At 45.7% G+C, this 57671-nt stretch carries 53 protein-coding genes and 1 other annotated feature (1 of these 54 cut by a window edge); of the genes, 11 read left to right on the top strand and 42 right to left on the bottom strand.

Annotated elements, in window-relative coordinates; translation table 11 throughout:
• Nucleotides 1–96: 96 nt before the first annotated feature.
• Nucleotides 97–441, bottom strand: a binding site (T-box leader).
• From PTQ21_RS31555 to PTQ21_RS11685, 7 genes are all read right to left on the bottom strand, one after another.
• Entirely contained in the window at nt 416–607 is a 192-nt protein-coding gene (locus tag PTQ21_RS31555; RefSeq protein WP_063564483.1) for a hypothetical protein, read from the bottom strand. Its footprint overlaps the feature before it by 26 nt.
• A gap of 345 nt (nt 608–952) precedes the next feature.
• Complete coding sequence (gene tsaD, locus PTQ21_RS11710) at nt 953–2008, bottom strand: tRNA (adenosine(37)-N6)-threonylcarbamoyltransferase complex transferase subunit TsaD (RefSeq protein WP_063564484.1); 1056 nt, start codon at nt 2006–2008, stop codon at nt 953–955.
• Nucleotides 2005–2526: a ribosomal protein S18-alanine N-acetyltransferase gene (rimI, locus tag PTQ21_RS11705; RefSeq protein WP_063564485.1), complete on the bottom strand. Its 522-nt coding sequence runs from the start codon at nt 2524–2526 to the stop codon at nt 2005–2007. The genes tsaD and rimI overlap by 4 nt, the downstream gene beginning before the upstream one ends.
• Nucleotides 2527–2543: 17 nt before the next feature.
• A complete protein-coding gene (tsaB, locus tag PTQ21_RS11700) occupies nt 2544–3392 on the bottom strand; it encodes a tRNA (adenosine(37)-N6)-threonylcarbamoyltransferase complex dimerization subunit type 1 TsaB (protein WP_274570482.1) in 849 nt (282 codons plus the stop codon).
• Between the two features lie 2 nt (nt 3393–3394).
• The gene (tsaE, locus tag PTQ21_RS11695; protein WP_076291523.1) at nt 3395–3877 is read right to left on the bottom strand and encodes a tRNA (adenosine(37)-N6)-threonylcarbamoyltransferase complex ATPase subunit type 1 TsaE; all 483 of its coding nucleotides are present in this window, start codon (nt 3875–3877) and stop codon (nt 3395–3397) included.
• Nucleotides 3878–4070: 193 nt separating this feature from the next.
• Entirely contained in the window at nt 4071–4247 is a 177-nt protein-coding gene (locus PTQ21_RS11690) for an H-type small acid-soluble spore protein (protein WP_053783520.1), read from the bottom strand.
• A gap of 2 nt (nt 4248–4249) precedes the next feature.
• The gene (locus tag PTQ21_RS11685; RefSeq protein ID WP_063564487.1) at nt 4250–4546 is read right to left on the bottom strand and encodes a hypothetical protein; all 297 of its coding nucleotides are present in this window, start codon (nt 4544–4546) and stop codon (nt 4250–4252) included.
• 197 nt (nt 4547–4743) lie between these two features.
• On the opposite strand from PTQ21_RS11685, the gene ku reads away from it, so the two are divergent.
• The 5 genes from ku to ligD all read left to right on the top strand — a co-directional run bounded on the left by ku (nt 4744) and on the right by ligD (nt 10150).
• On the top strand, nt 4744–5655 hold the full coding sequence (gene ku, locus PTQ21_RS11680) for a non-homologous end joining protein Ku (protein ID WP_274569972.1): 912 nt from the start codon (nt 4744–4746) through the stop codon (nt 5653–5655).
• A gap of 306 nt (nt 5656–5961) precedes the next feature.
• Nucleotides 5962–6831: a VOC family protein gene (locus PTQ21_RS11675; RefSeq protein ID WP_274569971.1), complete on the top strand. Its 870-nt coding sequence runs from the start codon at nt 5962–5964 to the stop codon at nt 6829–6831.
• Between the two features lie 217 nt (nt 6832–7048).
• Complete coding sequence (locus PTQ21_RS11670) at nt 7049–8146, top strand: GerAB/ArcD/ProY family transporter (protein ID WP_063564490.1); 1098 nt, start codon at nt 7049–7051, stop codon at nt 8144–8146.
• Nucleotides 8147–8214: 68 nt separating this feature from the next.
• Nucleotides 8215–9180: an ATP-dependent DNA ligase gene (locus PTQ21_RS11665; RefSeq protein WP_274569969.1), complete on the top strand. Its 966-nt coding sequence runs from the start codon at nt 8215–8217 to the stop codon at nt 9178–9180.
• 79 nt (nt 9181–9259) lie between these two features.
• Nucleotides 9260–10150 carry a non-homologous end-joining DNA ligase gene (ligD, locus tag PTQ21_RS11660; protein WP_063564492.1) on the top strand — a complete coding sequence of 297 codons (891 nt, stop codon included), beginning with the start codon at nt 9260–9262 and terminating at the stop codon, nt 10148–10150.
• Between the two features lie 59 nt (nt 10151–10209).
• On the opposite strand, the gene PTQ21_RS11655 is transcribed toward ligD, so the two are convergent.
• Together PTQ21_RS11655 and cls are read right to left on the bottom strand one after the other, a co-directional pair.
• Nucleotides 10210–11118 carry a YitT family protein gene (locus tag PTQ21_RS11655; RefSeq protein ID WP_072734452.1) on the bottom strand — a complete coding sequence of 303 codons (909 nt, stop codon included), beginning with the start codon at nt 11116–11118 and terminating at the stop codon, nt 10210–10212.
• Nucleotides 11119–11465: 347 nt separating this feature from the next.
• On the bottom strand, nt 11466–12905 hold the full coding sequence (gene cls / locus PTQ21_RS11650; protein WP_064640097.1) for a cardiolipin synthase: 1440 nt from the start codon (nt 12903–12905) through the stop codon (nt 11466–11468).
• A 376-nt stretch (nt 12906–13281) separates the two neighbouring features.
• Between cls and PTQ21_RS11645 the strand changes: the two genes are divergently transcribed.
• Complete coding sequence (locus PTQ21_RS11645) at nt 13282–14625, top strand: hemolysin family protein (RefSeq protein ID WP_063564494.1); 1344 nt, start codon at nt 13282–13284, stop codon at nt 14623–14625.
• A gap of 349 nt (nt 14626–14974) precedes the next feature.
• Here the strand turns inward: PTQ21_RS11645 and PTQ21_RS11640 are convergent, their stop codons facing one another.
• The 23 genes from PTQ21_RS11640 to PTQ21_RS11530 all read right to left on the bottom strand — a co-directional run bounded on the left by PTQ21_RS11640 (nt 14975) and on the right by PTQ21_RS11530 (nt 37698).
• Nucleotides 14975–16072 carry an AI-2E family transporter gene (locus PTQ21_RS11640; RefSeq protein WP_063564495.1) on the bottom strand — a complete coding sequence of 366 codons (1098 nt, stop codon included), beginning with the start codon at nt 16070–16072 and terminating at the stop codon, nt 14975–14977.
• 203 nt (nt 16073–16275) lie between these two features.
• On the bottom strand, nt 16276–17070 hold the full coding sequence (locus PTQ21_RS11635) for an ABC transporter permease (protein ID WP_063564496.1): 795 nt from the start codon (nt 17068–17070) through the stop codon (nt 16276–16278).
• Complete coding sequence (locus PTQ21_RS11630) at nt 17063–17971, bottom strand: ABC transporter ATP-binding protein (protein ID WP_064640101.1); 909 nt, start codon at nt 17969–17971, stop codon at nt 17063–17065. Before PTQ21_RS11630 ends, PTQ21_RS11635 begins: the two co-directional genes overlap by 8 nt.
• Before the next feature lie 32 nt (nt 17972–18003).
• Nucleotides 18004–18255, bottom strand: coding sequence for a hypothetical protein (locus PTQ21_RS11625; protein ID WP_064640103.1), 252 nt, complete (start codon nt 18253–18255; stop codon nt 18004–18006).
• Nucleotides 18256–18498: 243 nt separating this feature from the next.
• Complete coding sequence (locus PTQ21_RS11620; RefSeq protein ID WP_274569968.1) at nt 18499–19017, bottom strand: hypothetical protein; 519 nt, start codon at nt 19015–19017, stop codon at nt 18499–18501.
• 87 nt (nt 19018–19104) lie between these two features.
• Complete coding sequence (locus tag PTQ21_RS11615; RefSeq protein ID WP_274569967.1) at nt 19105–19671, bottom strand: VanZ family protein; 567 nt, start codon at nt 19669–19671, stop codon at nt 19105–19107.
• Between the two features lie 44 nt (nt 19672–19715).
• Nucleotides 19716–20633 (bottom strand): LCP family glycopolymer transferase, encoded by a 918-nt coding sequence (locus tag PTQ21_RS11610; protein WP_269053630.1) that lies wholly within the window; start codon nt 20631–20633, stop codon nt 19716–19718.
• A gap of 39 nt (nt 20634–20672) precedes the next feature.
• Nucleotides 20673–22004 (bottom strand): UDP-glucose dehydrogenase family protein, encoded by a 1332-nt coding sequence (locus PTQ21_RS11605; protein ID WP_274569965.1) that lies wholly within the window; start codon nt 22002–22004, stop codon nt 20673–20675.
• The gene (locus PTQ21_RS11600) at nt 22001–23389 is read right to left on the bottom strand and encodes a sugar phosphate nucleotidyltransferase (RefSeq protein ID WP_063564502.1); all 1389 of its coding nucleotides are present in this window, start codon (nt 23387–23389) and stop codon (nt 22001–22003) included. Before PTQ21_RS11600 ends, PTQ21_RS11605 begins: the two co-directional genes overlap by 4 nt.
• Nucleotides 23390–23440: 51 nt before the next feature.
• On the bottom strand, nt 23441–24733 hold the full coding sequence (locus tag PTQ21_RS11595; protein ID WP_274569963.1) for a lipopolysaccharide biosynthesis protein: 1293 nt from the start codon (nt 24731–24733) through the stop codon (nt 23441–23443).
• A gap of 93 nt (nt 24734–24826) precedes the next feature.
• Entirely contained in the window at nt 24827–26023 is a 1197-nt protein-coding gene (locus PTQ21_RS11590) for a glycosyltransferase family 4 protein (protein WP_274569962.1), read from the bottom strand.
• Between the two features lie 42 nt (nt 26024–26065).
• On the bottom strand, nt 26066–27211 hold the full coding sequence (locus PTQ21_RS11585; protein WP_274569960.1) for a glycosyltransferase family 4 protein: 1146 nt from the start codon (nt 27209–27211) through the stop codon (nt 26066–26068).
• A 37-nt stretch (nt 27212–27248) separates the two neighbouring features.
• On the bottom strand, nt 27249–28331 hold the full coding sequence (locus tag PTQ21_RS11580; RefSeq protein ID WP_274569959.1) for a glycosyltransferase family 4 protein: 1083 nt from the start codon (nt 28329–28331) through the stop codon (nt 27249–27251).
• Between the two features lies 1 nt (nt 28332).
• A complete protein-coding gene (locus PTQ21_RS11575) occupies nt 28333–29496 on the bottom strand; it encodes a glycosyltransferase (protein WP_274569958.1) in 1164 nt (387 codons plus the stop codon).
• Nucleotides 29493–30812 carry a hypothetical protein gene (locus tag PTQ21_RS11570; protein ID WP_274569957.1) on the bottom strand — a complete coding sequence of 440 codons (1320 nt, stop codon included), beginning with the start codon at nt 30810–30812 and terminating at the stop codon, nt 29493–29495. The genes PTQ21_RS11575 and PTQ21_RS11570 overlap by 4 nt, the downstream gene beginning before the upstream one ends.
• 1 nt (nt 30813) lies before the next feature.
• Nucleotides 30814–32007, bottom strand: coding sequence for a glycosyltransferase family 4 protein (locus tag PTQ21_RS11565; protein ID WP_274569956.1), 1194 nt, complete (start codon nt 32005–32007; stop codon nt 30814–30816).
• Nucleotides 32008–32032: 25 nt separating this feature from the next.
• Nucleotides 32033–32995 carry an SDR family NAD(P)-dependent oxidoreductase gene (locus PTQ21_RS11560; RefSeq protein ID WP_274569955.1) on the bottom strand — a complete coding sequence of 321 codons (963 nt, stop codon included), beginning with the start codon at nt 32993–32995 and terminating at the stop codon, nt 32033–32035.
• 33 nt (nt 32996–33028) lie between these two features.
• A complete protein-coding gene (locus PTQ21_RS11555) occupies nt 33029–33697 on the bottom strand; it encodes a sugar transferase (protein WP_274569954.1) in 669 nt (222 codons plus the stop codon).
• Complete coding sequence (galU, locus tag PTQ21_RS11550) at nt 33694–34602, bottom strand: UTP--glucose-1-phosphate uridylyltransferase GalU (protein WP_053783444.1); 909 nt, start codon at nt 34600–34602, stop codon at nt 33694–33696. The genes PTQ21_RS11555 and galU overlap by 4 nt, the downstream gene beginning before the upstream one ends.
• A gap of 266 nt (nt 34603–34868) precedes the next feature.
• Complete coding sequence (locus PTQ21_RS11545) at nt 34869–35552, bottom strand: CpsD/CapB family tyrosine-protein kinase (RefSeq protein ID WP_274569952.1); 684 nt, start codon at nt 35550–35552, stop codon at nt 34869–34871.
• A complete protein-coding gene (locus tag PTQ21_RS11540) occupies nt 35533–36285 on the bottom strand; it encodes a YveK family protein (RefSeq protein ID WP_274569951.1) in 753 nt (250 codons plus the stop codon). Before PTQ21_RS11540 ends, PTQ21_RS11545 begins: the two co-directional genes overlap by 20 nt.
• Nucleotides 36286–36353: 68 nt before the next feature.
• Nucleotides 36354–37112, bottom strand: a complete 759-nt coding sequence (locus PTQ21_RS11535; RefSeq protein WP_274569950.1) for a tyrosine-protein phosphatase — start codon at nt 37110–37112, stop codon at nt 36354–36356.
• 151 nt (nt 37113–37263) lie between these two features.
• Complete coding sequence (locus PTQ21_RS11530; RefSeq protein ID WP_063564513.1) at nt 37264–37698, bottom strand: hypothetical protein; 435 nt, start codon at nt 37696–37698, stop codon at nt 37264–37266.
• A gap of 332 nt (nt 37699–38030) precedes the next feature.
• On the opposite strand from PTQ21_RS11530, the gene PTQ21_RS11525 reads away from it, so the two are divergent.
• Together PTQ21_RS11525 and PTQ21_RS11520 are read left to right on the top strand one after the other, a co-directional pair.
• Nucleotides 38031–38399: a helix-turn-helix domain-containing protein gene (locus PTQ21_RS11525; RefSeq protein WP_063564514.1), complete on the top strand. Its 369-nt coding sequence runs from the start codon at nt 38031–38033 to the stop codon at nt 38397–38399.
• Nucleotides 38400–38530: 131 nt separating this feature from the next.
• A protein-coding gene (locus tag PTQ21_RS11520; protein WP_274568604.1) for an IS3 family transposase occupies nt 38531–39675 on the top strand; the annotation gives its coding sequence in 2 pieces (ribosomal slippage) (nt 38531–38804 and nt 38804–39675; 1146 coding nt in all).
• A 115-nt stretch (nt 39676–39790) separates the two neighbouring features.
• On the opposite strand, the gene PTQ21_RS11515 is transcribed toward PTQ21_RS11520, so the two are convergent.
• Nucleotides 39791–39946, bottom strand: coding sequence for a hypothetical protein (locus PTQ21_RS11515; protein ID WP_157258495.1), 156 nt, complete (start codon nt 39944–39946; stop codon nt 39791–39793).
• Between the two features lie 221 nt (nt 39947–40167).
• Entirely contained in the window at nt 40168–44766 is a 4599-nt protein-coding gene (gene gltB / locus PTQ21_RS11510) for a glutamate synthase large subunit (protein WP_274569949.1), read from the bottom strand.
• Nucleotides 44767–44876: 110 nt separating this feature from the next.
• Here gltB and PTQ21_RS11505 point away from each other — a divergent pair, with 110 nt between their 5' ends.
• Nucleotides 44877–45017 carry a hypothetical protein gene (locus PTQ21_RS11505; protein WP_176854580.1) on the top strand — a complete coding sequence of 47 codons (141 nt, stop codon included), beginning with the start codon at nt 44877–44879 and terminating at the stop codon, nt 45015–45017.
• Nucleotides 45018–45439: 422 nt separating this feature from the next.
• On the opposite strand, the gene PTQ21_RS11500 is transcribed toward PTQ21_RS11505, so the two are convergent.
• Nucleotides 45440–47722 carry a YhgE/Pip family protein gene (locus PTQ21_RS11500; RefSeq protein ID WP_274569948.1) on the bottom strand — a complete coding sequence of 761 codons (2283 nt, stop codon included), beginning with the start codon at nt 47720–47722 and terminating at the stop codon, nt 45440–45442.
• A 207-nt stretch (nt 47723–47929) separates the two neighbouring features.
• Complete coding sequence (locus tag PTQ21_RS11495) at nt 47930–48514, bottom strand: TetR/AcrR family transcriptional regulator (RefSeq protein ID WP_072734357.1); 585 nt, start codon at nt 48512–48514, stop codon at nt 47930–47932.
• 357 nt (nt 48515–48871) lie between these two features.
• Here PTQ21_RS11495 and PTQ21_RS11490 point away from each other — a divergent pair, with 357 nt between their 5' ends.
• Entirely contained in the window at nt 48872–50092 is a 1221-nt protein-coding gene (locus PTQ21_RS11490; protein ID WP_090953114.1) for an MGDG synthase family glycosyltransferase, read from the top strand.
• 277 nt (nt 50093–50369) lie between these two features.
• Here PTQ21_RS11490 and PTQ21_RS11485 read toward each other — a convergent pair whose 3' ends face one another.
• Both PTQ21_RS11485 and thpR read right to left on the bottom strand, forming a co-directional pair.
• On the bottom strand, nt 50370–51227 hold the full coding sequence (locus tag PTQ21_RS11485) for a cell wall hydrolase (protein ID WP_274569946.1): 858 nt from the start codon (nt 51225–51227) through the stop codon (nt 50370–50372).
• 130 nt (nt 51228–51357) lie between these two features.
• Nucleotides 51358–51966, bottom strand: coding sequence for an RNA 2',3'-cyclic phosphodiesterase (thpR, locus tag PTQ21_RS11480; protein WP_274569945.1), 609 nt, complete (start codon nt 51964–51966; stop codon nt 51358–51360).
• 189 nt (nt 51967–52155) lie between these two features.
• On the opposite strand from thpR, the gene PTQ21_RS11475 reads away from it, so the two are divergent.
• Entirely contained in the window at nt 52156–53112 is a 957-nt protein-coding gene (locus tag PTQ21_RS11475; RefSeq protein ID WP_274569943.1) for a D-2-hydroxyacid dehydrogenase, read from the top strand.
• A 137-nt stretch (nt 53113–53249) separates the two neighbouring features.
• Here the strand turns inward: PTQ21_RS11475 and PTQ21_RS11470 are convergent, their stop codons facing one another.
• The 4 genes from PTQ21_RS11470 to PTQ21_RS11455 all read right to left on the bottom strand — a co-directional run.
• Nucleotides 53250–54224: a TRM11 family SAM-dependent methyltransferase gene (locus tag PTQ21_RS11470; RefSeq protein ID WP_274569942.1), complete on the bottom strand. Its 975-nt coding sequence runs from the start codon at nt 54222–54224 to the stop codon at nt 53250–53252.
• 44 nt (nt 54225–54268) lie between these two features.
• Entirely contained in the window at nt 54269–55981 is a 1713-nt protein-coding gene (locus PTQ21_RS11465; RefSeq protein WP_176854578.1) for a methyl-accepting chemotaxis protein, read from the bottom strand.
• 362 nt (nt 55982–56343) lie between these two features.
• The gene (locus PTQ21_RS11460; RefSeq protein ID WP_274569940.1) at nt 56344–57345 is read right to left on the bottom strand and encodes an LLM class flavin-dependent oxidoreductase; all 1002 of its coding nucleotides are present in this window, start codon (nt 57343–57345) and stop codon (nt 56344–56346) included.
• A gap of 30 nt (nt 57346–57375) precedes the next feature.
• Nucleotides 57376–57671 carry the final stretch of a deoxyguanosinetriphosphate triphosphohydrolase family protein gene (locus PTQ21_RS11455; RefSeq protein WP_274569939.1) on the bottom strand. The gene runs 1120 nt beyond the window's last position, so 296 of the gene's 1416 nt are visible here — the last part of the coding sequence; its start codon lies beyond the right edge, outside the window — the gene reads right to left on this strand; its stop codon occupies nt 57376–57378.

Here is a 57671-nt window from a genome sequence, read left to right as displayed (position 1 = left end):
CTTGCACGCCAGTCCTATTTCTTTCTAAACCATGATTATGGATTCCCATCGCCCACCCTGCTGCCGGCAGCAAACACAAATAACCCGCCATCTCATCTAAGAGACGGCGGGTTATTATCCCTCCGCGGTACCACTCTTGCTTGATGGGTCAGGCTTGCGCCAGGCACCATCCACCTCGTCGTCTCCGGCCCAGATCCATTGCAGTTGCGTACACGCAACAATAACAACCGATCCAGCCGGAGAAACACCCTATAACGGAGGTTAGCCGTTGCTGTGTACCACGATGTCCTTTGGTTACAAGGACAAGGGATGAGACATCGTCTCACTGCTTCCACAGCTCCGTTCCCGGGCGAGATTCAAACGATTCCAGCCACTGCGTTGCACCAACCCGCAGCTCTCTGTGCGCTTTATCGTTTTACTGCTCCCGTTCATTACATTTATGATATGTGACCATGAATTCATCACCATTTTGAAAATCAAAAAAGCCTGCCATCTCCTGCAATAATGCAAGAGACGACAGGCTGTTCACCTTCGCGGTACCACTCTTGTTGACTTTCATTTCCTTCGAGCTGATCCTGTATGCGTCCATACCGTTATCATTGCCCAAAGTGACAAAAGCCCCCTCAGTTATTGTTGATCTTCTACAGATATGTCATCCGGATTCCATCAACAACGGCCCATTCACGGAGGCAACCCGTAACCATGTACTTTGGGCCATCATCGGCCTTCGGCTTCTCCCGGGGAGTAACCGTGTTCCATCGTTCCGCTTCCAGGTGAGTTTCAGGTTTCCTTCGACTGCGTTGCACCACACCGCAGCTCTCTAAGACCGGGAAATACCCTACTGTTCCTGTTCATTGCGTTTTTAGTTCAGGAATCATAATTCCTGTTTTAATTTGTAATTAATATACATTCTTCACTTGAGGCTGTCAAGTCTTCATATGCATGAATCATTTTATAGCGATTGTACAGACCATGCCTCAAGTGAAAGTCCAGGATCAGCTTTGGCATCAAATTCCGAGATTTCTCCCCGCTGCCATTTCAAATACGCTGCAGCTCCAATCATCGCTGCATTGTCGGTGCAATATTCCATCGGCGGGATCAGCAATTCGAGCCCTTCCTTCGCACAACGCTCCTGCAAAGCTGAACGCAATCCCCGGTTTGCCGCAACGCCACCGCATAACAGCAATTGACGTGATCCATACTCACGGACAGCCCTTACTGCTTTTTCTACCAGCACTTCGACGACAGCTTCCTGGAAGCCCCGTGCCACAGCCGATGGTTCAAGCGTTTCTCCGCGCATTTTGGCTTGATTCAGCACATTCAACACAGCAGACTTCAGACCACTCAGGCTGAAATCATACGAATCTGCTTCCAGCCAGACACGTGGCAAAGGTACCGCCTGCTCTGCTTCAGCAGCCATCCGGTCCACATGTGGTCCTCCCGGATAGGGACAACCCAGTGCACGCGCTACTTTGTCATAAGCCTCGCCTACAGCATCGTCACGCGTACGGCCGATCAGTTTGAACTTGCCTTCGGATTCCATATGCACAAGCTCGGTATGACCACCGGAAACCACCAGTGCCATCGCTGGATATTGCAGCTCATGGGTAAGTCTGTTGGCATAGATATGTCCCGCAATATGATGTGTGCCAATGAGTGGTTTGCCAAGTGCCATGGCCATGGTTTTCGCCGCGACGATACCGACCAGCAATGCACCAACCAGTCCAGGCCCTTGCGTCACGGCGATTGCACTCAGATCACGCGGACGGATGCCAGATTGTTCAATAGCCTGTTCCAACATCAGTGTAATGACTTCAACGTGTTTACGCGAAGCCACTTCAGGTACAACTCCGCCAAATGCCTTATGTGTCTCGATCTGACTGGAGATCAGATTGGACAGCACTTCCCGTCCATCCTTGACTACCGCTACGGATGTTTCATCACAGCTTGTCTCCACGGCCAATATATAAGATGGTGCTGAACTTACCTTTTCATTGAAATCCTTCATGAATCCGTTACGCTTCCTTCCTCTTCGCCGCTCCGGCTCGCAGGCGGCAAATTCGCCCACATAATCATCGCATCTTCCCCATTGTCGGAGTAATACCCTTTGCGAAGACCAGCCGATTCAAACCCTTTTTTCTGATACAAGCTCTGGGCAATCCGATTCGAAACCCTGACTTCCAGCGTCATTCGTTCCATCCCGAGATAAGCCGCCGTTTTCATCAATTCGTCCAGAAGCTTCTCACCGAGCTTGCGCCCACGATAAGCTTCCCGGACTGCAATATTGGTAATGTGGGCTTCATCCATGATTGTCCACATGCCGGCATAGCCGATCGCTGTACCTTCCAATTCCATGACCATATATTTAGCAAAATGATTGTGTGTCAATTCATTTTGAAATGCTTCTTCCGTCCAGGGCAGGGTAAAGGCTTCATGTTCAATAATCATGACATCGGGAATATCATCCAGAGTCATGAACCTGAACTGAAGCGTTGCTTCCTGCTCATCATTCTCCACGTTGTCCATCTGCTTCCCCTCCCCCTTTAGCCTTTGCGTAGCAGGTTGGCTTCCGCTTCAGCCAGCTGAGTGTAATTAGGCACGAGCGCATGCACGTCATCTCGCTGACCTGCAAGCAGCGCCTCGGCGCCTAAGCGCCCAACCCAGCGGCCCTCCAGCTCATAGGGTACAAGCTGGAGCGCCGTTCCTGCGGGGCAGCGAAGCTCAGCCGCTGCTACCGCATGCGGGCCCGTCTCGCCGACAATCCAGACGGCAGCGGGCCGCTCTTCCGGCGCCGCTTCCGCCATGCGGGCGGCGAGGGCTTCCAGCCATCCGTCCACCATACGGATGGCATCTGGCGCCAGCCGCCGGGGCGCAGCGCTCCCCGCGGAGGCAAACAGCGCGGTATAGGCTTGACCGCGCCTTGCATCCACAAGCGGAACGATCCAGTGGACAGGGGCGGCACCAGTGCCGCCCTGGTCCGCGGATGGCGTTCCGCCAGCCCCTGCTGCGGCATCCTCTGCCGCAGCTTCGGCCTTGGCGGCGAGGCCACTGTGCCAGCCGCCCCAGGCCATAGCCTGAAGGCTGGACACCCCGACAACCGGGATGTCCCACGCCCAGGCTAACGTTTTCGCCGCGGTCACCGCAATGCGGATGCCCGTGTACGAGCCCGGGCCAATGCCCACGGCAATGCCGTCCAGCTGTCCCGGCTGCGTGCTGCTAGCTTCCAGCAGCTGCTCCATTACAGGCACGACGTGTACCGAATGGTTGCGTTCTGCCCGTTCATTCCGTTCTTCCAGAAGGACGTGGCCTTCCATAACTGAGGCTGCCATCACCGCAGTCGATGTATCCAACGCCAAAAACCGCTGGCGCGGCTGTTTTTGTAAATCTTCCATCATCATTTGACTCCATTCTGTCTGAACTGTCGGCACATGGCAGCATAAGTCTCGCCATACCCATCCAGCGTAATCGTTCGATCCTCTGGACCCGTCGTTTCAATCTGCACATGCAAGTGTTCCTGCGGCAGTAATTCGGGAATGATACTGGACCATTCAACCAGACTGACTCCGGTTCCATAGAAATACTCATCCAGTCCAAGCTCGTCCGCTTCTTCCAGCGATATGCGATACACGTCCATGTGATATAAGGGCAGACGCCCTTCGTATTCCTTGATCAGTGTAAACGTGGGGCTGTTGACCACATCACGTACACCCAAATGCCAGGCAAACTTTTGTGAAAATGCCGTTTTGCCCGCGCCCAGATCACCGTCCAATGCAATCACCATGCCGGCGGTTGCCTGTTCAGCGAGTGCGGACGCGAGTACTTCTGTATCTGCAATGCCATGGGAGTGATACACCCACTGCTCATGCGTCTGATTCAATATACGCCCCACCTTTGGCGGTCAAGCCGCCTGAGTTCACTTTGAACTTTATTATATCGGTCCCATTCTCCCCCCGCAACATCGAAGGATCAGAAGCAGTACGGAAGACAGGCCACCATTCACACGAACGACAAATAAACCGGTACCTGACGGCACCGGCCTTCCTAGACATCCTTCACCAGCACTTTGCCTTTTACTCTTCCAAACGGTCTACACGTACCGTCTGGGTATTCCCCGGTCTACTGCCCACCTGCACCGTTGCCATGCCATTAGCTTCATCCACATTTTCGATCCAGACCGGATCTCCTTCCAATGTAACTGCAATCGTATCTTTGGAATCATAAATGGCTTTCGCGCGTTTCACATCCAACATTATTCATACTCCCCTTCCGGATCATCATGCGATTCCCGCACCATGCTATCTGTCGTACTTTCACCGATATAACCGTTATCTTCCGTAACTTGTCCACCGCCCAGACCCTCATTCACCATCCGGTCAATGTCCAGCATGAACGACTCCCTGTCAAGCGGCAGCTCTTCTGATGTGATAGCCTCCCAGTTAACCGCTGTTGCAGGTGTATGAAAACCTTCAGACCCTTCCGACTCGGCACGAGGATACGGAGAGAACGTATGGGCGTGAGCTTCAGCTTCGTCTCGTTTGTTCTTCATAGGGGTGCCTCCTGACGTGATAGTTAATAACTAACATCATCCTCTTCCAAAACCAGCGCCATACAGCACAGATCTTAAGGATGTTTCTGTTATCATCCCCCACTCTTTCTGAAGCATACCGCTTCCGGGGAAATACGGTTATCCCTCCTGTGAAATGCCCATACTATACATAAAATGTTCTCGGAAAGGAGCCGTTCATGCATACGGTCTGGAAAGGTGCAATTAGCTTTGGTCTGGTTCATGTTCCTGTCAAAATGTTTTCGGCTACCGAAGACAAAGACATCTCCATGCGTTACATTCACAAAGTCTGCGGCAGCCCACTCGCTTATGTACGTAAATGTCCTTCCTGCGAAGTTGAGGTTCAATGGGAAGAGATCACCAAAGGATATGAATATGAGAAAGGCAAATTCGTCTTATTCGAAAAGGACGAGCTTGAAGCGTTAAATGATTCCAGCAGCAAAACCATTACCATTCTGGATTTCGTAGATTTAACGGAGATCGATCCGATTTATTTTCAAAAAACGTATTACCTCTCCCCCGATCAAGCGGGAGGAAACGCCTACCAGCTATTAATGACTGCCATGAGGGATACAGGAAAGATTGGCATCGCCAAGATATCCATTCGCTCCAAAAGCAGTTTGGCCGCGATCCGTGTACTGGACGATTGCCTCTCTATGGAAACCATTTTCTATCCGGACGAGATCCGTCCCGTCTCTCAGGTTCCCAACTTGCCCGAGGTCCTGAACGTAAACGAAAAGGAGTTGACGATGGCGAAACTGCTGATCGATCAGTTATCCACTCCTTTTGAACCTGGTAAATATACAGACGACTACCGCGCCAAATTGCTGGATCTGATCAATCACAAAGTAGCCGGTGAAGAAATCAAAATTGCCCCTGCCAAGCCTGAAGCGAATGTCATGGATCTCATGGCAGCGCTGCAAGCAAGTATTGAAGCTGTGAAGCCCATTCCAACCGATCCCGGAACCACCACAGCCAAACCCAAAAAACGTGCTCCTAAGAAAACTTCGGTCCAAGCAGTGGCTGGAGGAGAGGCAGAGGCTCCTGCTCCTTCGAAAAGAAAGAAGGCTACGCCTAAGCCTAAGGCTTAAGCGGCAAACAACAAAGAGATTCGTTTGTCACAACATCAACATTGGAGATCCGGCCATGAAGCCGGATTTTTGTTTTGTATTCCATAATAGAAGTAATATTCAACCAAAAATGACTACACCAAAATCGAAAATACAATTGACGAAAGTTGATTTATATTTTATATTAACTTATGAAAAGTAACTTATTTATAAATGTACAGTTGAGTCTCATATCTACATGAGCTATGACATTACAATAGCCCTATACCATTGCCAATGAGCGAACCGCAACAAACCAACTAAACTTGTTTACAGGAGGAAATCCTTATGACTTCTACTTATCAAATTCCTGCTACAACCCATCTGGGTGAAGTAAGTCTGCGTATCAGCAATTTGGAGCGATCCATTCAATTTTATACCGAGGTGGTCGGACTGAAACTGCTTGAACGCAGTGAAAAAGTCGCTACCATGACTGCCGATGGAAAGCCTTCGCTTCTACGCCTTGAGCAGTTGACCAATGCCGTGACGATGCCTGTTCGCTCCACTTCAGGCCTATATCACTTCGCCATCCTGCTGCCTGACCGTAAATCGCTGGGCCTTGCCCTCCGTAATCTGGCTGAATCCGGCATTGAAATTGGTCAGGGTGATCATCTGGTCAGTGAAGCATTCTACATTTCAGATCCGGATCAGAACGGTATCGAAATCTATGCAGACCGCGCCCGCGACACCTGGAAGCGAGATGCAGATAATAACTACATTATGTCAAGTGATCCTGTTGATGTAGACAGCCTGTTCGCTCTGGCCGCAAACGAGCCTTGGCAGGGATTGCCCGCCGGAACCGTCATTGGTCATGTTCATTTCCACGTACGTGGTTTGGAAGAATCGCGCCGTTTTTATACAGGAGTCCTTGGTTTCGACATCGTTGGTAACTTCGCCAATATGTCCGCCCTGTTTGTGTCCGCAGGCGGTTATCACCATCACATCGGGCTGAACATTTGGGCTGGTACAGGCGCCCCTGTAAATCCTGACAATGCGACAGGCATTGACTACTTCACCATCGTTTATGACGAGAAAGAACAATTGGAACAAGCTGTAGAGCAACTGCGTCAGTCGAACGCATCTATCGAACAGCAAGGTAAGGACTGGTTTACTGTAGACCCACAGAATATTCGCATTCGTTTGACCACAACGAGCTAACACGGGAAATCCGTGACGTGAATATTGTGTATTAAATTGAGTACTCTGATTAGCCCGGACACAAATTCCCTCGCTCCATATAGGGAATTCAGTTGTCCGGGCTTTTTTGCCTACCTTTTTTTATGTTGATATATGCCTTTATCCATTTCCTAATAAAATTGGTGCAATTGGCGTATCCTAACCAAATATCTAGATCGACATGCGAAGGAGAACCCACATGATTGAAAAGGGGCGTTTAACTGTAAGACAACTGGGCTCGCTGATGTTCTTATGCACGATTGGTGAACAGATTATCGTCTTCCCCTCGATGATCACTTCATATGCGCATCAGGATGCATGGTTGTCCGCATTATTGGGCGTTGCTGGAGGAGCAGGCATACTGTCCATTATGCTCGTTGTGTACAAACTGCAGCCCCGGATGAATCTGATTCAACATGCATTGCATACTCTTGGGCCCTGGATCGGGGCCTTCATCAGCTGTTTTTATCTATTCTATTTTCTAATGGGTACCTCCGCGTTTATACGAGAAATTGGGGATTTCATGACGACCCAGATCTTGCCTGAATCCCCGCTCTTCATTGTGAATTTGCTCTTTGTTTTCACTCTTGTCTGGGGGCTCTTATCTGGTCTGGAACCCATAGGCAGGAGCGCCGAGGTATTTCTTCCCCTGATTGTGCTATTTCTGCTCATTCTGACCGTCTGTCTGTTCCCGCAATCACATCTGGACAACATCAAGCCTGTTCTTGGAGAAGGATTTCTGAATCCCTTTAAAGGCTTTGTCGCTGTGCTTACCTATCCTTATTGTGAATTGTGTATCTTTCTTATGCTCTTTCCTTATGCCAAAAAGGAAGCACATTGGGAAAAGGATATCCTTCTGGCAGCCATTATAGGCGGATTGATGCTTACCCTAACGCTAACCATCTGTCTGCTGGTCATGGGGCCATTTATGACGCAGCACCATTGGTTCGCAGCATTTAATCTGTCGCTGAAGATTAACATAGGCAACTCTTTGCAACGGATCGAAGCCTTTATGGCTTCCGTCTGGATTATCGCCGTCTTTTTCAAAAGCATTCTGTTTTTCTATAGCTTTGTACTCGGAATCACTCATCTCTTCAAATTGTCCAGCTATCGTCCACTCATTTTGCCTGGTGCCCTGTTGGTTCTGGCCATGTCCATTGTTCTAGCTCCAAACGAAAATTTCTATCTCAAGGTTGTTATTCCATATTGGATTGATTGGGACCTGACCTGTGGCATTGCAATTCCTTTGCTGCTCATTATGGTACATAAACTAAGGGTACGGCTGCGGAAGAGTTAAACTTGCGACAGTCAACTTAGGGCATCAACCTCCAGGCAGATTTGAAAGAGGAAAGGAGTTTTAGGCACATGTTCAATCCTCTGGTTCCTTTTGAACCTATATCCCGAGATGTGATCCCTAGCGGGCAAAACTGGATTGCCCAAATCAAATGGGATGGGGTCCGCATGCTTGCTTACGAGGACGGACAGGGAATTCAATTAATTAATCGCAGATTGCACAACCGAACTGCGCAATATCCTGAGCTGGTTCAGCCACGCAATCTGTGCTCCGTCCCTTCTTATATTTTGGATGGAGAGATTATTGCCCTTGACCCGGATACGGGAAAACCGTCCTTCTATCACGTGTTGCGGCGAGATCGCATGAGCAGACCGGACGGCATTGCCCAAGCTGTAAACCAGATTCCGGTGACTTATATGGTATTTGATATTCTTTTCTGCGATGGGGTATGGGTCACAGATCAACCACTTGCAAAACGTCAGCGTCTGCTGCATCAAGTTCTGAATCCTGCTCCCCATGTTCAGGAGGTGACCAACACGTCAGATCCGGACGCCCTGCTCACTGTGATGAGACAGCACCAGATGGAGGGAATTGTATGTAAAGACCTTTCCAGTACCTATGGAATCAACGGTAAGGATCAACGCTGGCAGAAGGTCAAGATTTTCCACGATCTATATGCGATGATTGGCGGGGTCACCTACCGCAGTGGTATCGTCAATGCAATCGCAGTTGGTGTATATGATGGGCCAAACTTTGTCTATATTGGTCATGTCGGCACGGGTAAACTGAACTCGGACTCCTGGCGTAAACTAACCGAAGAAGTACAGCCTCTCATCCGAAAGGATAGACCATTCCATAACATACCTGAGAGAAGCGCGGAGACGACATGGGTTGAACCACAGATCGGAGTCAAAGTGCAATTCATGGAACTCACCCACCATCTTACCCTACGTCACCCAAGCATCCAGGCTTTTGCTTCGGTAAAGCGAGATGAGTGTGAGATCAGCCAGATCAGTCATCTTATCCCTGAACGATAAACTAATTTTTACATCCACCTGAAAAAGTAAAAAGGCTTTCCTTTTAAATTATACTTGTTCCCCAGAGGAGGTGTTATTCATGGCCCATACAATAAAGGGCACCATAACGATTAATGGAATGGAACTTACTGTGACTAATCCAGACAAGTTGTTATGGCCCGAAGCAGGTGTAACCAAGGCTATCTATTTGCAAAAGTTGGCGGCACTGGCTCCCTACCTACTTACTTACACCCGTAATCGGCTGCTCACCACGATACGTTATCCGCATGGTGCAGGCGGCGAGTTTTTCTATCAGAAAAATGCCCCAGAGCCAGTTCCGGAGTTTGTGCGAACCGAGATGCATGACGGGATACGATATGTGGTGATGAACGACCTCCCTGATCTGTTATGGCTTGGCAATCTGGCCGCTCTGGAGTTTCATCCTTCCTTGCATGCCGTAGGCAACCATCTGCCTTGCGAGTGGATGATTGATCTCGATCCTTCGCAGGAAGAAGAACCTCGCATTATGCAGGCGGCCTTAATCGTGGGGGAAACGCTAACTTCGCTTGGTTTGAGATCGGTACCGAAAACATCCGGTGCCACAGGTGTACAGATTATTGTTCCGATCCGCCAAGGTGTAACCTTCGATGAATTAAGAGACATCGGTTATTTTGTAGGCAAATACGTCACTCAAAAACATCCGGATCTATTTACACTGGAACGACTAAAAAAAGATCGGGGGGATCGCATTTATTTTGATTACCTCCAGCATTACGGTGGCAAAACACTCGCAGCTCCTTACACTCCCCGCGCCAAGCCAGGCGGCACTGTGTCTACTCCACTCACATGGGATGAAGTGCGGAACAACGTTTCGATCAAGGATTACCACTTGATGAACATCGTGGAGCGCCTGACGAAGACCGGGGATCTGATCGCAGCTGTCGAACCTCAGCCTGTTGAACTGATCATCCAGCATTTAAAACAAAAATAGCCGGTCACCCTCAAACCAAGGGTACCGGCTATCTTTTCGTTTACGCGCGATGAGATTCGCTAATGTATACCTTTTTTCTTGAAACGTCCGCCCTTCACATCGTGAATGTTGCCAATCGCCACAAAGGCATGTGGGTCCCAATCTTCAACAATGGACTTCAGTTTAGCTTCTTCCAAACGAGTAATAACCACAAAGATAATTTTCTTCTCGTCTCCGCTGAAGCCACCCTCTCCATCCAGGAAAGTGACACCACGACCCAGACGGTCGGTTAAGGCTGAACCAATATCACGGTACTTCTCGCTGATAATCCATACCGATTTGGATTGATCCAATCCTTCATTCACAATATCAATCATCTTCATTGCAATATAATAAGCAATCATGGAATACAGGGCGTTTGGCCAGCCAAACACAAAACCTGCACCTGCAAAAATAAATACGTTAATGAACAATACGATCTGACCTACAGACAATGGTGATTTCTCACTCAACAGTATGGCTACAATCTCCGTACCATCCAGTGAACCGCCAGAACGAATGACGAGACCAACACCAACCCCCAAGATCAACCCACCAAATACAGCTCCAAGCAGTGGTTCACCTGGCGTCAGTGCAGGAACGCGGTGTAACAATGACGTTCCAATGGACATTACAACGATCCCGAGCAGTGTAGATAGCGCAAACGTTTTACCAATTTGTTTATACCCCAGAATCAGGAAAGGCAAGTTCAGCAAGGTCAGGAAAATTCCGAGTGGCAGATGTGTAAGCTCTGACACCATAATCGAGATCCCTGTTATTCCCCCATCAATAACGCCATTCGGCACGAGAAATACTTCGAGTGACACAGCCATCAGTGCAGCACCGACCAGAATCATCACGATGCGCTGCAGAAGCTTCAGTGAAAACACCGAACTCTTCACATTGCGGTCCGGCTTGGATGTTAGTTCTTTAACCGATACATTGGACATGGTATCCCCCCCGTTTTGATCAAGATGTGAATCCATTTCATAAATCATTTAAGTACCCCAGAGGAACCCTACATACAGAGGAACAACACCGTCCCAACGCTATATGCACCCCGTTATAAAAGCACCTAAAGGCTATATGAAATGTATTCAAGTATGTCTTAATTCCGGTTGACACTTCCAAAAGAGAGCAAAAGGGAGCCTGTTTTCCCGCAGACTCCCCTCCTTCGCCAAGACATAATTTATATAAACATTATATCATAAAAGATCAAATTTGAGCAAAATAGTTAGCAAAAAGAAGATAAATTCACAAAAAGTGAACTTATCTTGAGAAATCCGCCCTATAACGGCTAAAGCAGCGGAGAAAGCATGCGAGAAAGCATTTCTGCCCCTTTTTGCCACCGTGAACGCTGCTGAAACACCTTCACGTCAATCTGGCTGCATTCATCCAAATCACGTTCAAAATCCTCGGTCAGCCGTTCCATGGATGATTTTTCGAATAACACAGCGGTCAACTCGAAATTGCAGAAAAAGCTCCGCATATCCATATTGGCTGTGCCTACCGTCGCAAGCAAATCATCCACAATCAGGACCTTGGCATGCACAAAACCTTTGCGATATTGATAGAATTTCACTCCCGCACGCAACAGTTCTTCGACATAGGACAGTGAGGCCAAGTGCACAAGCCGGGAATCCGATTGATAAGGAATGATGATTTTCACATCTACCCCGCTCACGGCAGCTGTCTTAATCGCTTCATACAATGCGGGGTCCGGAATGAAATAGGGTGTTGTGATGTATATGCGTTCGCATGCCACGGAAATCGCCCCAAAGCACATTTCTTGAATGGCATCCCAGTCCTGATCCGGCCCGCTGGCCAGAATCTGAATCCGCTCTTCCCCGCTGCAAATATGTGGAGGGAACAGCTCTGTCAGTTGAGGCTCTGTAATCTGCTCGCCGGAAGCAAGTTTCCAGTCGTTCAGGAACGTATTTTGCAGGAAATATACGGCATCTCCTTCAATCTGTACATGGGTATCGCGCCAGAATCCAACCTCCGGATATTGTCCGAGATAATCATCACCTATATTAATTCCACCCACAAATCCAATCCTTCCATCCACCACAACAATTTTACGGTGATTCCGGTAATTCACCCTTCGGTCAATCGTTGCAATGAGCGGCGGCAGAAAATAATGAAACTCCACGCCTGCGTCCTGAAACTTGCGGATAAAGCTCCAGCTCATCTTGTGACTGCCGAGTCCATCGCAGATCAAACGCACTTTGACGCCTTCTTTCGCCTTGCGAATCATCACGTCCTGAAACTTTGTACTGATGACATCATCCCGAAAAATATAAAATTCAACATGCAGATGGTGCTCTGCCTGTTCCATGGCCCTCAACATGGCTTCAAATGTCTCCTCACCATTCGTCAGTACTTGACTCCGATTGCAACCTGTAATTGGGCTCTCAGACAGGTGTGACAGCAGGTTGAACAAACGATGCTGATGATTGTATCGGCTACCAGACATCTGATCGGCATGCTCGACAATATGAGCCTGCTCCCAGATCGTTTCCCGTATTTCCCGAAAGATTCGCGAACCGCCCTTACGGACCTTCTTTCGTTTGCTGTAGTCCTGGGCGACAAAATAATACACAACAAAGCCGATCAAGGGTACACAGAATAAAATAAAAAGCCATGCCACAGCTTTCGCCGGATTACGGAATTCCAGCAACAGAATGGTGGCTGCCTGAAAAGTAAATACGAGCAATATAATGACCAGCCAAAACATTCGGCTTCCTCCTCATGGCAAGGGATAACCTTGCCGTTCTCTCTCACTGTACAAGCTTTGACGATAAAGCCTTTAGCTAATCATTAGATACCCAATGTATGCACTGTTCGTAACGTTTGCTTAGATAAAATTTTACATACACAGCGCATCTGTAACAGTGCTCAGCCAGTTCTTGCCATGCTTTGGCGTTGTATATTCTGACTGTGTTCCCCTCTACATATGATTCATTCCAGTCTGCGGATCAGCACTCCATCGCCATTTCGCATACTCTGCCTTCCAGACTCTTCCTCTTTTCTTGATTGGAAGGTGGTCTTCTTACGTAAAATTAGATATAATATTCGTTAAAAACTTATTACTTAAAGGAGAAGACTAGTTAATGGAAAGTGAGAGGTATGCGTTAAATTTAGTATTGGTTGCATTTTTGATAGGACTTTCGGCGTTTTTTGTTGCAGTGGAGTTCGCTCTGGTACGGATTCGTCCGAGCCGGATTGACCAAATGATTGCAGAAGGAAACAAGCGTGCCTTGGCTGTTAAACAAGCCGTTGCCAACCTGGATGGATATTTGTCCGCCTGTCAGTTGGGTATCACGATTACATCTCTGGGACTGGGCTGGCTGGGAGAACCCACGGTAGAGAAAATTCTCCACCCTGTGTTCGAAAGCATGAACATGCCTGAGGCAGTTTCTTCATTCTTATCGTTTGTTATTGCGTTTGTTGCCATCACGTATTTGCATGTGGTAGTTGGCGAACTTGCACCTAAAACGATTGCAATCCGTAAAGCCGAAGCCGTTGCTCTGCTGACGTCTACACCTATCATCTGGTTTAACCGAATTATGTATCCTTTTATCTGGCTGTTAAACAGCTCAGCGAATCAACTGGTCAAGTTGTTCGGAATCAAACCTGCATCGGAGCATGAAGATGCGCACTCCGAAGAAGAATTACAGTTTATCATTAATGAAAGCTTTGAGAGCGGCAAAATCAACCAAGCCGAGTTCGGATATGTAAGCCGAATTTTTGCTTTTGATGAGATGCTTGCCAAAGAAATCATGGTACCCCGGACTGATATGGTCTGCCTTTATGTCAATAGATCGAACGAGGAAAACCTGGATATTATCCGTCAAGAACAATACACCCGTTTTCCAGTAGTAAATGAGAGCAAAGACGATATTATCGGTATCATTAATACCAAACAATTTTTCCTGGAGTTGTACGGGAACGAAGAACCTGTCGATCTGTCTTCCCTCATTCAGCCGGTATCGGCTGTTCACGAAACGACTCCGGTCAAGGACCTGCTCAAGAAAATGCAGAAGGATGGCGTGCATATTGCCGTGCTGGTCGATGAGTATGGAGGTACGTCCGGGATTGTAACGATTGAGGATGTGCTTGAACAGATTGTCGGAGAAATTCGGGATGAGTTCGACGCAGACGAAGTGGAGGATATTCAGGTTATCAATGAAAACTATGTCATTATGGATGGCAAGGTGTCCTTGTCCAAAGTAAACGATATGTTCACGTCAAACCTAGATGCTGACGAATGGGATACCATTGGCGGATGGCTTTATAGCCATCGTCCAGAGATGAATGAACAGGAAGAATATGAGTTCGAGAATCTCACCTTCGTGTTGCTGGAAAAAGACAAAAATCGCTTTTACAAAGTCGCCGTTGTTCCTAAGGAACCGCTGACCATGTCCGACTACACTGATGAAGACGAGACGAATTAATAAACTCGCTTCTTCAATATAGATACACTAAAAGGTGGTGTCCATCGTCGTGAAGATGATGGATACCACCTTTTTCATATGGCAGGCGTATTGGGATGAGTCGCGGTTAGCGATACTTGCTGTTTAGCATAGTTCGCTCTCGCGGCGAATATCTAACGAATCGAGCACGTTCTATTGGCCCTATTTTCACTGTTACAACAGTTTAACGAATCGCAGACACTCTAATGCCTTGATCTGCTGGTCCTTTCGCATTTTTCCGGCGTAAAAGAGACCCTGAAGTTCGTTAGCCTTGGCCACTCATGCTAATTCACACGATAAGGTGCCTAGAGTTGTTAGCACCTTAGTTGAATTAATTGGCTGGATCTGCCTTGTCTTCGACGATTCGATTTTGAATCTTCCGGAAAATAATTTTGATGATCATATATAACGGAATAACGATAATCATCCCAAGAATGTTCCCCAGGTCTGCACCTACAAGCAGTAAGATGACGGTAGTCAACGGATGAATGTCCAACTGTTTGCCATAGACATAAGGAGAGATCAGATTATCCTGAATTTGCTGAGCGATAACAATGATGACAAGCGACCAGATCGCCATTGAAGGTGATTCAATGAACCCCACAATGACGACAGGAATGGCTGCCAGCAAAGCCCCTACATAAGGAATGAAGTTCAGAATAATGGATACGGCCGTCAGGAGTAATGCATATGGCAAACCGAGAAAGAGAAAACCAATATACATCAGGATGCCCAAGGCTACATTGACAATGACACGACCTACAATGTAGCTGCTCAAAGCTTCATCGATTTCATGTACCGTCTCTTCTCCATCTTTACGGTAACGTCTCGGGAGCAACAGTGTAAGATTAGTTCCAAATTTGCTGCCTTCCTTGAGCATGTAATACAGCATGATCGGGAACGTCGCCAGAATGATGACCAGATTAGATACGACAGAAAACAATCCGGATACATAATCCGTTACCTGGGCAATTCCTTGACTTAGAAAATCGGAGAAGCGTGAGAACAGATCGGAATCCTCAGGTATATATTTTGAAAGGAAACCACTCTTTTCGAATTCAGCCAACTGATCACTGAGCGAAGTAACCAGTACCGGGGCATTCTCCACAAAATTCAACAGTTGTTCACGCAGTGAAGGCCATACAAGCACACTGAATCCTGCCATAATCAGCGCAATCACCACGTAAATAATAAGGACTGACAATGCACGTTTCATTTTGTGCCGTTCCATATAGTCGACGAGCGGACGCAGCAGATAATAGAAGAAACCAGCAATCAGCAGCGGAATAATGATGATGTGAATCAGCGAGGTCAGGGGGCTGAAAATAAAGTTGACTTTATCCCCCAAATACACGATGAGCAGCAGCAAAATAATTGCTGTGCATATACGGTAAAACTTGTTGTTTATCAAGAAACGTGATCCCTCCATACGCTGCTCTGCCAAATACGACTGCGGCGATAATATGTATGTCATGCAACTTAATACAGCTTGGACAGCGTGTTCCATTCCAAGCCGTATTCTTATGTATGATTATATGTACCCTTAAATGCTAGTCATGCCACAGCGAATGCTGAATATACTCTCTTTTCCATCCTGAAGGAGAAATTGGGTAAAAAAAGAGAAGCAGGCGATTAGCCTGCCACATCTCTTTTGTTGAATACAACCCATGAGATCAACATGAAAACAACATAATATACAGCTAGCACAGCAACAGAAAAGCCAAGTGTCATGCCTGTATTCCCACCATCAAACATACTAAAGTCCGTCACTGGATCCATATACCGACTGAGATCCATGTTATTGAACAGAACATACTTGGCCCATTCATAACGAACGGGATTGAAGATCAATGAGAACAAATTCTGTGTAAACATGATAAATAGAGACAAACCGATGGCCAGAGCTCCCGAACGAAACACGGAGGAGACCATAAAGGCAATAGCGAGCGTAATAAACAAGTCCACGTACAGATATCCCCATAGTGCAAATGCGTGTGATGCAGAAGCACCGCTTCCATCCGGAGTTACGGAATGGGAGAACAGCATATACGACATTACGGTTGCCATAATAACAACAAGTAACGTACTCAGAATACTGAATCCAATCACGGACAAATATTTGGATGCCAGTATTTTGCTGCGTGACCACGGACGAATCAACAGTAGTTTAATGGTTCCCCAAGTGAACTCTCCGGCCACCGCTTCGGCTGCAATGACGACACAGAAGATAGTATTCAGGAAAAAGACGACCTGAACGGTAGTAATAGCTGCTTGCCAGTATGGAACTTCACTGGACCCCATGCCTTCATTGAGCAGAACCGGCATCAACAGCGAAATTAATGCCAGAATAGATAACATAATCCAAGTACGCGGACGACGGAAAATTTTCATGTTTTCATTCATAATGAGATTGCCGAAATTACCCAATGCTTCCGCCCCCAGTCACCTGCAAAAATTGATCTTCCAGCGTATGGGTTACGCTACGGATACCGTATACCTGGAACCCTTCACTGACCAGCCTCGCATTCAAGTCCGGAATCTGCTCACGGGATAAACGAATCACAATGGCATTGCCCTGAACTGTAGCTTCGCTAATTAGTTCGGCTGCACGTGGAGCATCATTTACCTCAAAAGCAACTTCAGTAAGTACGTCTGCTCCCGCCTCAGCTCTGAGATTTCTCACATCAATCAATTTGCCATTTTGGATAATCGCAACGGTATCACACATCAATTCCATCTCCGACAACAAGTGGCTGGATACAAAGACGGTGATCCCTTCCTCCTGACAGAGCTGACGCAAATAATCCCTAAGTTCCCGTATTCCCTGTGGATCGAGCCCATTGGTGGGTTCATCCAATACCAACAACTTTGGTTTATGTAATATGGCTTGGGCCACGCCCAAACGCTGGCGCATACCCAGAGAATAGGTCTTTACCTTGTCATGAATGCGTGCTGTAAGCCCAACACGTTCAATCGTCTCGGCAATGCGTTCTTTCGTAATACCAGGTGACATCCGGGCAAAGTGAACGAGATTTTGATATCCGGTCAGAAACTTGTACATTTCTGGATTCTCGACAATAGCCCCAACCTGAGCGATGGCCTGTTCAAATTCATTCTTTACACTGTGTCCCGAGATGATGATATCTCCTTGACTGATGGACATCAGCCCTACCATCATTCGAATCGTTGTTGTTTTCCCCGCCCCATTGGGTCCTAAAAAACCAAAAACCTGCCCCGGAGAAATATCCAGAGTCAGGTCACTGACCAATGATCGGGAGGAGATGATTTTACTGACGCCCTGAAGACGGACGACCGGCTCCTGCTGCATTCCATTTCCTCCTTCATCAACGGGCATTCACATCATGCCCGCTTCTCATATGAAGATAGTGTATCATAATCTTTAGTATATTGTCCCGCAAACTGGGATTTCCCCTGACGTTTCGTTTGAACTACACACGCTTCACAGCATCCAAGCGGCATCTCACTCCGATAAAATCCGGTGCGAAATACGTGATTGCCTCCACAGTCCTCTTCCTTTAGTTCGACAGAGCCCCTAGCGACCGACACAATCATCCCACAACTGACACAGTAAAAGCGGTCCGTTTCAATCAATGATATTCCTTCCCCTCACAAGGAGCATTGAAGTCCCTGTTATTTGTCGTTAGACGCTGAATTTTGATACATTTTGTATCTAACTCGTAATTTACTTGACACCGGGACTAATGTCAACCCCTTAAAGGTTTAAAAAGAAATGAAATGCAAAAAAAGCTCTATAAATGCGACTAAAGTCTCGCATTCATAGAGCCTTTTCAAGTACAAATGATACAATTCGGCACATAGTATGGGTTAATAATATCATTCAGTTTTGTCATGCTCAGTCTCGGCATCTCCATTCTTCGGATAATACCAAAGCAATGTCCAATCGTCCCCATCCTTTACGATATAACAATTCTGCACGATTTTAAATTGACCAAAGGTTCCCGTAAACTTCTGGGTAACACCAATGCGATATGCCTCTGCAAATGGCTTAACGCCATCAATTACCGTAACGTCAAACTCTCGCTCTGGTTTTTCCATCTCCAGATCAAAGGTTTCCACCCCAAAATGCTGCATGAAGATATGCGCTCTCGACTGTAAATAGGCACTTTTGGGAAAACGTTCTTTCATCAATGGATGAAACAATTCCCATGAACTGCCGAAATCACCCGTCTGCTCATATTTGTAAAACTCCTGGGCAATGGCAGCAGCTTCATCTGGTGCATCTGCACGAAACAGATATGGGATGGTTCTGCCTATGAGCCACAACAGCAGCAGCACAAGTACTATGAATCCGATCTTTTTAAGTAACGCATTCCGGTTCCTTCTTCGCAGCATACCCCGTCCCCCTTGTCCTACTTCCATACTTATGATGGATGGCAAGCAAGTAGAAGCGGGAACTGGCGAGCAGCATTTCCTGGGAAATCACTTTCTTTTGACTGACGATCGCCTTGGAGACCTGAATCTTCTGAAAACGACATTAACCCCCACATATAAGGCAATTCCGCCACATCCGCCAAGCAGATCCACGCCGACATCACGGATTGAACTCGTCCGGTTAGGGCTGAACTGCTGAATATATTCATCAATGGAGGCGATAACCGCTACTACGGCCAGGGCAGCAGCGATACAAGTGAACATCCGCATTTTCCTGTATCTCAGCCCACCATAGATAAGCACCGCCAGCACAGCATATACAAATAAATGTGCACTTTTCCGAAATATGAACTCAACAAAATCATACGGTCGTTGTCTTAAGGAATAATCAAGCTCACCGTATGTGAATTTCACATCTGGTAGTGCAAATCCGATCTTTACCTTTTCAGACCATTTATGCAGCCAAGGCTGGATAGTCTGCTGCTGATAAGATTGGGTCGAAAAGTGCCAGATCACCAAAACCCAAGCCGCAATCAGCAGCAGTGACAAGATATAAACGTAAGGTCGTTGTTTACGTCTATGTTTATGCGTTCGTTTCCCGTAGTCCTCCTCCATAAGCAAGGTTCTCACCACTTTCATAAGCCTTTCATTATTTCTGTTTATTTCTCCAAATGTTCTTCAATTATTCCGTGAATGCGATCTTTTTCTTGCTGATCCACGATGTAATAATAAATCCCATTGATTTTCTCGCCTTTACCCTTGATTTCCACCGTATCTACATTCTCCAGATCATTACGATAATCAAGGAGAAGTTCCTTCATCTCATCAAAAGTAACATCCGTTCTGACATGAGTACCTAGTTCATCAAGCATATTCTGGATATGAAGTACACTGGAGAATTGCATCGTATTCTTAAGCATCTGCTTCAGAACCTCACGCTGTCGATCATTACGACCCAAATCCCCTTTCGGGTCATCATAGCGCATTCTTGAAAAACCGAGCGCAGCAACACCGTCCAGATGAATATTCCCTTGATCATAACTCTGGCCCTCATAATCAAATGCAAAAGGATTATTTACATCCACGCCTCCGACCAGGTCAATGATTTTGGCAAAGCCCTCCATATCCACTTTCATATAATAATGAATGGGGACTCCCAAAAATTGCTCGACGGTATTTACCGACATGTCCACGCCTCCGAAGGCATAAGCATGATTGATCTTATCTACTGTATTGTGTCCCACAATGTCTGTCCTTGTATCCCTTGGAATATTAAACATGAGCACTTGTTTTTTCCCTGGGTTCACACTCAGTACAATCATCGTATCCGAGCGCCCTCGATCATTAGGACGCTCATCCACGCCAAGAATAAGTGCATTAAAAGGCTCTTTACTGTTGATATCCACTGGTAGCCCACCTCTGCTATCTGTGACCGAGACGGGCCTTACAGGATTCCGGGGCTCATAGATTTGGTCAGCGGTTGATTTAACGGATTGATAGAGATATATGGCATAACCAAACACAACAACTACAAACAAGGAAACAATCCAGATGGTAACTTTCATCCACTTTTTCATGTGTTCTTCCTCACTCACATTCAAGATGATGAATAGCGGTTAAATGATTGCTGCCGCTTTCCCTTCCAGCTTCGTCAAACCTGGACGACCAACAGAATAATATTGAAGATTAGATGCCTGCACCTGTTCAGCACTATACAAATTACGACCATCAATCATAATTGGGTCCTTCATGATTTTGGCCAGTTCATTCAAATCGATATGAGCGAATTCCTTCCATTCAGTCAACACACACAAGGCATCTGCTCCTTCAGCAGCATGAAGTGGATGCTCTTCCCACGTGATGGAGGCGACATCTACCTCTTTACGGAAATTCGCAGTTGCGATGGGATCGTAGGCCTTAATGACTGCTCCAGCATCACTTAAATGCTGAATGATATCGATCGCTGGAGCATCCCGCACGTCATCTGTCTCCGGTTTAAAAGCTAACCCCCAGACAGCAATTGTTTTTCCTTTTAAAGATCCCAGCGCCTCTTCCAGTTTGTGAATGACATGTAAACGCTGATCTTGGTTTACTTGGACAACGGATTTTAACAGTCTGAAATCATAATCGACCATACCCGCGATTTGAATTAAAGCCTGTGTATCTTTTGGAAAGCATGAACCTCCATAACCAATGCCTGCCTTCAAAAAGGAAGCTCCTATACGCTTATCATAGCCCATGCCTTCGGCTACTCTTGTAACGTCGGCTCCTACTTTTTCACATATATTCGAGATTTCATTAATGAATGAGATTTTGGTTGCGAGAAATGCATTGGAAGCATATTTAATCATTTCGGCTGATCGAATATCCGTAATGATCAGGTTCTCGGTCAATGGCCGATGAAGTTTCTTCAGTGTTTTAATTGCCCGATCACTGTCTGTTCCAATGACAATCCGGTCAGGATTCAGCGTATCCTTGACCGCAGATCCTTCCCGGAGGAATTCGGGAACAGAAGCCACATCGAAAGGCTGAGATGAAATACTGCTAATCAGCTCACGGACACGATCATTGGTGCCTACAGGAACGGTGCTTTTGGTCACGATAATTTTGTAGCTTTCAATGTGACTTCCAATCTCTATAGCTACTTGCTCCACATAGCTCAGGTTGGCTTCGCCGCTCGGAAGAGAAGGCGTGCCTACAGCGATAAAGATAATATCCGACTGGCTAATCGCTTCAGCAATATTGGAGGTGAATGATAGTTTGCCTGCTTGCATGTTGGAAGCCATCAACTCTTTGAGGCCAGGCTCATAGATGGGCACGTTGCCCTCGTTGAGCATCTCTACTTTGGCCTCATTGTTGTCCACACAGATGACTTGGTTGCCGATCTCCGAAAAGCATACTCCCGATACAAGACCTACATACCCTGTTCCAATCACCGCAATACTCATCTTGTTTTCCCCCAATTCACGCAATTTTGGATAATATCTGTCCATTCCATCTCGATTCGCACAATATCCTCTTCCACCAGCTCACTGCCCATCTGAACTTCAATGATTTCAAGTTCGGTTACGGCTTTCACACTGTGTTTACTACCTGCCAGGATGGAGATAACATCCCCTTGATTAAGCAATCTCAGTTCACCATCCAGAATCAGTTCGCCCTGTCCCGAAACAACTGTCCATACTTCATTTCGTTTGAGATGGTATTGATAAGAAAAATTCTTATCTGCCTCAACAATAATGCGTTTAGTTAATACCTCTTCTCCTCTGGCATTACGCGTGTAATCAAGCACTTTGTAACAACCCCAGCGGCGTTCCTCATACATAGGACGTTGATTATCATCCTTAAGAATCTCTTTAATCTGTGGACTTGCCTCTTTCTCACTAACCAGAATTCCATCCGGACTCGTCGCAACAATAAGATTGGATACTCCCAGCACACACACCGGAATATTCAACTCATTGATCAGATGTGTGTTTACCGAGCTATTCGTCATTACACCTTTGCCCACAATATGGGTACTCATTTCGTCCGTCAGCGTATTCCATGTGCCGAGATCTTTCCAATATCCCTCATAAGGTGTAACCACAATGTGACTGGCTTTTTCGACTACTTGATAATCAAAGCTAATTTTCTGTAATCTTCCGTATTGTTTGAGCATCTCTTCATACTGAATTGGCAGTTCAAGGGAGATCAGCAGATTAATCAGATAGTTCAGCTTGAATGCAAAAACCCCGCAATTCCAAAGGGCAGATTGCTCTATCATCTCTGCCGCTTCAGTCTCACAGGGTTTTTCTTGAAAACGTGATACTTTGGCGTAATGGTTATGTTTTTCGGTTTCATGTGGATCAGGAATAATATAACCGTATTTCTCTGAAGGATAAGTGGGCTTTACCCCGATTAGTGCGAGCTCCGCACCAGACTCATCCAACACTCCTTCAAGCTCCGTAACTTTATAGAAAAAGGATTCCTCCACATATGGATCAACGGGAAGTACAGCAACCGTTTCGTTCAGACTGACGCCCTGTACCGAGTACAGATAAACAGCTGCCAAGGCAATTGCGGGAAAGGTATCTCTGCGTTCCGGCTCTACGACAAGATCAACCTCATCGCCCAGTTGACTCCGCAAAATCTCCACCTGTGGCTTACTAGTTGCAATCGTGGCCTGTTCGCTTAATCCCGTATGCTGCAGTTGCCTCCATACCCGTTGAACCATGGATTCCGTCTGCCCTTCAGGGCCCTCCAGTACTTTCAAGAACTGCTTCGATCTCGTATCGTTGGATAAGGGCCATAACCTCTTGCCTGATCCACCAGAGAGAAGTACGATTCTCATGGTTATCACTCCACTCTCTATATTTTACACACATTGAGCTTTCATTCTGTCTTATCTACCTCTCCTCAATAATTTCTGCTGGTTAAGGCGTTCCAGCAAAAAATGAATATCTTCTTTGTTAAAAACCATTTGTTTCATCGGAATACTGTATATTTTTTTTAATGAGATCAGAGAAACCATAATCCGCACGACAGAACCTGTTAGCAGAGCAAGCCCAATTCCATGTAATCCGTAGTTAGGTGTAAGCAGGAAAAATAAAGTTATGGTTATGGCAACAGCAGAACTCTGTCCAACCAGAATTACTCCAGGCCGTCCAAGAGCGTTAAATGAAGAAGCCAGTATGCTCGCTCCCCCGCCCACAACACATTCCAATGAGAGGAGATAAAAAGCACTGCTGGCATCCAAAAATTCTTCGCCAAATAATAAACCTATAAAGAAACGACCAACGATCATACTAGGCACAACAATGATCATCATAAAAATCATGCTGATTCTAAACGACCTGCCTACAAGGCTAAATACTTTTTCTTGCTCCAATCCAGCAGCTTTTGGGAATATGACGTTCGTTATTGCCGTCTGGAATACATTAAACATACGGGATAGTGCGTATACGACGGAATACAGACCAAAATCACGCGGGGTTAACAACGCTAAAATAATAATTTTATCAAACTGATTATAAAGTGTGTTGAATAACTCAACTCCGCTTACTCTTGCAGCAAAAGTAAACAAGTGCAAACTGGATTTGATGTGACCCATAACTTCGGAAATCTGTATTGAGATATGCACCCGAAGTGTGTACGCATAGAAGCCAAGTACAATGAAGTAGGATATAAAACTTACAATAATAGCACGTTCCAATGAGAGGGTTCCGCTAATCCATAAAAAAACCAGCCCTACGAAATTAATAAGTGGGGCAAATAGCCTTGCGAGATTATAGATATGAAACTTCTCTGTACCTTGTGCCGTCGCCGCTAATACACCAATGATCAGAAAAATGGGAGAAAGGGATGTAATATACACCCTCGCGATGGAAATAACCGAATCAGAATAATTCGATAACCATGATGATACCCCAAACCAACTTATGAATCCTAGAATAATACTAATTGGAATCTGCACTAGAAATCCCATCCCCATATATACAGGGATTTGATTACTATTTTTTTTGATATAATAGATTAGTGCCGTTGGCAAGCCTAACGTTGCCAGATTGGTAAGAAATCCTGGCCAAAACAGAATCGCAGCCAGTTCACCCTTTCCTTCCGCTCCAAACATTCGACTAGTAATAATAGATGTCACTGTTGTAATTCCCATTATCAGAATGTTGGCAAAACTGGTCATTAATATGGATGTGTACATACTTCGCTGTTTGATATTCCCTTTCGAAGCCAGTTCCATCATAAGATTAACCTCTCTCTGTTTAGCCAGGCGTAATTATGATTCAACCTCCACACTCCGTGTTCTTAGGGAGCGTTTCTTTTCTTTCTGATACAGAACCTCTTCAAAACTGTCTAAATATTTCCTAGACATCATTTTCCAATCATTTCGCAATGCAATTTCTCTAGATACTTTACCCATTTTTTCCATTTTTGTCTCATTAAGAATAAGAGAATTGAGAACATTAGTTAACTGCTCTGCATCGTTTGGATCACTCAGGACAATTCCTGAGGGCATATTTTCGCCTGAGCTCTGTATAATTTCAGTTACGCCCGATTCCTCTGTTATAACGACCGGTATTCCTGATGCAAGAGCTTCGAGTACAACCAGACTACAAGCCTCATAACGTGAAGGGAAGATAAACAGATCCACATTTCGCATGATATGTCCCATATCCTTGCGGAAACCCAAAAAATGAACCCGATCTTTAATATTCAGATCCTCGGCCATTTGAGGATAAATGCTTCTGTTTGTAGAACCAGCTACAACAAGAGATAGCTCAGGCACGGATACCATTGACTTTAGCACGGTGTCCAAGTTTTTTCTTGGACTACTGATATCACCAGCAAAAAGACCTACAACCTGGCTGGGGTTGATATCCATTTTGCTTTTCTTCCCAGCTTCACAGGGATAAAATTCACGCACATCCACTCCATTATGAATGACTTGCACCTTATCGTGCTTAATGCCCAATTTAATTAGTTCATTCTTCACTTTCTCGGAAACAGCAATAATTTTACTGCTTTTGCGAAAAGCGTACCGTTCGAGATACGCATTCACAAGAGTGTAAAGACCAAAATACCAACGTTTCCAAGAGCGGTGTACGCGGAAACTATGTACGGGGGATTTAATCCATGTGGTGTGTACAAAGTGAACAGCATTGATGTCAGCTTTAGTCCAGGTGATAAAACCATTGACCATGACAAGATCAACCTGTTTTGCTTTTCTTAGCTTGCGAATATGAATCGCACTCTTAAAAGCAAAGATTTGATAGCGCAATAGCTGCGGCAACTTGAGAGAAGGAAATACCTTAATCCATGCAGCGCATTTATTCTCAAGTAATTGTGGCTCCACCTCATTGGCAATCATAATAACTTCATGGCCCTGCCTCAAGGTTTCAACTGCGACTTCATAGTTGACTCTGCCTTGTCCCTCTCCTTTAACAATCCTATGGGTAACAATACATATTTTCATCCTTAATCCTCCTAAATTAGAACATGAAGATTGTGGATACAATTAGATGAGTTGCTTCAATAGCTGTCCGCGATGCGACCATAGGCAATGATTGATAACCCAATCATAACCGTTATTCCCCATCGTTCTGGCCAGTCCCTCATCCATAATCAATTCTTCAATTCGATTAGCGATTTCCTTCTCATCCAAAGGATCCACGAGATAACCGGTTATTTCGTCCTTTACCGCATCAGGAATCCCACCGCTATTACCCGCAATCACAGGTAATCTGTAGTAATTGGCTTCAAGAAATACAATTCCGAAACCTTCCACATCACCTTTTTCCTTAATATCACGGCTAGGCATGACAAACAGATCAGAACATTCATATAACTGATGCAGCTCGTGGTCAGTGATGCCGCCTGTGAATACGACTACAGAATCTAACCCGTACTGCTTCACCAGACGTTCCAATTCGCCTCTGTGTGGACCATCTCCACATATTAGATATTTCAGATTAGGAATCCGCTTGATTACATGACTTATAGCTTTAAGAGTGACATCATGTCCCTTGCGCTCAACCAAACGAGAGACGGTTATCATCACTTTTTTGCCATGCAGATCATATTTATCGCGAATGTCTTCATTGAAATCAGAACCACCGTTTAGTTTGCTTACGTTTAACCCTGGTGGAATAATGACAATCTGCATCTCCGGAATGCCGAGCTCCACCAACTTTGACTTGGTATACTGGCTATTGGCAATCACCTTGTCAGACCGCCTCAAAATGAACAACAGGAGTGGAAACAACTTGCTGTTCACCATCCCCATAACATCCAAGCCATGAACATAAGGGAAATATTTAACCCCAAAAAAAGTTTTCATAAACGGGCCTGCGATGCCTACTGGGAATATGTTGACAAAGTGTATTTCGTCCGTTTTTTTGCGCCATTTGAGAATAATAAGCTGGAAGACTAGGATAAGCTGCGATAAGACGAGCAGGAGCTTATTGGAATTCCAAAAAATTCGCTTCCGGATAATCTGGAAATCGGTCTTCTGGTCAAATTGTTCGGACTCTGCAACATTCTTTATTTTATTCGTTAAAACCGTGGTCTCTTCAGCCGGAATCTGAGATATAAGTCCATAAGCATAATCATGAATCCCTCCTTTTTCGGGTGGGAAATCAATAGCAACAAATACTTTATTCATAGGTTTTATCTCCCTTGAAAGACCGCATAAAGCCTTCTTACACCGTACTCATGATAACATTGACCGTATCCTTGGCACATTTGTTCCAGGAGAAAAAAGCCGAATGCTCTCTGCCCTGAATGGACAATTTCTGACCAAGCTCGGGATCAGACATAATCTCAACTAGACGTGAAGCGGCTTCCTGCGGGTGATGAGGATCAAAGTAAAGTCCAGCTTCCCCGCATATTTCCGGAATGGACCCTCGAGAAGATACAATCACCGGACACCCGAGCGCCATCGCCTCAAGCGGCGGCAAGCCAAAACCTTCATACAACGACGGGAAAATGAAGCCAGCAGCATGTTCATACAATGCTTTTAACTCTTCGTCCGTCACATAACCCACCCAATTTACGCCATCCGTTTCGTTCAATGCGTGATTGCTAAATACTTTGCTGTTTTTCGATCCCACAATGACTACACTCAGATTTTGCGCCTTCACCTCAGGCAAAATATCCAAAATCAGCTTGAAGTTCTTATATGGATTCATGGTGCTGACAGCCAGGACGTATGGTGATTGGATCCCGTATTTCTCAAGCGTCCCTTCGGCAGCCTGCCTATGATGAATATGATCAATGCCCAAATGAGTGACGGTTACCTTTTGCGCAGCAATTTTGCAGTGTTGGATCAGTTCTCCTTTGGAGAAATTGGATACCGTAATCACCTTTTTGGATATCTTCCCCAACCTAACGGTCAAAAACTGGTACCATGAACGGAAAGCAAAGGAAAATGCCTTCGGATAACTAAATACCGATGCATCGTGGATCGTTACGACCTGATTTCGTTTAAACGCCGGGCCTGTATTACACAGGTTAATTAGCAATCCTTTTCTTGCGTAAAGGGGAAGTTCAAGCTGCTCCCACAAATGTCCTTTGAATCTGCCGACCACCTGATGACGGATATGCTTTAATTCAAGTTTAGTAATAACGTTGGCAGGGGATAACAGACAAAACTCATACCTTGTTCCATCCACCTCTCCGGCTTCAATAAGTTTGTCTATTTCCTTTATAAGCTCAATAGCATACCGCTGTACCCCGGTAACGGTCTGAGTTAGAAAACGGGCATTAATATATATTCTAATCATGTCATTCTCCATTTCTCTTTGAAATTTCCAGACGTGAAGCCGGATGAATCCCCTGGAAGGTAACGCCCATATCCTTAGCTTCATAATAGAGACTAACAAACTCCTCATTCATTCGATTAGAGCTAAACCGCTCCTTGTAGATGCCATGACCGACTTCTCCCATGGCAGTAAGCGTCATTTTATTGAGATTCATTAGGATCTCTCGCAGCTCTTCTGGTCGTTCAAGATCAAAAATGTATCCGTTCATGCCATGTGAGATTAGCTCTGGTAAAGAGGCTCGATTACTTGCGATTACTGGCTTTCGGTTCTTCATAGCTTCCAGTGCTACCAAGGGTAATCCCTCCCACCTGGATGGCATGATAATTGCATCGCATTGTTCGTAATAGTGGTCAATTTCCGCATTGTCCACCCAACCCAACCGAACAACATTTTCAGGAAAATTCCACTCATTCTTTTCCAACACGCTATCACCGATGACATAAAGCCGGATCAATTGTTGAAGTTCAGGATATTTACCCATGACATCCAGAAGGATATCTAGTCCTTTCTGTCGATCATATCTGCCAACGAATAAGAGCTGAATGACACTCGTCTTATCCAAATCATCTCGAACAACTGATGAAGAATGATCTGGTCGCTGGGTATTTTTACGATCCCGCAATCCACTGTACACAAACCTTGATTTGGCAGGAGACATCCCTAATTGAACGGACTGTTCCAACTCGTACTTCGAAATATTGATGATAAAATCTGTTTTGAACTCCAGCACTTTCTCGATCATGAAATAAGCCTTTTTATGTAAAGGCTTAGTATCCATTAGAAAGGACCATCCATGTGAGCAATAAAATACGCTGGCTTTACGGGGAGAAATAAAAAACAAGCCCCTTGCGAGCATACCCGCAAATGAGCTGTGAACATGAATAATATCCGGTTGAATACGTCGTATGGCTTGGTGAATCTGTCTCATGGCCGAGAAAAAGTGTTTGGGATGGCGCTTATACTTGTAACGAAAAATGCGTTCCGGCTCCAAATCGAAATCAGAAGCCGAATTATAGTCGCTCATCAACAAATAAACATCAAAAATATGACGTTGGTATGCAACAAGCTCGTTTAAATATGTCGCTACCCCGCCAACAACGTATTCTCCTATATGCAAAACCTTCATTTAAGCTCACCCGCTTTGTATGGTATATCCTCTGCTTCGCGATACTGATTGAGAGCCATGCCAATGAACATCCAGAAAAGAACGTTGGCAGGAAACAACTCAAGTACATTCGTTGTTAAACTTGCGGCTGCAACTCCTACTCCGAGAGCGAGCCCTACCTGAGGCATACGCAAAGAATTCGAATCAGGTCTTTTATCCATTCTCTTCACGAGCGAGACAACGATCCACATAAAAAATGCGATAAAATAAATGATTCCGATCCAACCTGTCTGTTCGTATAAGGAAAAGTACTGATTGTCTACCGCAAAATTACTGGAGTTTAGTCCTATCATATGCGTTCTCCGGCTTGCAGCCCCTACTGAACCAATCCCATTACCGATCATTCCATTCATTGTGAACGGAGAGGTCAGATTGCTGCCCCATGACTGCAATCGATCTAATAGGGAAGAACTGGAAAGCAGATTTTTGGATTGCAGCATTTTTCCTCCGAAAAATACAGCTGCTGGGAGCAACATGAAAGTAACGCCTAAGATCAATGTGTTTTTTTTGCTATATTTACGAATATGCAGAAAAAACATGGCCACTTGATATACGAACCATAGTAACAGTGCTGATCGAATGGTCGATAACAGCAAGAAGCTGATTGTCAACAGCTGGATCACTATTCGAAAACTCCGATGGTTCACTGCAGTTCTGGTTCGTTCAGCAATTATACCTGTCATAAGAAGAGCGTACGCGTAGCCATCAGGTGAATAAGTAATAGAAGATAGGCGTGGTACTCCCTCAAGATAGTTTTTGATATTCACTCCGTATACAAATCCCATGCTGATTAGCTTTTCTATGCCCAAAGAGTATTGAATTAACCATCCCGCAATTAGCATCACAAAAATGATCAGGTTAGTTCTGGCAAATGCATAAATTCCATCATATTGAGCTATAAGCATGCCTGTAAATAACATCACGAGAGGCAAAAACGTAATTTTGATACCATAGATCAACGTAACGACACTTGAACCCAGCAATACGTTCAATGCTCCCAACACTACAATGGATCCCATTATAAATAAGAACGGATTTAAGAAAGAAACCTGATGACGATATACTCTAGCAAGAGAAAAAATAGAAATAAACACCATACCTACGTCTTTCAAAGAACGAATCACAATATTATCCACATAAATTGAAATCAAACCGTAGATGGATAGATAGATAAGCAAAAAATGCATGGACACCGTAAACAATGCAGATGGAGATTCGGATCTCATCTGGGCAAACGCATGTGATTTGGTTCTGGCATCCAAAGAAGTCATGGACATGTTAACCCCCACACCTGATTAGCTTCTCATAGATGTTGGTGTGCTCCTTGAGAAGGTAATCTTCATTAAAGGATTGACTGTGTGCAAAGCATTGAAGCTTCATTTGATTTTTTTCCAATTCAGACAGCTCATAATAGTTGAGAATCGCCTTGCTAATCTCATCTGCACTATGGGCTGCAAATGAAAATCTCCCTGCATCCATCAAAATCTCCGGCATTCCTCCAACTTTTGAAGCATAGACGGGTGTACCTACCTGATACGACTCAATGACCACCCTGCCAAAAGGTTCATCCCATGTGGAAGGCACGATGGTCAAATCCATCCCTGCCATCCTCCGAGCAATTTGTGATTTATCCAGTTTGCCCATAAAAATGATACGCGGTTCTGACTCAGCCAGTTCTTGCAATTGATGCAGCATCGGACCATCACCGTGAATGAACAACTTTCCTAAAACCTTCTGATCTAATTTTTTTACTGCATCAATCAAATAATGAACACCCTTTACTTCTGTTAATTGTCCAAAATATCCTATGTTCAGCGGCTGATCATGACGAACCTTCTTGTCAGCATACAAGTCCTGAACATTATCATTACTCTCTACAATATTATGAATCACATGTTTAGAGGCGTGTTCGAAGAACCCCATCGCTGTATGCGTCCTGAGGATATGTTCCGATATACCAATCACCGATGAGATCATGCGGCTGTATCTCTTCGAAATTTGTCTGTACACTCTGGAGTACGCTGATATTTGAATAGGCTCAATCAGTGAAAAATCCCGAAGTGTATGCACCACTGGAATCTCAAGTTCAAACGCTGCTTTCCAGATCGCCAGACTGAGACCAGGGATATTCTGGGTATGGACTACAACCGGACGTGTCAGCGCAAGATATCGTTTAATATGCCGATACTGTCTGATGTTGAATATATCCTGAACTCGCCATAACACTTTGTCAGAGGTAGATACTTGCCTAGAAGAATCACCAATCCAGTAACGATTGTTAAACGGCAATCTCAAGATTTCAATCCCGTTAACGGAATCTTTCCTCACTTCGCCTTCCTTGTGTCCCCCTACTGTAATGACCTTTACGTCATAACTTGGATCCAGAGTCTGAGCAAGGATTTGTGTGGATATTTCAGCCCCACCAATGACATGGGGTGGATACAAACTGTGGGCAATCAATATTTTATGCACTCATCTCAACTCACTTTTATCAGCTTCATGAGGTTTCCAGCAGCATAGCCCGGTAATGGTCGATCGTAAGTTTTAATCCTTCTTCCAAGCCAATCTCAGGTTCCCAATTTAAAATTTCTCGAGCCTTGTCAATTACCGGACGTCTTACCTTAGGGTCATCTTCTGGCAAAGGTAAAAAAACGAGATTGCTGTCTGATTGCGTAAGCTCTTTAACCAAACGAGCAACTTCAAGTACGCTATATTCCGTGGGATTACCAATGTTGATAATTTCCCCATTTGCTCTATCTACAGCCATCAGTTGTTGTAGTCCTCGAATGTTATCATCCACATAACAGAACGAGCGTGTTTGTGATCCGTCGCCGTACACCGTAATATCCTGCCCTGTCAGTGCCTGTGTTACAAAGTTAGAAATAACACGGCCATCATCGTTCCGAAGTCCTGATGAATACGTATTAAAAATACGCGCCACCTTCACGGGAACACTGTGTTTCGTGTAGTATTCATAACAAAAAACTTCACCCAAACGCTTGGCCTCATCATAACAGGCTCTAGGCCCCCAAGTGTTCACGTTACCTCGATAACTCTCAGGCTGCGGATGCACTTCAGGATCTCCATAAGCTTCACTCGTACTCGAATATAGGAACTTTGCTCCTTTGGTACGAGCGAGCTCCAACAAATGATAGGTTCCTCGAGTGTTCACCCAGATCGTTCCGATCGAATCTGCCTGATAGAACTTGGGTGAAGCGGGTGAAGCCAGATGATAGACTTCATCTACTGACTGATCTACCAGAAAATCCAATGAGTCGGGTAGCGTAACATCAGCTTCACGGAAAAAAAAGAGGGGGCTGTTAGCCACCTCTTGCAGATTTTTAGAAACGCCTGTTGAAAGGTTATCTATTCCGGTAACCTGATGTCCTTGATCAATTAATGATTTGACTAAATGTGAGCCTAGGAAACCGGCCGCGCCAGTCACTACAACATGTTTCAATGCGATCACACTCCATATTATCTAATGAGTAGGTTAAAATGTATTACTTTTGATCATAACGCCAACGGTTTTAAAAATGATAATGATATCCATTTTTAAAGATACGTTAGAGATGTAGTGAAAATCATATTGCAGATTATGATGAATCGGTTCCTTACGAACATCACTTACTTGCCATAATCCAGTAATCCCTGGTTTCACCAGAAAACGTCTGCGCTCCAGATCCGTGTAGCTTTCTTCTACGATTCGCTTCATTTCAGGTCTGGGACCTATGAAGCTCATGTCACCCTTGATAATATTAAGCAATTGTGGCAGCTCATCCATGCTAGTTTTACGAAGCAATCTACCCAGCCGTGTAATTCTTGGATCATTACTTGTCGTTGGAGATACGCCATATTTCGGCGCATCCGTACGCATCGTTCTGAATTTATAAATACTAAATTTAACTCCGTTTTTCCCGTAACGTTCTTGTCTGAATATTACAGGTCCTTTGGAATCAAGCTTAATCATAATTGCTGCAACAAGCATGACCGGTGATGTAATCAGCAACAGCACAGCCGCAATAATAAAATCGATAAACGGTTTTATTACGTCAGCATATCCGCCAACACGCTGGGAGTAAGGCTGTTCTAATACTGCCGAAGTGCCATCCTTGGCCAGGGCTTCTCCACTCCCAAAGTATTCCGGTCTTGAAAGTTTCACAGACTATCCCCTCCTGCTACAAGCATTTGGTTCAATTGTTCCTTCATCAGAATCTCTTCTATCGCCATTAGGACCGGCGCACGCAATTCTTTATTTTTGAGAGCAAAATCAAGTGTGGTCAGGATATAGCCCAGCTTCTCACCGACGTCAAACCGGGAGCCTTCAAAATCATAAGCACTAATTCCTTCATCCCGATTCAGCATTTGCAGCGCATCCGTGAGTTGAATCTCACCACCCGCACCCACATTTTGTTCTTCCAGATACTCAAATACTTTAGGTGTCAAAATATAACGGCCCATAATAGCCAAGTTGGAAGGTGCTGTACCCAACGGGGGTTTTTCAACCATGCTGTTTACAGAGGATAAGCGTCCCTCTGTATGCAGGGGATCAATAATTCCGTAGCGGTAGGTTTCACTTGGACTCACCGTTTTCACACCGAGTACAGATTGTTTGACCTTCTCATATTGCTGAATTAACTGCTTCGTGCACGGTACTTCAGAAACCACAATATCATCGCCGAGCAAGACAGCAAACGGTTCATTGCCAATAAAGTTTCGAGCACACCATACCGCATGCCCGAGTCCCAGCGCTTCCTTCTGCCTTATGTAATGAATATCAACGTTGGAGGACTTCCGGACTTCTTCCAGTAAGCTGAGCTTTCCTTTTTCGAGCAGATTTTGCTCCAATTCAAACGCGCTATCAAAATGATCTTCAATCGCACGTTTTCCCTTGCCCGTTACAATAATAATGTCCTCAATTCCGGAAGCTACAGCTTCTTCAACGATGTATTGAATGGTCGGTTTATCCACAATAGGGAGCATTTCTTTAGGCATTGCCTTTGTAGCGGGTAAAAATCGGGTTCCCAAGCCGGCTGCGGGAATGATTGCTTTCCTCACTTTAGTCATAAATACCACCCTATCCATTATTATTTTTTTATGTTTAAAAGCATGAGTTGGATCATTTAAATCCATGAAACCATGAAACCATGAAATAAATTGATGCAATTCTTACTTTTAATTTCATAAAAGGGCATTAAACCCAACCTCACATCACACCCTTGACGATATACGTCTAAGGTACACTACCCACAGTGTGACCGAGTGCCTACCTTGATAAAGGTATAGTAGACATCACCTTGACGATATGATCTTTAGTTTAATGCGCACATTCGTTATGCATTTCCGCCGTAATAAGAACTCCGACTTTTGGGCAGCTGCACATTATTCAAGACCGCTCCGAGGATACGTGCGTTCACATGTTCGAGATGGGCTTTTGCCTTTTTAACGAAATCCTTCTTCACCTTGCCCGCGCTCACAACAAGAATGACACCATCACACAATGAACTAATAATTAAAGCGTCCGTAACTGCCAGAACAGGAGGTGTATCAAATAAAATCACATCGTATTCTTCCTTCAAATCCTGGAGCAAAGCCGTCATTTTACGAGATCCAATCATCTCTGAAGGGTTAGGAGGTATAGGGCCGGAAGACAGGACATGCAGTCCTTCCACTCCAGTTTCCCGAAGTACTTCCGTAACTTTATACTGGCTGGATAATACACTGGTCAGACCTACATGGTTAGGAACATTAAACATGCGATGCACCGCAGGTTTTCGCAGGTCCGTATCCATAAGCAGTACCTTTTTTCCTTCTTGGGCATAGGTAACTGCCAGATTGCCGATCGTTGTAGTTTTCCCTTCGCCGGACAATGCCGAAGCAATCATGATCGTTTGAATCTGACTATCAATCGATGAGAATTGGATATTGGTTCTTAACTTCCGATATGCTTCAGATGATGTAGACTTGGGATTAGCCATCGTTACAAGGGTCCCTTTTTCATTGGTTAACCGTGGCATACTGGCCATCACCTACCTGTTTTTGAGATGTTGTTGATTGCTTGGAAAAACGGGCGTCTTCTTTTCGGATTCTCGAGATGACGGCTAGTGCAGGTATACGCAGTTCTTTTTCCAATTCATCCTCTGTTTTCAAAGTATCGTCCAAGTATTCCAACAGGAATATCAACCCTATAGATAATAGAAGTCCGACAAAGAAACTGATTAGGATGTTCATAACGGGATTGACATTGATGGGTCCAGAGGAATCCGTGGGTTTGGCTTCACTCAGAATGGTTACATTATCCACTTTCATAATTACGGGGATTTGGGATTTAAACACTTTGGCAACGGCATTTACGGTTTTTGCCGCTTTCTCAGAAGATAAACCGGTGACGGTTAAATTCATAACCTGGGATTCATTTGCCGTGGATACCCGTAGGATCTGTCCCAGCTCATTACCGTTCATGCCAAGATCGGGGTATGTAGTAGCTACTTTATCGAGGATTGCCGAAGATTTAATGATTTCCATATAAGAACTAATTACTTTAATATTGGTTTGAATTGAACTAATATCAAGGCTTGGAACACCTTGAACGTTATATGCCTGGTTCACGATTAATTTAGCGTTCGCCTCATATAGAGGTACCGTTAAAAAATAACTTTTAACCCCTGCCCCAATACATGCAACAGCAACAAAAGCAATAATGATCCAAATTCGTTTTCGTAAAATTTGCATATACTCTTTTAGCTCCATCTCGTATCCCTCCTATTTAAGTCAGCAAATTATGATGCAGATTGTCTCTTCTGTATATATTTAGCTGGTTACCAGAACAACAATCTACGCTTCATAATTACGGGTTCTTCCGGCTTTATGATTTGATTGTTCCAGACCGAACACGCATTATTTTGCAAATTTTGAACTAGACGATCTCCAAATCGGCGTTCAAGCAGGTGATATGCAGCTTTCATTGAAAATGTTCTTTCTTCCAAATTATGAGCATCCGATGAAATGAAATGAAATCCGTTTTCTTTGCAAAAATGAAAACACCATCTCTGAACTTTTCGCCCGAAAAGTCCTATGACCGATTGAGCCGTGATTTGACATAAAGCACCTTGCCCAAGATATTCAACCAATAAATCGGGATTGTTCTGGATTAGACGATTTCGTTCGGGATGAGCAATAATAGGAATGATACCCGCCAACTTAAGTTCTTGGAGTATCCCGGGGAACTGCGAGGGGATATGACCAAAGGGCAATTCCAGCAACATGTATCGGCTCCCGGCGAGTGTGCAGCACTTTCCTGCGTATAAGTCTGCAATCAGGTTGTCATGCACCCTGATCTCCTGTCCGGGACGGATCTCCAAGCAAATGTTGCGTTTGCGAAGTTCTGCATGTAGCAGGTCCACTGCCTGATTGACCACGTTGGGTTGATTGTTGTACTGCCCGTTCAGGTGATGCGGAGTAGCAATAATCGAGGTAATTCCTGAGGCTGCCGCTTTCTCAGCCATCGCAATGGACTGCTCCATATGAACAGGGCCATCATCCAGACCGGATAAAATGTGGCAGTGCATTTCAACCATATCCAAACTTCCTCAATGTATGATCCCCCTCGCCCCTTTATTCATTGCGCAAATGCTTTTGGTGTTAAAGAACTAATGCATAACGCTATGAAATATAGTAAAATGGCGTTAAGTACATGCTTGTTCAGAATATGTTTAGAATGTGTTCATTTCATATGGTAAAATCAATGTAATGATAGGTTTCCTGCAAGTTAGGTTGTTCCGATGCCTTCTCATACTGAAACCGGGAAACGGTCGGAAACTGAACTTCTCGAATCATTGTATTTAACTGTCCCGTTATATATAGTGTCTGCTCTTGCTGAATATGCAAGTTTGAATGATACAATGTGAGCTCACCGAAGGGCTGTTTCCATTGCAGCTTTGCGTGGAGTCGCACACATACATGGCTATCTTCTACATCCAAACCAATTAGCATCTCTGGTGATATCGGCAAGTCCAGGTCGCTCAGGAAGGTGATCGCTCTTGTGTCCATACCTAGCAGCAGAACGGGGCGTCTTTTGCGGTCTACCAATTTGCCATGAAACTCCTGAATGTACATATGGACATTTAATTTGAGATCCGCCCATTCCTGAATCATTGAATTCATGGCTTCATTCCTTTAGAATGGATTAGCTTGCAAGAGTTGCCTATACTCCTTCTCACAGGTATATTGGCTAGGCAACGTGGTCATACTTAAAATATCCCATATGATACATTTTGTAACTCCATACGTCCAATTTACGATACAATTTGTATCATGTCAAGCAGTATTTGGACATGGTTCTTTTGATTTACGACAATATGAGATGTCCTTAGACAGACCTATATACAACTAGGACTACTAAGGCGTTACGATGATGCAGGAAAGCTGCCCTGATCAAACACTTGGCTCAGGATTGTTTCAATATATATTTGATGGCGTTCAGGGGGAAATAGCATATGAGCTACGGAAATCGCATTGCTGAATTAAGGGAACAGCGGGGACTTACTCAAGAAGAACTTGCGAGCTCCATTCATATTACAAGAGCTGCTCTCTCCCACTACGAGAAAAACCGACGCAAACCGGATTTCGAAGTGTTAACGAGACTTGCTGACATCTTTGGCGTATCTATTGATTATCTCATTGGACGGACGAAACAAAATGATGTCGTAATGGATGAGGACGTAAGGGAGTTCGTGGACGCCCTTGAATTATCAGATAAGGAAGTGCTGGAACGCTTCGGCCTGATGATTGATGGCAAACCCTTAACAGAAGAAGAGGCACGTCGTTTTATTGCTTTTGTCCGCATGGAGCGTAGTATGGATTAAACCGCAAAGAAGACCCAGTACCGAGAAAACATCACTGGAACTGACCCCATAACGAGAGACAAATTAAAACACCTTCAAGTGAATGAAACCTTGTCGTAAGATAAGGAGATCATCTTGGAGGTGTTTTTGCATTGGCAACTAGAGTAAGTTATCCCGTGGAACTAAAGATGAAAGCCATAGAAATGAGATTAGCAGAAGTACCCGTAAAAGAAGTTATGGAGAAACTGGGGATACGGAATGAATCACAGCTGAAAACGTGGATGAGGTGGTATCGAAAAGGAGAAGTTCATCGCCTGGAGCAACCCGTAGGCAAGCAATATAGCTATGGAAAAGGCCCAGGTCACTCCACAGAGCTCGAAAAAGTTAAAGCAGAAAACCGTTTCCTGAAGCAACAATTGGAACTGCTAAAAAAGTACAAGGAATTGGAACGGAGGTGGAAGCTGAGGTCGTCATCGCCTGGATTGAATCCATTCGAGAAGAAGTAACTATATCTGAGGCTTGTACATGGCTTGGAATTGCTCGTGCGACCTACTACCGCTGGAAGGCAGCCGTTGAGAGGAAGCGCCCAGATCCAACAGTGGAGAAAGTCATCCAACTTTGCACTCAACACAAGTTTCGGTATGGGTATCGAAAGATCACTGCCTTACTTCGATCAGAAGGTCCAATTAATCACAAGAGAGTTCAGCGAATCATGCAGTGCGAGGGATTACAATGCCGAGTGAGGATCAAGAAGCGAAAAACGACTGGGCAACCGGCACAACCAGCGGAACATCTGCTTAAACGAAAGTTTCATGCAGAAGCTCCGTTGCAAAAATTGGTGACTGACATTACGTATTTGCCGTTTGGTAACAAAATGTTGTACCTTTCAAGCATTTTGGATCTGTACAACGGAGAAATTGTCGCTTACAGTATAGCGGACAAGCAGGACACATGCTTAGTTCTGGATACATTGAATCAACTTCCAGAGCGAAGCAATATGCTGCTCCATAGCGACCAAGGTAGCGTGTACACGTCCCAGAATTACCAGGCTGTAGTAAAGGGAAAGGGCATTATCATGAGCATGTCCCGAAAAGGAACGCCCGCTGATAATGCCCCCATAGAGTCGTTTCATTCCACACTAAAGTCTGAAACGTTCTACCTCGAAGATCTGATGTCTACAACGACGGCCATCGTTGAACAGACCGTTCGAAACTACATTACTTACTATAACTCAATTCGAATTCAAACAAAACTAAATAACCAGTCTCCGATGGATTTCCGAAGACTGGCTACTTAACTTGCAAGGTGTTTTGATCCCTGTCTCACAAAAGGGGTGCAGTCCCACTCTCCGGTTGCTGGGCTTTTTTATGTCTTGATTTCCCTCCATCTATTCTAGGCTTGTCGATGTGTTATCAAGCACGCTTGTTGTTGTCGGAGGATACGAAATGGTTCCAACGCTCCGGGTCGATTCCGCATTGCAGTAAAACTTTCATGATGTCCATCTGGGTTGCTTCGACTGGTTTACCTTTCGGCTTACGATCGCCCCTGTTTGGTTGCTTCATATTCATTCCGCTAACCTCTCTTATCTTTATACTTTCCCTGCACTCCAAAACTAGCCTAATTATACTTGAGAAAGTTCTTCAATGTTGTCGTCTCATGGCGATAGCGTTTTTTGTGCGGGTTCTAATTTTGTCGAAAACCAAATAGGAGCTCTACAGCGCCGCATTGGCCGCCATAAAGCTCCTATTATTCTTAATACAACCCGTTCATGCAATCGGACAGGAATATATTAACCTCCTGTACGTGCAAGTTCACGCATGTTGGCTTCAAAAGCAGCCAGCAAAGCAGCCTCTCCGGTCAGGCCCGTTGCCTGAATCCGTTCGATTTGCTCGGTCATTCGTTTGAAGTCCTTCGGAATAACACGAACAAATTGATCTACAGATTGCTGCCAGTTATCCAGAATGCGATGACCAACGGCACTACCTGTATTCGCAACATGACGTTGAATCATGCCTCGCAGATCTGCACTCTCAGAAACATCTTCGATACGCTCCAAAAGTACCATTTCCAGATTACAACGTTTCAGGAATGTGCCTTTTGGATCATACACATAAGCAATACCTCCGGACATCCCGGCTGCAAAGTTACGACCTGTATCACCCAGAACGACGACACGGCCACCTGTCATGTACTCACAACCATGGTCGCCTACACCTTCAACAACCACTTTGGCACCCGAGTTCCGTACAGCAAACCGCTCCCCAGCAATACCACGAATATAAGCTTCACCACTGGTTGCCCCGTATAGAGCCGTGTTACCAATGATGATGTTATCTTCGGCATCAAATGTGGCTTTTGGTGAAGGCATGACGATCAGTTTACCTCCGGACAACCCTTTACCTACATAGTCATTGGAATCCCCTTCAACGGTCAATGTCATACCTTTAGGTACAAAGGCCCCAAAGCTTTGTCCAGCGGAGCCGACAAATTTGAATTGAACCGTATCTTCCGGTAATCCTACAATTCCATATTTGCGCGTGATTTCACTACCCAAAATGGTTCCTACTGCACGGTTAACGTTGGTAATTGGAAGCACCGCTTCAACCGGTTGACCAGATTCAAGCGCAGGTTGCGCCAATGGCAACAACTGCTGCATATCCAGCGTCTCCTCCAATTGGTGGTTTTGATGCTGTGTACGGTAACGTGCAGAGCCTTCCGGCATTTCAGGCACATGCAGTAATACGGACAGATCTACACCTTTCTTCTTCCAGTGGTCTACAGCCTCTACTGTTTCAAGGCAATCTGTACGACCCACCATTTCCTGAATCGTACGGAAACCAAGATCAGCCATGATTTCACGAACGTCTTCAGCGACAAAACGCATGAAGTTAACGACATGAGCAGGATCTCCCGTGTAATTTTTACGCAATTCAGGGTTTTGTGTTGCTACACCTACCGGACATGTATCCATCTGGCAGACACGCATCATGATACAGCCGAGTGCAACGAGTGGTGCTGTAGAGAATCCATACTCCTCAGCTCCCAGCAAAGCAGCAATGGCCAAGTCACGACCATTCAGCATTTTGCCGTCAGTTTCCAGCACGACACGGTCACGCAGATTGTTCAGCATCAACGTTTGATGCGTTTCTGCAAGTCCCAACTCCCAAGGCATACCCGCGTGGCGAATCGAACCTTGTGGAGAAGCACCTGTTCCACCGTCATAACCGCTTACTAGGATAATGTCAGCACGACCTTTAGCTACACCAGCAGCAATCGTTCCAACGCCTACTTCGGATACCAATTTAACGTTGATCTCTGCACGTGGATTGGCATTTTTCAAGTCATAGATCAACTCAGCCAGATCCTCAATCGAATAGATATCATGATGCGGTGGCGGAGAGATCAGACCTACACCCGGTGTTGATCCACGAACCTCAGCAACCCAAGGGTATACCTTACGTCCAGGCAGCTGTCCACCTTCACCCGGTTTTGCTCCCTGTGCCATCTTGATCTGAATCTCGTCAGCATTGACCAGATAGTTGGATGTTACACCAAAACGTCCGGATGCCACCTGTTTGATCGCACTACGACGAGAATCACCGTTACTATCTTTAATGAAGCGAGCCGGATCTTCGCCGCCTTCACCTGTATTGGATTTACCACCAACACGGTTCATCGCAATAGCGAGATCTTCGTGTGCCTCTTTGCTGATTGAACCGAAGGACATTGCCCCTGTTTTGAAACGACGCATAATGTCTTCGACGGACTCTACTTCTTCCAAAGGAATCGCAGGACCGACCGGTTTTAGTCTCAGCATGGAGCGAATGGTCAGCAACTGATCATTTTCTCCTTGCACGAGTTTGGAATACTTTTTATACAGTTTGTAATCGCCCGTACGTACTGCATGCTGCAGCGTATGGATCGTTTGCGGATTGAACAAATGCTCTTCTCCGTCGTTACGCCATTGGTATTCCCCGCCGGAATCCAGCACTTTGTCATTACCATCCTTGTCCGTAAAGGCACGGTTGTGATGAGTCAATGCTTCGGCAGCCACTTCTTCCAGGCCAATCCCGCCAATTCGGGAAGGCGTCCACGTAAAGTAACGGTCAACGAAGTCCGATTTCAGACCCACGGCTTCAAAGATTTGAGCTCCACGATAGGATTGAATCGTCGAGATTCCCATTTTGGACAATATTTTAATAACGCCCTTGGTAGCGGCTTTAATATAGTTCTTCACGGCTTTCTCATGTGAGATGCCACGCAGCAACCCTTGCTGAATCATGTCATCCAGCGTTTCAAACGCCAGATAAGGGTTCACCGCACTTACGCCGTAACCAAGCAACAAGGCATAGTGATGAATATCACGCGGCTCTGCCGATTCCAGCAAAATGCTAACTTTGGTTCTGGTTCCTTTACGAATCAGATGGTGATGCAAACCTGCTACAGCCAGCAATGCTGGAATAGCCGCATTCTCAGCGTCCACACCACGGTCAGACAGGATCAAAATGTTGTGACCTTTGTCAATGACACGGTCTGAAGCTTCGAAGAGCAGTTCCATCGCTTTGCGAAGTCCTTCTGCACCCTCTTTTGCTGTAAAGAAGATCGGAATCGTCATGGAACGGAAGCCCGGACGACGAACGTGGCGAATCTTCGCAAAATCCTCATTAGAAAGTACCGGTGTATCCAAACGAATCTGACGACAGCTCTCCGGTTCAGGATTCAGCAGGTTACGCTCAGGTCCGATCGTTGTTGCCGTAGACGTTACAATCTCTTCACGAATCGCATCGATCGGTGGATTGGTAACTTGTGCAAACATCTGCTTAAAATAGTTGTACAGACGCTGTGGACGATCCGAAAGAACCGCAAGCGGCGCATCATAACCCATGGAGCCTGTAGCTTCCATACCTGTTGAAGCCATGGGCTCCAACACTTTGCGCAATTCTTCAAATGTATATCCATACGCCAGCTGAAGCTGGGTTACGTTATCATGTTTTGGATCAGGCAGTTCCGGTGCATCCGGCAGCTCATTCAGATCCATCAGATGCTCATCGAGCCAATCCTGATACGGATTCTCGGCCGCAATGAGAGCTTTCACTTCCTCATCCGCGATGATCCGTCCTTGTTGTGTATCGACAAGCAGCATACGTCCAGGACGCAGACGATCTTTATAGAGAATTTCTTCAGGAGCGATATCAAGTACCCCTACCTCGGAGGACAAAATAATACGATCGTCTTTCGTTACATAGTAACGTGCAGGACGCAGACCATTACGGTCAAGAGTTGCACCAATCTGCAAACCGTCCGTAAAGGCCATTGCTGCTGGTCCATCCCAAGGCTCCATCATCGTGCTGTGGTATTCATAGAATGCCTTTTTGGCAGGGTCCATTCCCTCATCTGTACTCCAAGGCTCAGGAACCATCATCATGGCCACGTGTGGCAATGAACGGCCGCTCAAATACAGGAACTCCAGCGTGTTATCAAACATTGCTGTATCCGAACCATCCGGATTGATAACCGGTTTTACTTTCGAGATGTCGTTACCAAACAATTCGCTCTCAAACAGCGACTGCCGGGCATGCATCCAGTTCACGTTACCACGCATCGTATTGATCTCACCGTTGTGGATCATGAAGCGATACGGGTGAGCACGTTCCCAGCTTGGGAATGTATTCGTACTGAAACGGGAGTGAACAAGCGCAATCGCTGATTCCACGAGATCTTCCTGAAGATCTAGATAGAACTGTCCCACCTGTTCCGTTGTGAGCATGCCTTTGTAGACGATTTTGCGACAGGACAAGCTTGGCAGGTAGAATGAACCACCTTCTGCTTCATCCGCCGAATAACGAATAGCCAGCTCCGCACGTCTACGAATGACGTACAATTTCCGTTCAAATCCCAATTCATCCTTAACATCTGTCGATCTTCCAATGAACACCTGACGCACATAAGGCTTCGCTGCAAGCGCAGAACGTCCCAGCATCTCATCAAACGTAGGCACATCCCGGAAACCCAGGAACGTCTGGCCTTCTTCTTCGATGATCTTCTTAAGGCTCTCTTCATGCGCGCTCCGAATGACAGGGTCCTGTGAAAGGAACAGCATCCCTACGCCATAGAAGCCCTGTTCAGGTAATGCAAAACCAAGTCGGTCCGCTTCCTGCGCAAAATAGCGATGTGGAATCTGGATCAAGATACCGGCTCCGTCACCGGAATTCGGCTCACTGCCCTGTCCTCCGCGGTGTTCCATGTTACTCAGCATGGTCAGTGCCTGACTAACGATGTCGTGTGAAGGTACTCCTTTGATGTTGGCAACAAAACCCATTCCGCATGCGTCTTTTTCGAACTGTGGGTCGTACAGACCCTGTTTAGGAGGTAATCCGATGTGTCTCATGGAACGCAACCTTTCTATAGTGAAGTATTTCGGAAAGATCAAGAACATAGGCAACAAGCAACAATGAAACGGAAGGAGCGGGCATTTCAATATGAATAAACACCTGCTAGATGAACGAGGCGACAGCAATAAGGGCTGTCAATCTTATAATTGCTGCTATTGCGGCAGAGGCCATCCATGAGATGAGCTGGTCCGGATCACCCGGTAAACAGCTTGGTATAACAACACGCAACCGCTGGCACGGCCGCTGATATGGAGCGACGTTTTTTGATATAGTTCTATTATTTTAACACCGACCTAACATCAGCGCAATTTAAACTTTTTAATACCTCTGATAAGAAATGTTTTGCAGTACAGCTTTAGTGTGCTGATGCTAAATTTCATATCTTTTTCGAATAATTATACACATTTTATGTCAGAGTACAACTAATTTTAATTGCTGACAAAAGAAAATCATTCCATATGTGGCCTGCATTTAACCATAGTTGGGCCAATTTCTCATACCATGCTCCAGCGAATATCTTCATCCTTATGCATTTGTATACAAAAAGAGTCTGCAACCCATTTTCGGGTCACAGACTCTTTGCACTATTTGACTACTATATTGCATAATTTTGATACTTGAGTTCAAAGTTTATTTTCACTATTCTGTCCTATTCCGGTTCAATTCGGCTTATGCCGTCACCACTTGACCGGATTCAGCCACTTCAGCTTCTTTTTTGCGACGTTTGCCGCTCCAAAGGAAGAAAGCCAAGGTCAGCAGCACAGATATACCTGCATAGATTGACAGAATACCGACCTGATGCCACATCACATCGAAATTGCCACTGGATACAACTGCTTTGAAGCCCATGATGCTGTGCGTCATTGGCAGCCAAGGGCTAAATGACTGGAGCCATGACGGAATCAGCTCTACCGGGAAGGTTCCCGCACTTGCTGCAAGCTGGAAGACCAATAACAGGATGACAACATAACGACCTGGCAAGTCAAGCCAAGTTACGAGGGCCTGAACAATAAACATAAAGGTTAGTCCCGTAAAGATCGTGAACAGATAGAACAGCGGTACGCTGTGCGTTTCCAGTCCAAGACCGTACAGCATGAAGCTTGCCACGATTACGGATTGGATAATGCTCACAAAACCGAATACGAGTGTACGGCTGACAAAACGGTTCCAACCCGTTGCGCCCGGTACGGAAGTTTCCCGCATTTTCAAAACAATCGTTGAAATCAGTGATCCAACAAACAAACCGATGGACAGGAAGAACGGCGTCAACCCTGTACCGTAATTGCTCACGTTCTCTGTTGTGTTCTCGGACGTATTCACAGGTTCGGCGAACATATTCACCACATCGTCCGTTTTCTTGACTTCTGACGTTTTCTGAGCTGCATCGTTCAGCTTGGTAGCCAGTTCGCTTGAGCCGTCTTTCAGCTCAGTTAAACCGTCTGCCAGCTTGCCTGCCCCATCACCGAGTTGTTTGGAGCCATCCGTTAGTGAATTCACGCCACCGCTCAGTTTACCTACACCCGTTTGCAGGGCTGTGGTTCCCGAGCCTAGTTGCTTGGCTCCATCTGCCAGCAATGTGCCGCCACTTGCAGCTTCACCCAGCTTGCCGCTAAACTGCTTCAGACCATCGGAGAGCTTCGCTCCGCCTTGGCTAAGTTGTCCAGCGCCCGCCAGCAATTGCTGCTGACCATCCACCAACTGGTTCGCACCCGTCAGAAGCTGCTCTTGGCCTCCATGCAGTTCGGATGCACCGGATGCCAGTTGCTGATTGCCCTGGTGCAATTGATCTGCACCCTGCGCAAGCTTCTGTTCGCTCTCATGCAATTGCTTACTGCCTTCAGCGACTGCTGCACTGGCTGCCAGCAGCTTCTGTACATCCTCACTGGCTGCCAGTTCAGGGTTGGATGCAGCTAGCTGCTTCAACCCGTCAGCAACGCCCTGGGCACCGTCAGCAACCTTGCTGCTGCCGTCTACTGCAGATTGCAGGCCAGTGGCCAAGGTGCCGCTGCCTTGGACTGCACTTTGCAGACCATCGGACAGCTTCGCACTGCCCTGCTCAGACGATTGTAGACCCGCTTGCAGCTTGCCTGCTCCGTCTACGGAAGACTTCAGTCCAGTTTCCAGCTTGGCACTGCCGTCCTTCAGCTGGTCTGCTCCGCTCTGAAGCTGGCTTGTTGCCGCCGCTTGAAGCTGCTGCAAACCGGATACCAGATTCGATGTTCCACTTTCAAGTTTGGTTGCACCCGTGTGCAGTGCATTGACACCGTCACTTAATGGAGACAAGCCATCCTGAAGTTCCAATGTACCGGATGCCAGCTTCGCCAGATTATCCTTGAGCTTCACAGCTCCATCATCCAGCTTGCCAGCGCCTGTATTCAAGTCTCCTGCGCCATCGCCAGCTTCAGCCAATCCGTCCGATACTTCGGAAAACTTGTCGAGCAGGGTCTCCGCATAGGATTCCGTTACTTTGGCCGAAACCTTAGCTTTCAGATCTTTGATGGCCGTTTTGCCAATCTGCGCACCCACAAAGCTGTAATTACCATTCGGTTCGTAGATTAGATCAGCCGGCTCTGGCTTGTCATCAAGCAACGTCGTTGCTTGGGAAGAAAAGTTTTCTGGGATCGTAATTTGCATATAATACTTGTCGTTTTCCATGCCTTCTTTAGCTTGACTGGCACTGACAAAATCCCATTTAAAATCTGCATTCTTCTTCAGTTCATCAACGAGGTCACTACCGACATGCAATGATTTGCCTTCTAGCTCTGCACCTTTATCAAGGTTAACAACCGCAACCGGCATTTCATCGACATGACCATATGGGTCCCAGTAGGCAGCCAAATAGATACCACTATATAGAATCGGTATAAACAAAATTGCAATAACGGGGATCAACACCTTCGGGTTTCTCACGGCCGATCCCACATCCTTGAAAAACACGGATAAAGATTTCATGTCATTTTCTCCCCTTGTTCTCTCTGCTTTCCAAGCAGAATAACCATAATGAAATTAATTTGATGCGTTCCGGAAAATTTACCGAAACACGAAGTGACCAATTTCCTCAAACGGTCACTTTAGAGCAAAAAAACAAACCTGTCTCTCGACAAGCCTCACTGCCTGTAATCGTATGACTAACCCATATTATAGTAGAATAAATTCGGGTTACGTTGCAGCAGCAGCAATTCCTTCCATTAAGAAAAGGCGAAAGTAATTCTTGATTTCCTCTTTGCTCAGCGGTTCGTGTTGCTTGCTCCAATCTGAGGTGAGGGCAATGTACAAACGAATCATCATAAAAGCTACTACCTGTGGATCACACTCACGAATCTCTCCGTTGTCTCTTGCCTTCTCAAGCTCCCGAGCCAGAAAATCGGAGATGACTTTCTCCACTTTCTCCAAACCTTCCTTGGCCTGAAGAGTTCCAAAATCCTTAAGCTCCTGGGACAATTTAACCAGCAAATCGTGATCACGGCGAAACTCCAGCAATGAATCAAGTACACGAAACAGATTATCAAAAAAAGCACTTTCCTGATGAACTTCACGATGAGCAATGTTTTTCATTTCCTGGATTACTTCCACCAAAATCTGATCAAACAATTGTTCCTTATTCGTAAAGAACGTGTAGATCGTTCCCTTGCCAACATTCGCAATCTTCGCTACCTGATCCATCGTGGTTGCCTTGTATCCAAACATGGCAAAAGACTGCGCAGCTGCATGAATGACCTGCTGTCTCCTGTCAATCGGAGCCATCATATCCCTCCTCGTTTTCGTTGATCGTCCTCTTTAAATGACCAAAAATACAATTCGGTCATTCGGTCAAAATCAAGATTACCACTCTCATCATCAGATTGCAACCCTAACATTAAAAAATTGTGTTAATTTTTTTTAACCGAAATGCAGTGGAAACTGCTTCTATCGTCGTCTATAGTGTATGATGACTCCAATAACACGGATAAAGACGAAGTTTTGATGTATCAGAACATTAACTATAGTGTAAATATGTAACGAATGAACATGATTTTCCGCTTCGCTGTATATTCTTGTAGTAATGCAACGTGCGGTATAACTGTGAATGTTAAATTTAAATTGATGAATAAAGGTGAACTCATGCGAAAACCAAGAGTGCTCTTGTTATCCGAAGGTTTCGGCACCGGTCACACCCAGGCCGCCCATGCGCTCGCAAGCGGCATTAAGAAAGTCAGTCCACATGTGCATAGTCGGGTCATTGAGCTCGGCAAATTTTTAAATCCAACCATGGCTCCGCTTATTCTGTCCGCATACCGCAAGACACTAACCGTTCAGCCCAAGCTGGTCAGTCTGCTGTATCGGACACAATATAACAAATCACTAAACGGATTTACGAAACTGGCCTTGCACCGGATTTTCTATACACAGACGGCTCAAGTCGTATCCCAATTGAAACCCGATGCCGTAATCTGTACCCATCCATTTCCGAATGCGGTCATCTCACGGCTGAAACGTCAGGGACTTAATATTCCACTATATACGCTGGTCACAGACTACGACGTACATGCAACGTGGATTAATCCCGAGGTCAACAAATATTTGGTATCCACACCTCAGGTAAAGGCTCTGCTTGAGATCAGGGGTGTTGAACCCTCTCGCATCCAAATCACCGGTATTCCTGTTCATCCTGACTTCTGGGAAGCAGGAGACAAGGTAAGCCTCCGACAGGAAATGGGGCTTCAGAACATGCCCACTGCTCTGCTAATGGGTGGCGGGTGGGGTCTTTCCTTTGATGAAGAGCATATGAAGGCCCTCACATCATGGGCGGATCGTGTACAGCTGCTGTTCTGTCTGGGAAGCAATGAGAAAATGATTGCCAAGCTGAAGGAAATGTCCTGCTTCCAACATCCCAATATACGCATTCTTGGGTATACCCGTGAGGTCAGCAAACTAATGGACGTATCCGATGTGCTCATTACGAAACCAGGTGGTATGACTTGTACAGAAGCATTGGCTAAAGGCCTGCCGATGTTATTCGTACCTCCATTGCCGGGACAGGAAGAAGAGAACTGTGAATATTTTGTACAAGCCGGATACGGCCAAGTCATTCACTCTGCTGACGTTATCGCCAATCGCTTCAGACATTTGTGTGAGCAGATCTATGCACCACGTGAAGCTGAAAGCCAGCTGAAATCAGTCCACAAACCAGGGAGCAGAAACACCTACGATCCAACGTGTTGTGCCCAGGCTGTCCATGATTTATTGTTCCCGGCTACAGCGGAAGTCACATCCGTACCTAAGGAACGCCTCACAGCCGGATTTGGGGCAACTTCGCTGTCAGGTACCCGAATCCCATTCTAGCAGCTCTATGACCCCTTATAGTCGTTCTACGAGGATGTTTTATCTCTTAAGGACATGCATAAAGAAGGTTCCCCTCCAATGATCCGGAAGGGAACCTTCTTTTATTTCATTCATATATACGTATGATTTGCTGCAAAAAAGGGTAATTTAAATAACAAACTCTCATCACCAATGAAATTAAAAACGACGAAATAAAACTGCATTACAGGGCTTTTCAAGGTCTATGTAGCAAATACATAGTTAACTACCCTGCCTGTTTGCAGAATTTACAGGTCAATTACTTGTAAAAAGTATGATGCCCGATCGTTTTTACTTTTTTCTGGGAGCGAGCCACTGTCAGATCATCCGCAAGCGTCAATGACAAGAAATAATACGTATCATCGGCGACTTCCTTTTTCCCATTCAACGCTGCATTAACTGCCTTGATACTGTCCTCATTAGGAGTAACACGTTTCAAGCGCCCGTTCGCTACAGGACTGAATTGAGATTTCTGGTAGATTACTTTGTAAATGGTATCGGGAAAATTGGCTGACCGCAGCCGGTTTAAGACAACATTGGCAACTGCCACTTTGCCTTCGTACGGTTCACCTTCCGCCTCTGCCATGACGATTTTTTGCAGCAGAAGCAGCTCTTTATCGGACACACTGTATGACCAGGTTGCAAGTTTCGAGTCTTCCTGGTTCAGGAGTTTGGTCCGTGTAAAGTAAAGTTTTTGGGGGGGAGTCGTAATTGCAGCTAACGCTTTGGCATGCTCAATCTTGGCCAATTTCAGAGCAGCTTCTTTCTTCGCTTTGGCCGCAGCTGCAGCTCGGGCCGCATGTTTAGCCTTGGCTTCTTTCTGTTCCTGCTCTTCTTGGGCAGCCGTCAGCCAGTTCTTGGCCGGGAGCGAATCGGTCCAGTTATCAGTCTGAATAGACGCATCAGTAGATAGACTTGTCCCGTCTTCCATCATTCGCCTGTCTCCGCTAAAAGAATTTTCGCTATTTTCTGCAGATGCCGCAAGTTCGGTCATCTGTTTGCTATCACTTGCCTCATTCCACTTACCAGTCGCCTGAACGACGTTAGCCCCCACTATACATACAAGCAGCACAGATAACATCGGTGCCACCCAACGATTCTTGCTTATAATATCCATTCGAAGATTCCTCCTGTCGAAACAATTCCCTAATCTAAGTAACCACAAAAAAAGAATTTGAATAACGATGGCTAATATTACATAGGGAATAACGTAATGTCAATGTGATTTTATGTCATATCAATGAGTTTCAGGAAAAAGAAAACATATCCACAACCCCATACATCGGCGCCTGACCTGGCTGTGTCACATAAAGCACAAAATCTTGCACCATCCAAGAATTAACACCTAAAAATTGTCCTGGAAGCACTTTAAATATCCCTTTATCTTCATTTCCTGGGTCCTGACCCAGAAATTTACGCGCAATCGTAATATGAGGAGAATAAGGTCTTAATTCGGCCTCGAATCCAAGGGAGGAAGTTGCGTCGACGATCCGTTTTTGCAGAAGATGAAGTTGATCCGTTTCTCCTTCAACACCTTTCCACAGCACCTTTGGCGCCTCTTCCAAACCGAACGTTCCCCAACCGGATAATTGCAGTTCAAAAGGCTGGAACCCGGCCGTTACCGAACGCAGCGCTTTCCGAAGTTGTCCAATGTCACTAACAAGGATATCTCCCAGAAATTGCAATGTAATATGATAATCCCGGTAGTCCGTCCATTTGCGAAAATCTAGCTTTCCTTGCACCTGTTCCGCAGACATCCGAAGTGAATTCTGAATATGTGCAGGCACCCGGAGTGCAATAAATAATCGTTCCCGTCGGGATGGAAGATCCGTATGTGAATTTAAATAGTTATTCATAGTATACACCTCATCTAAAGTTCGTTTTATTATTTCACAGTCGTCTCTATGGTTTCAAGCTGGTTAAGTATAGAGTGACACAATTTTTGGGATTTGCACAAGAGGCTGTATTCCTGCCTTTTACGCACATCACCTTCTTTTCTGCTACACTAATACCACAACTTATTTCAATTCAGGAGGCCACTAACTATGGGTAAAATTGTATGTTTTCCATCCTTGTCGACAAAGCAGCAAAACCGTATTCTGGATGCAGCACCAGGTTATACACTTACGGTTGGCAAAGCCAAAGAGATTGACACATCGGAGTTAAAAGAAGCCGAAATTATCTTAGGCTGGTCTCCTCTGGTAACTGAACATGCACTTGAAGAAAACAGCCCATTGAAATGGGTTCAGGTCTGGTCCGCAGGTGTGGACAACCTTCCTTTCTCAGATTTGGAACAAAAAAGTATATTGGTAACCAGTGCTAATGGCGTACACGCCATTCCCATTACCGAAATTATTCTGGGCATGATGTTGTCCCACAGCCGCTGGCTCAGACAAGCAATGCTGCACCAGCAGCAGGCAGAGTGGAAATCCCCAGGCAAACCACTTCCTGAACTGCATGGCAAAACAGCGGTTATCGTCGGTGTGGGAGAGATTGGATCAGAAACTGCGCGCATTCTCAAAGCACTGGGCATGAACGTCATTGGGGTTCGGCGCTCCGGAAAAGACGTTCCAAATGTAGACCAAATGTACAATATGTCCGGCTTACACGAAGCACTAGGGCAAGGCGATTACGTTATCAATATTTTGCCACTCACAGATGAAACGCATCATATCTATAATCAGTCTGCATTTGAGCATTTCAAATCCGGTTCCTGTTTCGTCAACGTGGGACGTGGCCCAAGCGTGAATACGGAAGCTCTGCTGGGTGCACTGGACAGTGGACAGTTAGCCTTTGCTGCACTTGACGTATTCGAGGAGGAGCCGCTCCCTGCCGACCATCCACTATGGGGTAAGGATAACGTTTTGATTACTCCACATATTGCAGGCAGTACAGAGCAATACACCGAGCGGGCACTTGATATTTTTGTTCAAAATTTGGAAGCATATATCGCCGGAAAAACCCTCCCGCTCAATCTGGTGAATTATAGTCATAAATACTAAAAATGCTAGATGTTCCTATGTGAAATTGTACAAATTCATGTAAGGTAGTTTCCCTACGAAAATCAAAAACCTCCGTACCGGAAAATGGATTTTTTCCGGTACGGAGGTTTTTTTCAGTTATTTTCAGCGCAGTCGTTCTAAGTGCATAGCCAAATGTGACGTATAAACGTACCTTTGCTCACCGTTCGATACTGATCGATGTTCCATCCGGCATCCAGAATGTGCCCCTCCACCCATTCGGTGGAAACGATCACTGCCCGTCCTGCAAGTCTCTTCAAACTTGTCAACATGGCAAGTTGTTCCTCATCCGGAAGAACAGAACAGAGATTATATGGCATGTCCAGAATAACTGCATCGTAGAAACCTTCCAGATCATTCATATCCCCGAGGGTAATTCTGGCTGAATCATACCCATAATGAGGAAGATTAATGCGAGCACCCTGTACTGCCAAAGGGTTCAAATCATTTCCTTTGGCCTCAATTCCCATCGACAATGCCTCAATTACAACGGTTCCCATTCCGCAGCATGGATCGAGCAACTGATGCCCCTCCACTTGCGGAATAGCAATATTGACTAACGCTCTGGCTAACGTAACACCAAGGCCTGTGGAGTAATTTTGCGGCTTCTGATGATGGGTTTGCCACGAGCGATCGGCTTCTGTCCATTGACCGAAGAGCCATTTTCCATTCAATAGCATTAGTCCAAAAGTCACGGCAGGCTGTTTCATCATAGCTTTGCCTTGAATGCACATGCCCAGCTCTTTTTCCAGCAGACGGGAATGCGCATAATCCGGCATGTCATCGCCCTCTTTCAAGCAGACAACCTTGAACGTTTCACCAGATGACAGGTCGATTTGTGAAGCGACAGGTTTCAGACCTGCCACTGTATCCGCTTCGGCCATCACATCCAGTCTGCCCCGGACAAACGGACTTCTACCTGGTGGAATGCAAATATTGGAGCAAACATAGGCGTGATCTCCTGAACCAATATCTGTCCCAGGAACGAGCATCGTTTCCAATTCCAATTCACATAAGGCACGTTCATTCTCATGGCAAGCGAAGGTATATACGTAACTTCCGACAACTGAATCTTTGCTGTTTGTAGAGCTCAATATGGTAGCCGTCCTTCATGTTTCTTCTATTATAAGAAGAGGTTTTATATTTTTAATTTTTCAATGGAAGAAAGCAGATCCTCGGACAGATCTTTTAGGGATTGAATATTGCCGCTAATCGTTTCCATTGAACTCACCTGTTCTTCGGCTGACGCTGACACTTCCTCAACACTTGCCGCGGATTCCTCTGACACTGCCGAGATTTGTTGACTGAAATCATTCATGCGTCCGCTCGCTTCCTGCATGCCTTCCAGACCATCCGTCATTGTACCAATGACTTGAACCATACCCTCTACCGACTCATTAATGGTACGGAACAGATTGCCGGAATTACGTACTTGCTGCTGCCCTCGTTCTGTTTCCAGTACACCTGTTCGCAATTCCTCAACAACACCCTGAGAATCCTTCTGGATATCCTCGGTGATGACGGTAATCTCTTCTACAGAAGTCCGAACGGCTTCGGACAACTTCCGCACTTCTGCTGCAACAACTGCAAATCCGCGTCCACTCTCTCCTGCACGGGCAGCTTCAATGGAAGCATTCAATGCGAGCAGGTTGGTCTGGCGCGCAATGTCATGAATAACTTGAACCAACTGCGAAATATCTTCGTTTTTGCGGTCCAGCTGTTCCATCTTGTTCATGGAAGAGGAAACTGCGCCAGCAATCTGTAGCATTTGGTTCACGGATTGCTCCATGGACTCGCGACCTGTCTGTCCTTGTTTCAGAATCAGTTCTGACATCAGTCGAAGCTGATTCCCCTGTTCCGAATGTTGCTGAATATTTGCGTTCAGCCCCTCGACGGTACGGGCGGATTCAACAGCCGTTTCCGCCTGACTCTCTGCCGCTTTTGCCGACTCTTCCATCGTTATGGCAATTTGGCGACTGCCGATCTTAACCTCTTCAGAGGAAATGGCCAGTTCGCTGCTTTGACGATTGACGGCTTCAGCGATTCGTCTGACATTCAATACCATCGAGGTCAGATTACCTTTCATGTCATTCACGGCTTTGGCAAGTACACCAACTTCGTCTTCATGTTTGGTATGTATGTCCTGGACATTCAATTGACCTTCCGCAATCAGCTTCACGGCACTGATCACCCGAAGCAGCGGTTTAACGACTTGTGAACGGATAATAGGGATCGCAATTGCTGTAATGATAATCATCACGAGAACACCAATGACGATAATGATTCGGCCATCCTGGACGGATCTGATCGTCTGAGCCGCAGAGAGATCGGACTGCTCCTGATTGTAATCTACCAGATAGTCCAGATGGACTTGCATGGCATCGAAGGAGGCCGCCCCTTTTTCAGATACTTCCTTAGCCAGTTGTTCCTGACCTTCATCACTCAGCTTGATGGATTGCGTGTTGATTTTGAGGTAAGCTTCCCACTTGGTCTTTAATGCTTCCCAATGTTCTTTTTCTTCAGCCGTCTTTTGCTGTTGATCATATATTTTAATAGCCTGAGCCGTTTCGCGAATGTATTTGGTGCGCTCTTCAGCAAGGTCCGCTTTAGCCCCTGCCTGTGCATCAAAGTGACGATAGCTCAATGACAGAATATGTTCTGTTGTATAATTCAATCGGTTAATCTGCTGGATGGAGGGCATCCAGTTATTGGTGATCATATTCGTGTTTTTTTCCATCGAGTTCATTTGTGTAACAATCGTGACACTAAGAAGAATTAAACAGAGGATTAATAGATAGAACGCGATGCTGATACGCAGACCGATACTCTTGATCCTGAATCTGCTGAACATGTGATTTCCCCCTTGTGCCCATCTTCGGCCACTTCCGTATTTTAGGTGCTTTTGTCGTTGTTTTACCCTTCTTTTGGCATCTTGCAAAATACTCTTTTCTATATTATATCTATAGGAAAAGAGACGTAAAGTATTATAACATTCTTTTGTTTTAGTCATGCTTTATTTTGTAAAATCTTGTGATTATTTCACATCATCTGCTGAACGGAATCGAATGATGTAAAATTAAGACTAAAATGAAGCAAAAAAGAGCTGCAGCATACGGCAAATATCCGATCTGCAGCTCTTACGATTTGACTCCATGCAGATGGCGGGTATGAAACCAGCCATTCTTTGTATCATAACGGCTAACAGTCGCCCTCTTATGCGTTCGCCAGTAGCTTGTATGAGGCCAACCTTCGCTCGTAATCTGGTCCAGTTGTCACCACAAGCAGCCGATCCGTATTTAGCCTTTGGCACACCTGCTGCAACTGATTCCAGACCTGTTCAGGTGTACCGGCGTAATGTCGTTGTACTTCATTCTCATTGGCATCGGTATCGGCGTTGGCGCTGGCGCTGGTACTTGTGTTGATGTTGTCAGATTGCGTTGGAATCTCTTTCCCAACAGCTCTGCGTTTCTCCGCCATTTCGCGGCTCCAGGACAACGCCTCTTCCTGCGTCTCCGCACACAGCACACTTACAGCAACCATAACCTCCGGCTCTTTCCTATTGGCGCTGGGGATAAAACCCTCCCGATAACGCCGCACAGCTTCCGTACCATCCGCATCACTCATGAATTGTCCGAATACATATCCCATACCGAAGCGAGCGGCAAACTCAGCACTCTTCACGTTGGTACCCAACATCCATAAGGATAATGGAAGCTCCGGAATCGGACGGGCCGTCACCGGATGTTCCTCATAAGTGTATCGATCTTCCAGTAGTTCGGTTAGTGCCGCGAGCGATTCAGGCAACTTGGACACATGCTGCAAGTAATTGCCACTCAAGGCCATCGTTGCATGGGGACCGCCCCCAGGAGCACGTCCCAAGCCTAACTCAATGCGCCCCGGGTAGAGCGCCGCCAACAGTCGGAACGACTCCGCTACCTTAAGCGGGCTATAGTGAGGTAACAGTACGGCACCGGAGCCAAGCTGGATCGTGTTCGTTCGCGCGCCAATATGGGCAAGCAACACTTCCGGTGATGCTGATGCAAGTTCGTCCATGTCATGGTGCTCCGACGTCCAGTACCTTGAATAGCCCCAGGCTTCAGCATGCTGCGCAAGTGTAACGGATTGTTGTAGCGCCTGTTCTGCTGTGGCGCCGTTCAACCTTGGAACAAGGTCAAGTACGCCCAGATTGTATTTTCCACTGATGTTCGCACCCAAGCGTCTCATCTCCCTTCGTCATGCTTATCTCTAATCTAGATCGTAGATGGAACCGACCTTGAGACCGTATAGTTCATTGTATATTTTCTCGGCAAAAGCATCCGTCATCCCGGCTATATAATCAATCACCATGTGCTCCCAAGTCCAGATCGGATTCGCCTTCGCCTGATCCTTCTCATAGCGTTGCAGCCAATCGGACGGAATAATGGATTTGGACGTTTCCGGGTCAAGAAAAGCATCCCACAGACGCTTAATCATCCATTCACTGCGCTTTTGCAACCTTTGCACACGCAGGTCACGAATCATGGTCACCCAGGCAAAGCTCT

Origin of the sequence: Paenibacillus marchantiae (assembly GCF_028771845.1) — a bacterium.
GTDB lineage: Bacteria > Bacillota > Bacilli > Paenibacillales > Paenibacillaceae > Paenibacillus > Paenibacillus marchantiae.
The sequence above is the reverse complement of the archived record's forward strand: the minus strand, read 5'-3'. Positions and strand labels throughout refer to the sequence as shown.

Bases quoted from the DNA above. Each gene is read 5' to 3' on its own strand.
- tsaD (WP_063564484.1), bottom strand. From the start codon at position 2,008: ATGAAGGATTTCAATGAAAAGGTAAGTTCAGCACCATCTTATATATTG.
- rimI (WP_063564485.1), bottom strand. From the start codon at position 2,526: ATGGACAACGTGGAGAATGATGAGCAGGAAGCAACGCTTCAGTTCAGG.
- tsaB (WP_274570482.1), bottom strand. From the start codon at position 3,392: ATGGAAGATTTACAAAAACAGCCGCGCCAGCGGTTTTTGGCGTTGGAT.
- PTQ21_RS11685 (WP_063564487.1), bottom strand. From the start codon at position 4,546: ATGAAGAACAAACGAGACGAAGCTGAAGCTCACGCCCATACGTTCTCT.
- ku (WP_274569972.1), top strand. From the start codon at position 4,744: ATGCATACGGTCTGGAAAGGTGCAATTAGCTTTGGTCTGGTTCATGTT.
- PTQ21_RS11675 (WP_274569971.1), top strand. From the start codon at position 5,962: ATGACTTCTACTTATCAAATTCCTGCTACAACCCATCTGGGTGAAGTA.
- PTQ21_RS11670 (WP_063564490.1), top strand. From the start codon at position 7,049: ATGATTGAAAAGGGGCGTTTAACTGTAAGACAACTGGGCTCGCTGATG.
- PTQ21_RS11665 (WP_274569969.1), top strand. From the start codon at position 8,215: ATGTTCAATCCTCTGGTTCCTTTTGAACCTATATCCCGAGATGTGATC.
- ligD (WP_063564492.1), top strand. From the start codon at position 9,260: ATGGCCCATACAATAAAGGGCACCATAACGATTAATGGAATGGAACTT.
- PTQ21_RS11655 (WP_072734452.1), bottom strand. From the start codon at position 11,118: ATGTCCAATGTATCGGTTAAAGAACTAACATCCAAGCCGGACCGCAAT.
- cls (WP_064640097.1), bottom strand. From the start codon at position 12,905: ATGTTTTGGCTGGTCATTATATTGCTCGTATTTACTTTTCAGGCAGCC.
- PTQ21_RS11645 (WP_063564494.1), top strand. From the start codon at position 13,282: ATGGAAAGTGAGAGGTATGCGTTAAATTTAGTATTGGTTGCATTTTTG.
- PTQ21_RS11640 (WP_063564495.1), bottom strand. From the start codon at position 16,072: ATGGAGGGATCACGTTTCTTGATAAACAACAAGTTTTACCGTATATGC.
- PTQ21_RS11630 (WP_064640101.1), bottom strand. From the start codon at position 17,971: ATGCAGCAGGAGCCGGTCGTCCGTCTTCAGGGCGTCAGTAAAATCATC.
- PTQ21_RS11620 (WP_274569968.1), bottom strand. From the start codon at position 19,017: ATGCTGCGAAGAAGGAACCGGAATGCGTTACTTAAAAAGATCGGATTC.
- PTQ21_RS11615 (WP_274569967.1), bottom strand. From the start codon at position 19,671: ATGGAGGAGGACTACGGGAAACGAACGCATAAACATAGACGTAAACAA.
- PTQ21_RS11610 (WP_269053630.1), bottom strand. From the start codon at position 20,633: ATGAAAAAGTGGATGAAAGTTACCATCTGGATTGTTTCCTTGTTTGTA.
- PTQ21_RS11605 (WP_274569965.1), bottom strand. From the start codon at position 22,004: ATGAGTATTGCGGTGATTGGAACAGGGTATGTAGGTCTTGTATCGGGA.
- PTQ21_RS11600 (WP_063564502.1), bottom strand. From the start codon at position 23,389: ATGAGAATCGTACTTCTCTCTGGTGGATCAGGCAAGAGGTTATGGCCC.
- PTQ21_RS11595 (WP_274569963.1), bottom strand. From the start codon at position 24,733: ATGACCAGTTTTGCCAACATTCTGATAATGGGAATTACAACAGTGACA.
- PTQ21_RS11590 (WP_274569962.1), bottom strand. From the start codon at position 26,023: ATGAAAATATGTATTGTTACCCATAGGATTGTTAAAGGAGAGGGACAA.
- PTQ21_RS11585 (WP_274569960.1), bottom strand. From the start codon at position 27,211: ATGAATAAAGTATTTGTTGCTATTGATTTCCCACCCGAAAAAGGAGGG.
- PTQ21_RS11580 (WP_274569959.1), bottom strand. From the start codon at position 28,331: ATGATTAGAATATATATTAATGCCCGTTTTCTAACTCAGACCGTTACC.
- PTQ21_RS11575 (WP_274569958.1), bottom strand. From the start codon at position 29,496: ATGAAGGTTTTGCATATAGGAGAATACGTTGTTGGCGGGGTAGCGACA.
- PTQ21_RS11570 (WP_274569957.1), bottom strand. From the start codon at position 30,812: ATGTCCATGACTTCTTTGGATGCCAGAACCAAATCACATGCGTTTGCC.
- galU (WP_053783444.1), bottom strand. From the start codon at position 34,602: ATGACTAAAGTGAGGAAAGCAATCATTCCCGCAGCCGGCTTGGGAACC.
- PTQ21_RS11545 (WP_274569952.1), bottom strand. From the start codon at position 35,552: ATGCCACGGTTAACCAATGAAAAAGGGACCCTTGTAACGATGGCTAAT.
- PTQ21_RS11540 (WP_274569951.1), bottom strand. From the start codon at position 36,285: ATGGAGCTAAAAGAGTATATGCAAATTTTACGAAAACGAATTTGGATC.
- PTQ21_RS11535 (WP_274569950.1), bottom strand. From the start codon at position 37,112: ATGGTTGAAATGCACTGCCACATTTTATCCGGTCTGGATGATGGCCCT.
- PTQ21_RS11530 (WP_063564513.1), bottom strand. From the start codon at position 37,698: ATGAATTCAATGATTCAGGAATGGGCGGATCTCAAATTAAATGTCCAT.
- PTQ21_RS11525 (WP_063564514.1), top strand. From the start codon at position 38,031: ATGAGCTACGGAAATCGCATTGCTGAATTAAGGGAACAGCGGGGACTT.
- PTQ21_RS11515 (WP_157258495.1), bottom strand. From the start codon at position 39,946: ATGAATATGAAGCAACCAAACAGGGGCGATCGTAAGCCGAAAGGTAAA.
- gltB (WP_274569949.1), bottom strand. From the start codon at position 44,766: ATGAGACACATCGGATTACCTCCTAAACAGGGTCTGTACGACCCACAG.
- PTQ21_RS11505 (WP_176854580.1), top strand. From the start codon at position 44,877: ATGAACGAGGCGACAGCAATAAGGGCTGTCAATCTTATAATTGCTGCT.
- PTQ21_RS11500 (WP_274569948.1), bottom strand. From the start codon at position 47,722: ATGAAATCTTTATCCGTGTTTTTCAAGGATGTGGGATCGGCCGTGAGA.
- PTQ21_RS11495 (WP_072734357.1), bottom strand. From the start codon at position 48,514: ATGGCTCCGATTGACAGGAGACAGCAGGTCATTCATGCAGCTGCGCAG.
- PTQ21_RS11490 (WP_090953114.1), top strand. From the start codon at position 48,872: ATGCGAAAACCAAGAGTGCTCTTGTTATCCGAAGGTTTCGGCACCGGT.
- PTQ21_RS11485 (WP_274569946.1), bottom strand. From the start codon at position 51,227: ATGGATATTATAAGCAAGAATCGTTGGGTGGCACCGATGTTATCTGTG.
- thpR (WP_274569945.1), bottom strand. From the start codon at position 51,966: ATGAATAACTATTTAAATTCACATACGGATCTTCCATCCCGACGGGAA.
- PTQ21_RS11475 (WP_274569943.1), top strand. From the start codon at position 52,156: ATGGGTAAAATTGTATGTTTTCCATCCTTGTCGACAAAGCAGCAAAAC.
- PTQ21_RS11465 (WP_176854578.1), bottom strand. From the start codon at position 55,981: ATGTTCAGCAGATTCAGGATCAAGAGTATCGGTCTGCGTATCAGCATC.